The sequence below is a fragment of the Aquabacterium sp. genome, assembly GCF_041909175.1.
GTDB lineage: Bacteria > Pseudomonadota > Gammaproteobacteria > Burkholderiales > Burkholderiaceae_C > Aquabacterium.
On the sequence record NZ_JAYRDZ010000007.1, the window covers coordinates 1 to 55,371 of the forward strand.

General features: G+C 63.0%; 53 protein-coding genes and 1 rRNA gene (1 of these 54 only partly in view). 37 read left to right on the forward strand and 17 right to left on the reverse strand.

Translation table 11 applies throughout. The features are described from left to right. The first annotated feature begins 4 nt into the window (after window positions 1-4). The 4 genes from rrf (at window position 5) to ACE3PH_RS11435 (ending at window position 2,570) form a co-directional block, all read left to right on the forward strand. Window positions 5-117, forward strand: a 5S ribosomal RNA gene (rrf, locus tag ACE3PH_RS11420). 119 nt (window positions 118-236) lie between these two features. Next, window positions 237-689, forward strand: coding sequence for a DUF494 family protein (locus tag ACE3PH_RS11425; RefSeq protein ID WP_374319021.1), 453 nt, complete (start codon window positions 237-239; stop codon window positions 687-689). 144 nt (window positions 690-833) lie between these two features. Further along, entirely contained in the window at window positions 834-1,271 is a 438-nt protein-coding gene (locus ACE3PH_RS11430) for a hypothetical protein (RefSeq protein WP_374319022.1), read from the forward strand. A gap of 105 nt (window positions 1,272-1,376) precedes the next feature. Further along, window positions 1,377-2,570, forward strand: a complete 1,194-nt coding sequence (locus ACE3PH_RS11435; RefSeq protein ID WP_374319024.1) for a phosphoglycerate kinase — start codon at window positions 1,377-1,379, stop codon at window positions 2,568-2,570. Between the two features lie 72 nt (window positions 2,571-2,642). Here the strand turns inward: ACE3PH_RS11435 and ACE3PH_RS11440 are convergent, their stop codons facing one another. The 3 genes from ACE3PH_RS11440 to ACE3PH_RS11450 form a co-directional block, all read right to left on the reverse strand. Continuing rightward, the gene (locus ACE3PH_RS11440; protein ID WP_374319026.1) at window positions 2,643-3,527 is read right to left on the reverse strand and encodes a metal-dependent hydrolase; all 885 of its coding nucleotides are present in this window, start codon (window positions 3,525-3,527) and stop codon (window positions 2,643-2,645) included. Window positions 3,528-3,683: 156 nt separating this feature from the next. Then, a complete protein-coding gene (locus ACE3PH_RS11445) occupies window positions 3,684-4,784 on the reverse strand; it encodes a helix-turn-helix domain-containing protein (RefSeq protein ID WP_374319028.1) in 1,101 nt (366 codons plus the stop codon). Then, complete coding sequence (locus ACE3PH_RS11450) at window positions 4,781-5,605, reverse strand: alpha/beta fold hydrolase (protein WP_374319030.1); 825 nt, start codon at window positions 5,603-5,605, stop codon at window positions 4,781-4,783. Before ACE3PH_RS11450 ends, ACE3PH_RS11445 begins: the two co-directional genes overlap by 4 nt. A gap of 186 nt (window positions 5,606-5,791) precedes the next feature. On the opposite strand from ACE3PH_RS11450, the gene pyk reads away from it, so the two are divergent. Further along, window positions 5,792-7,222 carry a pyruvate kinase gene (gene pyk, locus ACE3PH_RS11455; RefSeq protein ID WP_374319032.1) on the forward strand — a complete coding sequence of 477 codons (1,431 nt, stop codon included), beginning with the start codon at window positions 5,792-5,794 and terminating at the stop codon, window positions 7,220-7,222. Here pyk and ACE3PH_RS11460 read toward each other — a convergent pair whose 3' ends face one another. After that, window positions 7,223-9,088, reverse strand: a complete 1,866-nt coding sequence (locus tag ACE3PH_RS11460; protein WP_374319034.1) for an ATP-binding protein — start codon at window positions 9,086-9,088, stop codon at window positions 7,223-7,225. Between the two features lie 281 nt (window positions 9,089-9,369). Between ACE3PH_RS11460 and fba the strand changes: the two genes are divergently transcribed. The 3 genes from fba to ACE3PH_RS11475 all read left to right on the forward strand — a co-directional run bounded on the left by fba (window position 9,370) and on the right by ACE3PH_RS11475 (window position 12,248). Next, window positions 9,370-10,434, forward strand: coding sequence for a class II fructose-bisphosphate aldolase (fba, locus tag ACE3PH_RS11465; protein ID WP_374319036.1), 1,065 nt, complete (start codon window positions 9,370-9,372; stop codon window positions 10,432-10,434). A gap of 110 nt (window positions 10,435-10,544) precedes the next feature. Next, the gene (locus tag ACE3PH_RS11470; RefSeq protein WP_374319038.1) at window positions 10,545-11,243 is read left to right on the forward strand and encodes a glutathione S-transferase family protein; all 699 of its coding nucleotides are present in this window, start codon (window positions 10,545-10,547) and stop codon (window positions 11,241-11,243) included. A 93-nt stretch (window positions 11,244-11,336) separates the two neighbouring features. Further along, complete coding sequence (locus ACE3PH_RS11475; protein ID WP_374319040.1) at window positions 11,337-12,248, forward strand: phosphoribosylaminoimidazolesuccinocarboxamide synthase; 912 nt, start codon at window positions 11,337-11,339, stop codon at window positions 12,246-12,248. Between the two features lie 6 nt (window positions 12,249-12,254). Here ACE3PH_RS11475 and yihA read toward each other — a convergent pair whose 3' ends face one another. Continuing rightward, on the reverse strand, window positions 12,255-12,998 hold the full coding sequence (gene yihA, locus ACE3PH_RS11480; RefSeq protein WP_374319042.1) for a ribosome biogenesis GTP-binding protein YihA/YsxC: 744 nt from the start codon (window positions 12,996-12,998) through the stop codon (window positions 12,255-12,257). A gap of 52 nt (window positions 12,999-13,050) precedes the next feature. Here yihA and ACE3PH_RS11485 point away from each other — a divergent pair, with 52 nt between their 5' ends. The 7 genes from ACE3PH_RS11485 (at window position 13,051) to ACE3PH_RS11515 (ending at window position 21,638) form a co-directional block, all read left to right on the forward strand. After that, complete coding sequence (locus tag ACE3PH_RS11485) at window positions 13,051-13,671, forward strand: cytochrome c (protein ID WP_374319044.1); 621 nt, start codon at window positions 13,051-13,053, stop codon at window positions 13,669-13,671. Window positions 13,672-13,840: 169 nt separating this feature from the next. Next, window positions 13,841-15,976 carry a cytochrome c biogenesis protein ResB gene (locus ACE3PH_RS11490; protein ID WP_374319046.1) on the forward strand — a complete coding sequence of 712 codons (2,136 nt, stop codon included), beginning with the start codon at window positions 13,841-13,843 and terminating at the stop codon, window positions 15,974-15,976. A 21-nt stretch (window positions 15,977-15,997) separates the two neighbouring features. Beyond that, window positions 15,998-17,350 (forward strand): c-type cytochrome biogenesis protein CcsB, encoded by a 1,353-nt coding sequence (gene ccsB, locus ACE3PH_RS11495; RefSeq protein ID WP_374319047.1) that lies wholly within the window; start codon window positions 15,998-16,000, stop codon window positions 17,348-17,350. Continuing rightward, window positions 17,347-18,102: a Crp/Fnr family transcriptional regulator gene (locus tag ACE3PH_RS11500; protein WP_374319049.1), complete on the forward strand. Its 756-nt coding sequence runs from the start codon at window positions 17,347-17,349 to the stop codon at window positions 18,100-18,102. Before ccsB ends, ACE3PH_RS11500 begins: the two co-directional genes overlap by 4 nt. A 117-nt stretch (window positions 18,103-18,219) precedes the next feature. Further along, window positions 18,220-20,547 carry a hypothetical protein gene (locus ACE3PH_RS11505; RefSeq protein ID WP_374319051.1) on the forward strand — a complete coding sequence of 776 codons (2,328 nt, stop codon included), beginning with the start codon at window positions 18,220-18,222 and terminating at the stop codon, window positions 20,545-20,547. Window positions 20,548-20,639: 92 nt separating this feature from the next. Further along, entirely contained in the window at window positions 20,640-21,194 is a 555-nt protein-coding gene (locus ACE3PH_RS11510) for a hypothetical protein (RefSeq protein WP_374319053.1), read from the forward strand. A 69-nt stretch (window positions 21,195-21,263) separates the two neighbouring features. After that, on the forward strand, window positions 21,264-21,638 hold the full coding sequence (locus tag ACE3PH_RS11515) for a hypothetical protein (protein WP_374319055.1): 375 nt from the start codon (window positions 21,264-21,266) through the stop codon (window positions 21,636-21,638). A gap of 6 nt (window positions 21,639-21,644) precedes the next feature. Here the strand turns inward: ACE3PH_RS11515 and ACE3PH_RS11520 are convergent, their stop codons facing one another. From ACE3PH_RS11520 to ACE3PH_RS11530, 3 genes are read right to left on the reverse strand one after another with little or no spacing between them, the layout of a single operon-like run. Beyond that, window positions 21,645-22,490 (reverse strand): carbon-nitrogen hydrolase family protein, encoded by an 846-nt coding sequence (locus ACE3PH_RS11520; protein WP_374319057.1) that lies wholly within the window; start codon window positions 22,488-22,490, stop codon window positions 21,645-21,647. 24 nt (window positions 22,491-22,514) lie between these two features. After that, window positions 22,515-23,438, reverse strand: coding sequence for an alpha/beta fold hydrolase (locus ACE3PH_RS11525; protein WP_374319059.1), 924 nt, complete (start codon window positions 23,436-23,438; stop codon window positions 22,515-22,517). A 23-nt stretch (window positions 23,439-23,461) separates the two neighbouring features. Next, window positions 23,462-24,409 carry a tetratricopeptide repeat protein gene (locus tag ACE3PH_RS11530; RefSeq protein ID WP_374319061.1) on the reverse strand — a complete coding sequence of 316 codons (948 nt, stop codon included), beginning with the start codon at window positions 24,407-24,409 and terminating at the stop codon, window positions 23,462-23,464. A 63-nt stretch (window positions 24,410-24,472) separates the two neighbouring features. On the opposite strand from ACE3PH_RS11530, the gene purE reads away from it, so the two are divergent. The 4 genes from purE (at window position 24,473) to ACE3PH_RS11550 (ending at window position 28,664) form a co-directional block, all read left to right on the forward strand. Beyond that, window positions 24,473-24,997 carry a 5-(carboxyamino)imidazole ribonucleotide mutase gene (gene purE / locus ACE3PH_RS11535; protein ID WP_374319063.1) on the forward strand — a complete coding sequence of 175 codons (525 nt, stop codon included), beginning with the start codon at window positions 24,473-24,475 and terminating at the stop codon, window positions 24,995-24,997. Continuing rightward, entirely contained in the window at window positions 24,994-26,163 is a 1,170-nt protein-coding gene (locus ACE3PH_RS11540) for a 5-(carboxyamino)imidazole ribonucleotide synthase (protein WP_374319065.1), read from the forward strand. Before purE ends, ACE3PH_RS11540 begins: the two co-directional genes overlap by 4 nt. 13 nt (window positions 26,164-26,176) lie before the next feature. Continuing rightward, entirely contained in the window at window positions 26,177-27,235 is a 1,059-nt protein-coding gene (locus ACE3PH_RS11545; RefSeq protein ID WP_374319067.1) for an L-threonylcarbamoyladenylate synthase, read from the forward strand. 139 nt (window positions 27,236-27,374) lie between these two features. Further along, window positions 27,375-28,664 (forward strand): hypothetical protein, encoded by a 1,290-nt coding sequence (locus ACE3PH_RS11550; protein ID WP_374319069.1) that lies wholly within the window; start codon window positions 27,375-27,377, stop codon window positions 28,662-28,664. A 2-nt stretch (window positions 28,665-28,666) separates the two neighbouring features. Here the strand turns inward: ACE3PH_RS11550 and ACE3PH_RS11555 are convergent, their stop codons facing one another. Both ACE3PH_RS11555 and dacB read right to left on the reverse strand, forming a co-directional pair. Beyond that, a complete protein-coding gene (locus ACE3PH_RS11555; RefSeq protein ID WP_374319071.1) occupies window positions 28,667-28,975 on the reverse strand; it encodes a SemiSWEET family sugar transporter in 309 nt (102 codons plus the stop codon). A gap of 14 nt (window positions 28,976-28,989) precedes the next feature. Next, complete coding sequence (gene dacB / locus ACE3PH_RS11560; protein ID WP_374319073.1) at window positions 28,990-30,501, reverse strand: D-alanyl-D-alanine carboxypeptidase/D-alanyl-D-alanine-endopeptidase; 1,512 nt, start codon at window positions 30,499-30,501, stop codon at window positions 28,990-28,992. Window positions 30,502-30,543: 42 nt separating this feature from the next. Here dacB and tsaB point away from each other — a divergent pair, with 42 nt between their 5' ends. From tsaB to ACE3PH_RS11575, 3 genes are read left to right on the forward strand one after another with little or no spacing between them, the layout of a single operon-like run. Continuing rightward, the gene (tsaB, locus tag ACE3PH_RS11565) at window positions 30,544-31,308 is read left to right on the forward strand and encodes a tRNA (adenosine(37)-N6)-threonylcarbamoyltransferase complex dimerization subunit type 1 TsaB (RefSeq protein ID WP_374319075.1); all 765 of its coding nucleotides are present in this window, start codon (window positions 30,544-30,546) and stop codon (window positions 31,306-31,308) included. Further along, a complete protein-coding gene (rimI, locus tag ACE3PH_RS11570) occupies window positions 31,308-31,823 on the forward strand; it encodes a ribosomal protein S18-alanine N-acetyltransferase (RefSeq protein WP_374319077.1) in 516 nt (171 codons plus the stop codon). The genes tsaB and rimI overlap by 1 nt, the downstream gene beginning before the upstream one ends. Then, the gene (locus ACE3PH_RS11575; protein WP_374319365.1) at window positions 31,823-32,698 is read left to right on the forward strand and encodes a uracil-DNA glycosylase family protein; all 876 of its coding nucleotides are present in this window, start codon (window positions 31,823-31,825) and stop codon (window positions 32,696-32,698) included. Before rimI ends, ACE3PH_RS11575 begins: the two co-directional genes overlap by 1 nt. On the opposite strand, the gene ACE3PH_RS11580 is transcribed toward ACE3PH_RS11575, so the two are convergent. Both ACE3PH_RS11580 and hemB read right to left on the reverse strand, forming a co-directional pair. Beyond that, window positions 32,683-33,780 (reverse strand): magnesium transporter CorA family protein, encoded by a 1,098-nt coding sequence (locus tag ACE3PH_RS11580; RefSeq protein ID WP_374319079.1) that lies wholly within the window; start codon window positions 33,778-33,780, stop codon window positions 32,683-32,685. The genes ACE3PH_RS11575 and ACE3PH_RS11580 overlap by 16 nt on opposite strands. Window positions 33,781-33,798: 18 nt before the next feature. Further along, window positions 33,799-34,803, reverse strand: coding sequence for a porphobilinogen synthase (gene hemB, locus ACE3PH_RS11585; RefSeq protein WP_374319081.1), 1,005 nt, complete (start codon window positions 34,801-34,803; stop codon window positions 33,799-33,801). Between the two features lie 259 nt (window positions 34,804-35,062). On the opposite strand from hemB, the gene ACE3PH_RS11590 reads away from it, so the two are divergent. From ACE3PH_RS11590 to ACE3PH_RS11635, 10 genes are all read left to right on the forward strand, one after another. Continuing rightward, on the forward strand, window positions 35,063-35,512 hold the full coding sequence (locus ACE3PH_RS11590; RefSeq protein ID WP_374319083.1) for a CopD family protein: 450 nt from the start codon (window positions 35,063-35,065) through the stop codon (window positions 35,510-35,512). Window positions 35,513-35,522: 10 nt separating this feature from the next. Continuing rightward, a complete protein-coding gene (locus ACE3PH_RS11595; protein WP_374319085.1) occupies window positions 35,523-36,674 on the forward strand; it encodes a VanZ family protein in 1,152 nt (383 codons plus the stop codon). 9 nt (window positions 36,675-36,683) lie between these two features. Beyond that, complete coding sequence (locus ACE3PH_RS11600) at window positions 36,684-37,010, forward strand: ferredoxin (RefSeq protein WP_374319088.1); 327 nt, start codon at window positions 36,684-36,686, stop codon at window positions 37,008-37,010. A 12-nt stretch (window positions 37,011-37,022) separates the two neighbouring features. Further along, complete coding sequence (locus ACE3PH_RS11605) at window positions 37,023-37,691, forward strand: alpha/beta hydrolase (protein WP_374319090.1); 669 nt, start codon at window positions 37,023-37,025, stop codon at window positions 37,689-37,691. Between the two features lie 66 nt (window positions 37,692-37,757). Then, the gene (locus tag ACE3PH_RS11610) at window positions 37,758-38,957 is read left to right on the forward strand and encodes a D-alanyl-D-alanine carboxypeptidase family protein (RefSeq protein ID WP_374319092.1); all 1,200 of its coding nucleotides are present in this window, start codon (window positions 37,758-37,760) and stop codon (window positions 38,955-38,957) included. 11 nt (window positions 38,958-38,968) lie between these two features. Continuing rightward, entirely contained in the window at window positions 38,969-39,247 is a 279-nt protein-coding gene (locus ACE3PH_RS11615; RefSeq protein WP_374319094.1) for a YbeD family protein, read from the forward strand. A 97-nt stretch (window positions 39,248-39,344) separates the two neighbouring features. Beyond that, entirely contained in the window at window positions 39,345-39,671 is a 327-nt protein-coding gene (gene yajC / locus ACE3PH_RS11620) for a preprotein translocase subunit YajC (RefSeq protein ID WP_374319368.1), read from the forward strand. 49 nt (window positions 39,672-39,720) lie between these two features. Further along, on the forward strand, window positions 39,721-41,577 hold the full coding sequence (gene secD / locus ACE3PH_RS11625) for a protein translocase subunit SecD (RefSeq protein WP_374319096.1): 1,857 nt from the start codon (window positions 39,721-39,723) through the stop codon (window positions 41,575-41,577). A gap of 3 nt (window positions 41,578-41,580) precedes the next feature. After that, window positions 41,581-42,606: a protein translocase subunit SecF gene (gene secF / locus ACE3PH_RS11630; RefSeq protein ID WP_374319098.1), complete on the forward strand. Its 1,026-nt coding sequence runs from the start codon at window positions 41,581-41,583 to the stop codon at window positions 42,604-42,606. A 71-nt stretch (window positions 42,607-42,677) separates the two neighbouring features. Further along, window positions 42,678-44,993 carry a DUF1631 family protein gene (locus ACE3PH_RS11635; RefSeq protein WP_374319100.1) on the forward strand — a complete coding sequence of 772 codons (2,316 nt, stop codon included), beginning with the start codon at window positions 42,678-42,680 and terminating at the stop codon, window positions 44,991-44,993. Here the strand turns inward: ACE3PH_RS11635 and ACE3PH_RS11640 are convergent. The 4 genes from ACE3PH_RS11640 to def form a co-directional block, all read right to left on the reverse strand. Beyond that, window positions 44,986-47,391, reverse strand: a complete 2,406-nt coding sequence (locus tag ACE3PH_RS11640) for an EAL domain-containing protein (protein ID WP_374319102.1) — start codon at window positions 47,389-47,391, stop codon at window positions 44,986-44,988. The two genes, ACE3PH_RS11635 and ACE3PH_RS11640, sit on opposite strands and share 8 nt — an antisense overlap. Before the next feature lie 128 nt (window positions 47,392-47,519). After that, window positions 47,520-48,371, reverse strand: coding sequence for a zinc metalloprotease HtpX (htpX, locus tag ACE3PH_RS11645; RefSeq protein WP_374319104.1), 852 nt, complete (start codon window positions 48,369-48,371; stop codon window positions 47,520-47,522). Window positions 48,372-48,421: 50 nt separating this feature from the next. After that, window positions 48,422-49,369, reverse strand: coding sequence for a methionyl-tRNA formyltransferase (gene fmt, locus ACE3PH_RS11650; RefSeq protein WP_374319106.1), 948 nt, complete (start codon window positions 49,367-49,369; stop codon window positions 48,422-48,424). A gap of 3 nt (window positions 49,370-49,372) precedes the next feature. Continuing rightward, entirely contained in the window at window positions 49,373-49,891 is a 519-nt protein-coding gene (gene def / locus ACE3PH_RS11655) for a peptide deformylase (RefSeq protein WP_374319108.1), read from the reverse strand. Between the two features lie 235 nt (window positions 49,892-50,126). Here def and ACE3PH_RS11660 point away from each other — a divergent pair, with 235 nt between their 5' ends. The 4 genes from ACE3PH_RS11660 to lipA all read left to right on the forward strand — a co-directional run bounded on the left by ACE3PH_RS11660 (window position 50,127) and on the right by lipA (window position 54,290). Then, window positions 50,127-51,302 carry a LysM peptidoglycan-binding domain-containing protein gene (locus tag ACE3PH_RS11660; protein ID WP_374319110.1) on the forward strand — a complete coding sequence of 392 codons (1,176 nt, stop codon included), beginning with the start codon at window positions 50,127-50,129 and terminating at the stop codon, window positions 51,300-51,302. A 60-nt stretch (window positions 51,303-51,362) separates the two neighbouring features. Then, window positions 51,363-52,499: a DNA-processing protein DprA gene (gene dprA / locus ACE3PH_RS11665; protein WP_374319112.1), complete on the forward strand. Its 1,137-nt coding sequence runs from the start codon at window positions 51,363-51,365 to the stop codon at window positions 52,497-52,499. Then, on the forward strand, window positions 52,496-53,176 hold the full coding sequence (gene lipB, locus ACE3PH_RS11670; RefSeq protein ID WP_374319114.1) for a lipoyl(octanoyl) transferase LipB: 681 nt from the start codon (window positions 52,496-52,498) through the stop codon (window positions 53,174-53,176). The genes dprA and lipB overlap by 4 nt, the downstream gene beginning before the upstream one ends. 127 nt (window positions 53,177-53,303) lie before the next feature. Continuing rightward, window positions 53,304-54,290: a lipoyl synthase gene (gene lipA, locus ACE3PH_RS11675; RefSeq protein WP_374319116.1), complete on the forward strand. Its 987-nt coding sequence runs from the start codon at window positions 53,304-53,306 to the stop codon at window positions 54,288-54,290. On the opposite strand, the gene ACE3PH_RS11680 is transcribed toward lipA, so the two are convergent. Next, a complete protein-coding gene (locus ACE3PH_RS11680) occupies window positions 54,280-54,945 on the reverse strand; it encodes a TetR/AcrR family transcriptional regulator (RefSeq protein WP_374319119.1) in 666 nt (221 codons plus the stop codon). The genes lipA and ACE3PH_RS11680 overlap by 11 nt on opposite strands. Before the next feature lie 242 nt (window positions 54,946-55,187). Here ACE3PH_RS11680 and ACE3PH_RS11685 point away from each other — a divergent pair, with 242 nt between their 5' ends. Beyond that, window positions 55,188-55,371 carry the 5' portion of an SDR family NAD(P)-dependent oxidoreductase gene (locus ACE3PH_RS11685; protein ID WP_374319121.1) on the forward strand. It continues 659 nt past the right edge of the window, so 184 of the gene's 843 nt are visible here — the first part of the coding sequence; the start codon lies at window positions 55,188-55,190; its stop codon lies beyond the right edge, outside the window.

The following is a 55,371-nucleotide window of genomic DNA, read 5'->3' on the forward strand; positions in this document are numbered from 1 at the left end:
TAAGCCTGATGACCATAGCGAGTTGGTCCCACTCCTTCCCATCCCGAACAGGACAGTGAAACGACTCAGCGCCGATGATAGTGCGGGTTCCCGTGTGAAAGTAGGACATCGTCAGGCTATTAATGCAAGAAGCCCGACCAATTGGTCGGGCTTTTTTATTTTTGCGGTCTATCTCAAGGCAGGTGATCGCACCTATATTTGAAGCGGGCTTCGGGCTGATCCGGTATAGTGATCCCATGTTTGACGTGCTGGTTTATCTCTACGAACACTATTGGCGCTCGGATGCATGCCCCGACTCCGACATGCTCGCGCGTAAGCTGTCAGCTGTCGGCTTTGAGGCCGATGAGATCAGAGAAGCGCTGGCCTGGTTGGATGGGCTATCTGAGGCGACTCAGGATCAGGGCATCGATCCGGCAGACTCCAGCATTCGAGTCTACTCTGGCGTGGAGTTGGAGCATGTTGGGCCTGAGGCGCTTGGGTTTCTTCGGTTCCTGGAGTCGGCTGGCGTTTTGTCGCCAAGGATGCGAGAGGTCGTACTGGATCGCGCTCTGGTTGTGCCAGGTGGCCCGATTGCCCTGGATGATCTGAAGGTCATCGTCTTGATGGTGTTCTGGAGTCTGGGGGAGGAGCCAGACGCGTTGATACTTGACGAGTTGTTTGCTGACGATGAGTGTCGGCAGATCCATTAAAGGCGCCCCTTCAGGGCGCTTTTTTCATGCCGGCCATGTCTGCTGTGCAGCGTTGGTTGCTCGTTGATCGTCTCAAGGCGGCGGGTGTTCTGCCGTAATACAAAACGGGCACCGCTCGATTTGCAAGGCATTAGGTTTATGAAGATGACGAAGCGCCACGGACACTATTCGCCTCCATTCAAGATTGCCGCGCACATGGCTGTTCTTTTTGCTGTGGTGTTGCTGTCTGGCTGTGACCAGCTGGGCATCGATACGCCTCAGAAGGAGCGCGAGCGGGCGGAGGCTGATGCCAAAGCGATTGGTAGCGCGTGTCGGCATGCTATGCGTGCAATTGAGGACTGCTATGTGCTGAATCCTAAGGCTGAGAAGTCGGCGGTCTTCGCAGGGTGGCGTGAAATGGACGAGTACATGCGGGAAAACAAGTTGGACGGCGTCGCACCGGTTGTTCCCCGGCCCGCGCCTGCCGCATCGGCGCCGGCGAAAGCATCGGATGCAGAAGATGATGACACGGAGGACTCAACGCCTGAGGACAAGAGTGCTTCGTCAAAATCCAAGGCTGATAGCAAGAAGTCGGCGCACTGAATGGGTCATGACGCCTGAACATGGGAGTGGCTGGCCTCGTTGTGTAGCTCGATAACTTTCTACAATAGAGAGTTATCTGAACAATCACCCATACGCTGGCACACCATGAACATCATCCGTCTCGAAGATCTCGTTTCACAGGGCAAAGTCAAGGATCAGCGCGTTTTCATTCGCGCAGACATGAATGTTCCTCAGGACGATGCCGGCAACATCACGGAAGACACGCGCATCCGCGCGTCTGTGCCAGCGATCGAGATGGCGGTGAACGCCGGGGGCGCGGTGATGGTGACATCCCATCTAGGCCGCCCTACAGAAGGTGAATTCAAGCCAGAAGACTCTCTGGCACCTGTCGCGAAGCGATTGGGGGAGTTGCTCGGCCGTGAAGTGAAGCTCGTGAGTAACTGGGTTGACGGTGTTGACGTCAAGCCCGGAGAGGTCGTTTTGCTTGAGAACTGCCGTCTCAACAAAGGTGAGAAGAAGAACAACGAGGAGCTGTCACGCAAGATGGCCGCACTGTGCGACATCTATGTGAACGACGCATTTGGTACCGCCCACCGTGCAGAAGGTACTACCTACGGTATCGCCCAGTTTGCCAAGGTGGCCTGTGCAGGACCTTTGCTGGCGGCAGAGATCGATGCCATCACCAAGGCACTGGCAGCGCCCAAGCGCCCGTTGGTCGCGATTGTGGCTGGGTCGAAGGTGTCGACCAAGCTGACGATCCTGCAATCGCTGGCGAAGAATGTGGATGGCTTGATCGTCGGCGGCGGCATTGCCAATACGTTCATGCTGGCAGCCGGCATGAAGATCGGAAAATCCTTGGCAGAGCCGGATTTGCTGGGCGAAGCGACCGCCGTGATCGCTGCGATGAAGGAGCGTGGTGCGGAAGTGCCTATTCCTGAAGATGTGGTGGTGGCCAAGACCTTTGCCGCTGACGCACCTGCAACGGTGAAGGCCGCTTCGGATGTGGATGATGACGACCTGATTCTGGACATCGGGCCCAAGACGGCTGCCAAACTGGCGGAGAAGCTGATGGCTGCAGGCACCATCGTGTGGAATGGCCCCGTCGGCGTGTTTGAATTTGACGCGTTTTCGCATGGAACCGAGGCCATTGCTCGCGCGATCGCCAAGTCAAGCGCATTCAGCATTGCTGGCGGAGGCGACACGCTGGCTGCCATTGCCAAATACGGTATTGAAAAGGACGTGGGCTACATCTCTACAGGTGGCGGGGCCTTCCTGGAGGTGCTGGAAGGCAAGACGCTGCCAGCGTTCGAGATCCTGAGCAAGCGCGCCTCTGCTTGATTGCTTGCTCGCGTGATGAAAAAGGCCCCTCATGGGGCCTTTTTCTTTGGCGGAGGAATATGTACGGCTGGCTCAGCGGCGTGCAGTGGCGCCAACGTAAAGCGCATTGCTGGCAGCGATGGGGTCACCGTCTTCTCTCAGTCGTGCGACCCACGGCTGGTAGCTGGCCACGGTCGGCTCGTCCCAGGGGTGGAATGCCGGGTGCAGGTATCGGAAGTACTTTCCCATCATGGGCATGAACACGCCGCCAGGCTTGTATAGCCACCACAAGCCTTTGACCCAGATGTTCAGCCGCTGGCGAGGGGTGAATCCGTCCACACGCAGCATGTGCCGCATGATCCTGAAGACGTGGAAAGGGAACAGGATGGTCACCAGGAGCATCGCGCGTACGCGGTTGCTGTAGCTGCCTTGTGCCGCGTCACGCAGGACGTCAAACGCAACAGCCTTGTGTTCCATCTCCTCCATGGCGTGCCAGACATACAGGGCGCGTATACGCTCGTCAGCGCCTTCAAATACCTCGGGCCTTTCGACGAATGCGTCGGCCATGATCGCAGTGATGTGTTCGGAGGCGGCCGTCAACGCAAGCGTGAATTGTCGAGAAGTGTGCCCCCGCATGACCTGGAACAGCCGCTTTTCCTGGCCTGCCAGAATCGCGTCGACATGGACCCCCTGTGCCTTGAGACGGTCGTTGTATTGGGTGTGAAGGATGCTGTGCTGACCCTCTTGGCGGGTGAAGTCACGGATGTCTTGAAGCAGCTTGGGATCGGTGACCCGGTCTTTGAAGTCACGGACACACGTGATGAAGAAGCGCTCCCCCACAGGGAAGAGGGTCGACAGGGCATCAAAGAAACGGGTCTTGAAGGGATCGCCATTGAGCCAGAACCGCGGGATGTCCCGATCCAGTCCGAACTGAAGCTTGTCTCTTGGCACGATGGCTGGTGGGGTGGCGGGGCGCATGGGCTATCTCTTCTCGGGGGCGCTTGTGGTCAGCGGTATACGCGACACTGTAGGCAGCGTGCGGCGACTTGACCAGACAAAGGGGCGACAAAAGGGAAATTTTCGCGACAGGCTTTCCAGGTGGAAACGCGAGGAAACCCGATTTTTGCCGACGTTTCAGGCTCGTTGACGGCGAAATTGGCTGGGTGTGAGTCCAGACCACCGGGCAAAAGCCTGAGTGAAACTGCGGCGATCTGTGAAGCCGAGCCGCTCGCTGATCAGTTCGATCGACAACCGGGAATCCTGAAGCCAGTTTCGAGCAAGCTGATATCGGACGCGAGCCAGGATGGTGCTGTGGGATTCACCCACTTCACGCAAGCGTCGTTGCAGGGTGCGCGCGTGGATGTTGATCTCACAGGCCAGGGCCTGGATGCCTTGGCCAAGGAGATGGCTGCGGGTGAGCAGCAACTGCTCGATCTGTCTGACCAAGGCTGCTGCCGCATCGCTGCGGACTTGCAACACGGCGTCGGCCTGAGCCGCCACCCGCTCTTCGACTCGGCGAGCCGCTTCCTGATGCAGCGCGGGAAAGGCGCCACGCAGTGGCTGATCCAGCAGGCTGCGCTCAAACCACAGCGCATTGATCGGTTCGCTGAAATGCACCGGAATCTGGAAGGCCGCTTCGCAGGTGGTGGCGTCTGCGTGCCGGGCGTGCTGGAATGTGACATGGCCAAACAGGGCCTGACCGCCCAGGAGGATGCGACTGAATTTCAGCAAGGTGGCAAATACCGCTTCGGCGATGTAGGCGGATGCGGTGGCAGGTGGGACCGCACTGCTGAAGTCGAGTACGAGGCGCGCCTGGTCCCGGTGCTCTGAAAGGGTCAGCCGCAGGTAGGGGCTGACGAGTGCAGAGATCCAGTCCAGCGCGCGCGTGGCTTCGCGCAGGGTGGCGCTGGTGGTGATGAAAGTTTCGATGTCGGACAGGTACTCGAAGGCGAAACCCTCTCCGAGCACCACGGGGAAGTAACTGCTGGAGGCGCCGGCGCGGGCGGCCTCGACACAGCGGGTCATGATGCGTCGCAATGTCTGCAGTCGGATCTGCGCCGTCTCAGGGTGAAGTTCGCGTGTGTCGATGCCTTCGTCTTCAAATATCTGCAGGATCGGGACGCCGCACTGGTTGGCGGATCTGATCCAGTTGGTCGCAGTGAGGAAGGGGACGAGGGGATCGAGGGGCTCGGTACCGGTCAGGGGCGATGCATGTGGTGTGGGCGCCTTCATCATGCATCTCCCTCGAAGCGATTCAGCCAGGACAGCACGGCTTGGGCACAGCTGGCAGGGTCTTCCATGGGATAGAGGTGCGAGCCCTCGAGCCAGCTGAGGTGTTGGCCAAAGATCTGGCGTGTGGCGCTCAGCCCGACACGGCGGAGCTCGCCGGAGCGCGTGCCCCCGATGAATGCCGTGGGGCAATGCAAGGGATGGCGGCGCAGGTGTTGCCACAGGTCTCCCGGGAAATGGCGGTAGATGGCCGCCTCGACCTGCCTGTCAAAGCGCAGGTGGCGCACGGATGTGACCGAGTGATCGGCGGTGCCGTGGCTGACATAGGCGTTGAACACCTCAGGGTGGAACGCGGCAAATTTGGGCTTGGCCTGAAAATGCTGGCGGGTCGCGCTGAGGGAGGGCCATTCATGGCAGCGCTGCGCGGCAATGCCGGAGGGCATGACGCGATCGATCAGCCCGGTTGCGCGTGCCAGGTGCAGTGACATGGCGCGCCAGCCGTTCACCAAAGGCGAGTCCAGCACGACGACACCTTGGGCAAGCTGCGGGAAGCGCGCAGCCAGCATCAGACTGAGGTACCCACCCAGCGAGTGCCCCACCAGATAAACCGGGCTTGCCCCTTGTTGCACGATGAAGTCGCGCAACTGCTCGACAAGATGGGGCCAATCTTGCGTGACGGGGTAGCGTGGATCGTGGCCGTACTGTTCCACGGCCTGAACGTTGAACCCTGCTTCGCGCCAATACGCGAACAGCGGCCGATACGTGCTGGCCGGAAAGCTGTTGGCATGCGAAAAAACAATGGTGCGGCAGGGCGCGTCAGAACTCATGGCTAAGGCAAACACAAGGGACGATGGAGGCCATGTGATGGCACCCATGATGGGCCGCAGTGTAATGGGATCGCCACAAAGGCGCGACAAGGCTGGGGCTCCCCCCGTCAATTCCCGTGTTGGGCTCGGCGGAATGGTGGGACACTGTGTGTGTCACCACTACCAAGGCATCTGCCTCGCTGAGACATGTCACGAGCTACCAAGATCGTTGCCACCCTGGGTCCGGCCTCTTCGACGCCCGAAGTGCTGGAGCGCATGTTGCGGGCCGGGGTCGACGTGGTGCGGCTGAATTTTTCTCATGGCAAGGCGCAGGACCACATCGACCGTGCGCAGATGGTGCGCGATGCCGCTCAGCGTGTCGGCAAGGTGGTGGCCATCATGGCCGACCTGCAGGGCCCCAAGATCCGCGTGGGTAAGTTTGCCGAAGGCAAGGTGATGCTGTCGGACGGGCAGGGCTTCGTTCTGGATGCCAGCCGGACCGAACCTGGTGACGAGCACGGTGTGGGCCTGGACTACAAGGAGTTGCCTCGCGATGTCCGTCCCGGCGATGTGCTGCTGCTCAACGATGGTTTGATCGTGATGCGGGTGGATGCCGTCAAGGGTGAAGCGGTGCATACCACCGTGACCATCGGTGGCGAGTTGTCCAACAACAAGGGCATCAACAAGCAGGGCGGTGGTTTGACTGCCCCGGCCTTGACCGCCAAGGACATGGAAGACATCAAGACGGCAGCGAGTTTCCAGTGTGATTACATCGCCGTGTCCTTTCCCAAGAGTGCGACCGACATGGAGATGGCACGGCAGTTGTGCAATGTCGCTGGAGAGCCGTGGCGTCACCGGCCCGCGCTGATTGCCAAGATCGAGCGCACCGAGGCCATTCCGAACCTGGAAAGCATTCTGAAAGTGTCGGACGGCATCATGGTGGCCCGCGGTGATCTGGCGGTGGAAGTTGGCAACGCAGCCGTGCCGGCCCTGCAAAAACGCATGATCAAGATGGCGCGGGAGATGGACCGCGTCGTCATCACGGCAACCCAGATGATGGAGTCGATGATCGTCAACCCGGTACCCACGCGTGCAGAGGTGTCCGATGTGGCCAATGCCGTGCTGGATGGTACCGACGCGGTCATGCTCAGTGCAGAAACCGCTGCCGGCAAGTATCCGGTGGAGACTGTGCAGGCCATGGCGTCGATCACCGAGGCTGCCGAGGTCGCAGACGAAATCTCCCTGGACGGCGACTTCACCAACAAGACCTTTGGCCGGATCGACCAGTCGATTGCGATGGGGGCGCTGTTCACGGCGCACCATCTGGGTTGCAAGGCCATCATTGCGCTGACGGAATCGGGTTCGACCGCCTTGTGGATGAGTCGGCACAAGATCCATGTGCCGATTTTCGGCTTGACGGCCCAGCCGGTGTCGCTGTGCAAGATGGCGCTGTACCGCAATGTGCGACCCCTGCTGATGCCTTCTTACGAAGACCGCGATGATGCGCTGATGCAGGCCGAATCGGTGCTGGTGGAGCAAGGGGTGCTCAAGCCGGGGGACACCTATGCCATCACCTGCGGGGAGCCGATGGGGCACCCTGGCGGGACCAACATGCTCAAGGTCTGTCAGGTGCGCTGATCAGGCCGCCTCGGCTTGGGTTGGTTGCTGCAGGTAGGCCTGCAGCACGGCCAGCAGTTGATCATCGTGGAATGGCTTGGGCAGGTGGGCGTCCATGCCTGCAGCCAGGCAGCGCGCGCTGTCTTCGGCGAGTGCGGATGCCGTCAGGGCCACGACCGGCAGCCTTGGCAAGCCCTTGATCCGCTCATGCCACCGGATGTGCTTGGTGGCTTCAAAGCCATCGAGAGAGGGCATCTGGCAGTCCATGAGGATCAGGTCTGGCCGGTGTCGGTCGGCACACACGCGATCTACCACGGCCTGCCCGTCGCCCAGGACTTCGACAGTGAGACCCAGTCGGGTCAGCAGGGCCTCGACCACCATGGCGTTGACTTCATTGTCTTCAGCCAGCAGAACATGGCCACGCAAGAGGGCCTCGCCGGTTGCTGGCGGTCTGGTGCCAGGTGCTCCCGGCGCCGCCTTGCGCGCAAGAGGGCCTGAGGCAGTGGCATCCAGGGTGGCGGGAGGCAAGGGCAGGATGACTTCAAAAATGGAGCCGCGCCCTGGTTCGCTGTGACAGGAAATGTCGCCATGCATGGCGTGGCACAGCTCTCGGGTGATCGTCAGACCCAGCCCTGTCCCACCAAAGCGCTTGTCGAGCGCATTGTCGATCTGGTGAAACGGTTCGAAGATGTGTGCTGAGCTCTCTGGCGTCATCCCGATGCCTGTGTCTTCAACCTGCAGGACATACAGATGGGCGGCGCTGTCATCCGGGGCCAGTTGCCGGGCGACGCGCACGGTGATGCGACCGGTGTCGGTGAACTTGATGGCGTTGCCGATCAGGTTGACCAGGATCTGCCTGATGCGAGCCGGATCGCCCATGAGCAGACAAGGGTAGGGCAGGTCGATCACCGTTCGAAGGGTCAGCCCTTTGTCGCGCGCGGTGACCGATGTCAGTTCGGCGACTTCGATGACCAACTCGGCGAGATCGAAGGCCTGCGGCTCGATGGGCAATCGGCCTGCTTCGATGCGCGAAAAATCCAGAATATCGTTGATGATAGCCAGCAGATGCTGTCCGGATTTTTCTACCAGCGACAAACGATTTTGATTGACAGCGTCCAGCGGGGCAGCCTGGAGCATGCGTGTCAAACCCAGCACACCGTGCATGGGTGTCCGTAATTCATGGCTCATGGTGGCCACGAATTGGCGTTTGATTTCATGTCGGCGCTCGGATTCGGCCAAGGCAGATTCTCTGTCCTGAGCAATGCGCGCGGTATAGAACCGCAGTGTGAGCATTTCGCAGATGTGTTTCTGGGCACGCCAGGCGACGGCCATCAGGCTGACCGCAAACAGGGTCAGGCCGATCGCGCCAAAATACCCAGTGGTGTCGTGGCGTGCATACAGCGTGAGGGTGGCCGGCACCAGCATGGGCAGGCAAAACGCCGCATTGAACCGCCAGTTGGGGTGCAATGTGAAGGTGGCTACGGAGGTGATCCCGATCAGCGTGACAAGGATGCTCAGCGAAGTGAGTACTTCCTTGTCGAGCAGGATGACGGCTGCAGCGATACCCCATAAGGCCCCATCCAGGATCAACAGACCCATGGCGGAACATTGCCACCATTTGGTGTAGGGATACCCTGCCTGACGGTGCCATGCCATATGGCCCAGGCGCGCGGCGGAAACCACGACCTTGGATATCACCCAGGCTTCGAGCGCAGTTTCCGCGACATGGGTCTGGAAAAAATAGGCACCGACCACCGCAAACAGGGTGGCCAGGAAATTGGTAGGCGTGGCCATGGCCAGCAACATCCGAAAACGTTCGGACTCGACCTGTTGCCTGAGCGCACGATCCTGACGAATGGCTAGTCTGGCGTTGAATTCGGGGTTCATCGTTCTACTGCTGACCGCGAACATGGCGAAACCGGGCCGAGGCATATTTCGCCGAATCCGACCATTGTTACCGCCATTGCCGCACTTGTGTGAATGGCGTGAAAAATTCACGGGAATATCCGGGGGCGTCTCGTGGGCTCCGGCCACGGTTTCACTCTGGCGGCTGGGCCGTGCTGGGAGCATCCACCTGAGGGGCCGTTGTCGTTTCTGCTCCACAAGCCCAGTAGAATCCGGGCCGATTACCGCATTTCTGTCTACCAACTGGCTTCCTGGGGGTTTCCATGCCACTCGTTTCGATGCGCCAGCTGCTCGACCACGCAGCTGAAAATAACTACGGTATCCCGGCGTTCAACGTCAACAACCTGGAGCAGGTTCAGGCTGTGATGGCGGCTGCCGATGAGGTGGGCGCCCCCGTGATCCTGCAAGCCAGTGCTGGTGCACGCAAATACGCTGGCGAGTCCTTCATCAAGCACCTGATCCAGGCGGCTTGCGAGGCTTATCCGCACATTCCCCTGGTGATGCACCAGGACCATGGCACGTCGCCCAAGATCTGTCAGGGCGCCATCGACCTGGGCTTTGGCTCCGTGATGATGGATGGCTCGTTGATGGAAGACGGCAAGACCCCGTCTTCGTTCGACTACAACGTCGACGTGACCCGCAAGGTTGTCGAGATGGCCCACAAGGTCGGCGTGACCGTGGAAGGCGAACTGGGCTGCCTGGGTAACCTGGAAACCGGTGACGCCGGCGAGGAAGACGGCATTGGCGCAGTCGGCAAGCTGGACCACAGCCAGATGCTGACCGACCCCGAAGAGGCCGCGACCTTTGTGAAGGCCACGCAACTGGATGCCCTGGCGATCGCCATCGGTACCAGCCATGGCGCCTACAAGTTTTCGCGCAAGCCCACGGGCGACATCCTGGCTATCTCGCGCGTGAAGGAAATCCACGCCCGCATCCCCAACACCCATCTGGTGATGCACGGCTCGTCGTCGGTGCCGGCAGAGCTGCTGGCCATCATCAATGAGTTCGGCGGCAAGATGAAGGAAACCTATGGCGTGCCGGTCGAGGAAATCCAGGAAGCCATCAAGCACGGCGTGCGCAAGATCAACATCGATACCGACATCCGTCTGGCCATGACGGGTGCGGTGCGCAAGTTCCAGGCTGAGAACCCGGACAAGTTCGACATGCGTGAATGGATGAAGCCGGCGCGCGAAGCCGCCAAGGCCATCTGCAAGCAGCGCTATCTGGAATTCGGGTGCGAAGGCCAGGCAGGCAAGATCAAGGGCGTGTCCCTGAGCGAGATGGCTGCGCTGTACGCCGCAGGCAAGCTGGCCCAGGTCGTGGCCTGATCGATCCAGGCACGGCGTCTAGGGTTAGACGCCTGTTGCTTCAAGCCGGTAGGGGGTAACCTCTGCCGGCTTTTTTGTTGTTCGGATCACTGCCAGGGAGACACATCGAGATGCTCAAGCTTTACGGCTTCCCGCTGTCCAACTACTACAGCAAGGTCAAGTTTGCCCTGTTGGAGAAAGGCGTGCCTTTCGAGGAGGTTCGCGTCTGGGTGCGTCAGGGGGGTGAGCAGGCGCGCATGTCGCCGCTGGGCAAGGTGCCTTACATCGAGACCGAGCAGGGCGCCTTGTGCGAGAGCCAGGTGATCATGGAGTACATCGAGGCACAGTGGCCCACACCGGCCCTGCTGCCTGCCGACCCTTGGGCCGCAGCCAAGGTGCGCGAGATCCTGACCTACCTGGAGTTGCACGTCGAGTTGTGTATTCGACAGACCTATCCCCAGGCGTTTTTCGGCGCGACGTTGCCGGAGAAGTTGCTGGCGCGGGTCAAGGGGGATTTCGTCAAGGTGCTGGCCGCCTTCAAGCAGCTGGCGGTGTTGGGCCCCTACGTCGCGGGCGATACCTTCACGATGGCCGATTGTGCGGCTTTCGAGCATCTGCCCTTGATGGCGCGCGCGTCGAAGATCATCTATGGCGAAGACCTGGTGGCCGCAGCCGGCATTGATTGGCGAGGCTATGTGCAGTTCATCGAGGCCGAGCGACCGGCGGCCCGCAAGGTGTCAGCCGATCGCCGAGCCGATGCCGAGGCCAGCCTGGCCAATGGCCGCAACAGTGCGACTGCAGCGGCGTCCACGCCGCCCACCATGCCCTGATCGGGCCTGGGTGTGTTTTCGCTGGAGCGGATGCGGGCACAATGTCGGTTTGAGCGAACCTGCTGAACCTTTTTGCGCTGGAAATTGTCATCCATGACTTCTGCCCTGCATACCTCTGCCCTGAATTCCCTGCCTCTGCTTGCCCGTGGCAAGGTGCGTGACAACTACGCGGTGGGCGAAGACCGCATCCTGATGGTGGCCTCGGACCGCATCAGTGCCTTCGACGTGATCATGGGGGAGCCGATTCCGGGCAAGGGCGCGCTGCTGACGAAGATGGCGCTGTTCTGGTTTGCCTTGCTCAAGGATGTCGTGCCCAACCACCTGACTGGCGAAGACCCGGTGAGCGTGGTCAAGCCGGAAGAGCGCGCGCAGGTTGAAGGTCGCGCCATGCTGGTCAAGCGCCTCAAGCCCCTGCCGGTGGAAGCCGTGGTGCGTGGCTACCTGGCGGGCAGCGGCTGGAAGGAATACCAGGACAACGGCATGGTGTGTGGTGTCCAGTTGCCGGCTGGTCTGAAGAATGCCAGCAAGCTGCCCGAGCCCATCTTCACGCCGGCCACCAAGGCCGAGATGGGTGACCATGACGAGAACATCAGTTTCGACAAGATGGTGGAGATCATCGGCTCCGATCTGGCCGAGCAGGTCCGTGCCGTGTCGATCAAGCTGTACAAGACTGCCGCCGACTTTGCCCTCACCAAGGGCATCATCATTGCCGACACCAAGTTTGAATTTGGTCTGGACGAGCACGGTACCCTGACGCTGATGGACGAAGTGTTGACGCCTGACTCATCGCGTTTCTGGCCGGTTGAGGGCTATGAAGCCGCTTTCCAGGCAGGCGCCAATCCGCCCAGTTACGACAAGCAGTTCCTGCGTGATTGGCTGGAACAGGCTACCGTGGGCGGCCAGCCCTGGAACAAGAAGGCCCCGTCGCCGGCCTTGCCTGCCGAGGTGATCGCGCACACGGCGGCCAAATACCGTGAGGCCCTGGAGCGCCTGACCGGGGCCTGATCCGCCTTATTCGTCGAGGTTGGCTTGCCGTTCCGCCTCTTTGGCGGCGGCAAAGGCTTCGGCTTCGCGTGCTGCGGCTGCCGCTTGCTCTTCGGTGGCAGCCCAGCTGCGCAAAATGGCGGCCACATCACCCACGCCGGTTTTCTTGGTGGATGAAAACAGCGTGACGCCAATGTCGGCTTCTTCGGTCGACATTTCGCCCAGCACCGCTTGCGCCTGACGCAGGGCGGCATCTGCTTCCTTGCGGTTGAGCTTGTCGGCCTTGGTCAGCAACACCAGCAGCCGGACTTCGCCGGAGCGCACGCGCGGCGTGACGAATTCCAGCAGGTTCCTGTCCAGTTCGGTGAACCCATGGCGGGAGTCGACCATGTGGACCACCCCTGTGAGGTTGCGGCGAACCTCCAGGTAGCGCGCCATCACCTCCTGCCAGCGCAGCTTGGACGTGCGGTCAACCGAGGCGTAGCCATAGCCTGGCAAGTCGGCCCAGTGCTGATTGGGTGTGAGTTTGGGGCCCAACTGGAACAAGTTGATGTGCTGGGTGCGTCCGGGCGTTTTCGAGGCGAAGGCCAGCTGGCGCTGCTGGGCCAGGGTGTTGATGGCCGTGGACTTGCCAGCGTTGGATCGGCCAACGAAGGCCACCTCGGGCAATTCCGAGGGCGGCAGTTGGTTGAGCTGGGCCGCTGTCGTAAAAAAGCGTGCCGTATGAGCCCAAGCAAGAGCGTCTTTGGCGGAAATCAGTTCTTCAGTCATGGGACATTGTAAAATCATCAAGATTCACAGTTCAAACCCCCACACACACGTCATGAAGCGTCTCTCCAGCCTGATCGCCCTTGCCTCGATGGCCCTGACCCTGTCGGGCGTGGCCTTTGCCCAAGCTCCCGCCAAGCCCGACATCGCTGCCGGCCAGGCCAAGGCCTCGACGGTCTGTGTGGCCTGTCACGCCATCGACGGCTCGCGTGGTGCGCCGACCTTCCCCATTTTGCAAGGTCAGCACAAGGAATACCTGGCCAAGCAACTGACCGAATTCAAGAGCGGTGCGCGCAAGAACGCCGTGATGACCGGCATGGCCGCGCCGCTGACTCCTGAAGACGTCGTGAACGTGGCAGCGTTCTATGCTTCGAAGAAGGCCCCGCTGGGCGCTTCGCAGAACAAGGATCTGGTGGCTGCCGGTGAAAAGATCTACCGCGGAGGCATCGCCAAGAAGCAAGTTGCAGCCTGTGCCGGGTGCCACAGCCCCAACGGTGCAGGCCTGCCTGTGCAGTACCCCCGCCTGGCTGGTCAGCACGCCGAGTACATCAAGGCTCAGCTGACGGCTTTCCGTCAGGGTGACCGCACCAACAGCGCCCAGATGACGGCCATCGCTGCCAACCTGAGCGACAAGGAAATTGAAGCCCTGTCGGACTACATCGCCGGCTTGCGTTGAGATGATGTGAGGCCGCTGCGGCGGCCTCCTGTGAAGAAGAAGGCGGGGTCCCAGTGGGTTGCCCGCCTTTTTTGCGTCCGGATGTCGGCCATGGTCGTTTGGCTGACGTTTGACGAGGTGTTGGCGCGCTATAGTCGGCCACCCGCGTGCCTAGCTGAATTGACTGTTCATGAGTGCTGTTGAGACCATCTCCCCCCGCCCCTCCCAGCCCTGGCGGGCCGAGGTGATGGAATTGCTGTCGTCGATGCGTTTCGCGATCGCCCTGCTGACGGTGATCTGTATCGTGTCGGCCATTGGAACGGTGCTCAAGCAAGGTGAGCCACTGGTCAATTACGTGGACCAGTTCGGGCCCTTCTGGGCCGATGTGTTCGGGGCGCTGGGCCTGTTTCGTGTTTACAGCACGCCCTGGTTCCTGATCATCCTGGCTTTTCTGGTGCTCTCGACCAGCCTGTGCATTGCGCGCAACCTGCCCAAGATCCTGGTGGATGTGCGCACGTTCAAGGAGCACATCCGCGAGCAGTCCTTGCAGGCTTTCCACCACCGCGCAGAGGGTGTGGTGGCCAAACCGCTGGATCAGGCGCAGGCCTCGATCGAGCAGCAGTTGTCATCGCGTGGCTGGAAATTCAAGACCGATGTGCGTGCGCATGGGGTCATGATCGGCGCCCGGCAGGGGGCTGCCAACAAGATCGGATATCTGGCCGCTCACGGCGCGATCGTGCTGATCTGCCTGGGCGGGCTGTTCGATGGTGATCTGATCGTCAAGGTTCAGGCCTGGATGCATGATCTGCAACCGTTCCGCGGTGGCACCGTGACGGATAACAGCCGCTTGAGCGTGAGCAACCCGGCCTACCGAGCGCAGTTGTTCGTGCCGGAAGGGCAGCGTTCAGCCTCTGCCGTGCTCAATCTGGACAAGGGCATGCTGCTGCAGCCCCTGCCGTTCGAGGTCGAACTCAAGAAATTCTCTGTTGATTACTATGAGACGGGCATGCCCAAGCGCTTTGCCAGTGACATCGTGATCCACGACGATGCCAAGGGCATCAGCAAGCCGTTCACCGTGGAGGTCAACCACCCGGTGACCTATGACGGGGTCACGATCTTCCAGTCGAGTTTCGAAGACGGCGGGTCACTGGTGCAGCTCAAGCCTGTCTTCCTGAATGGTCGATCGGATCAGCTGCCGTCCTTGCCTGGACAGGTGGGTGGCGCGCCCATGTCCTTGCCAGCGGCCTTGGCCCCGCAAGGGGGCGGTACGCTGACGATGGAAGTGACGGGGCTGCGCCTGATCAACGTCGAAAACATGGCGGAAGCGCAGGACGGTGCCGCAGCTGGAGCGACCGACGTGCGTGGGGTCAACTTGTCCGAGCTCAGCAAGCACCTGGGATCGGCGGCGAAGGCGCCAGGGGACAAGAAGCTGACGAACATTGGTCCTTCGGTGACCTACAAGTTGCGCGATCAGGCGGGCCAGGCGCGCGAGTTCCAGAATTTCATGGCGCCGGTCATGCTCAATGGCCAGATGGTGTTCCTGCTGGGGGTGCGTGACACCCCTGCCGAGGGCTTCCGCTATTTGCGTATTCCGGCGGATGCGAGTGGCTCCATGGCGGGCTGGTTGCATTTGCGTCAGGCCTTGCTGGATGAGTCTGCTCGGCGCGAGGCAGTAGCGCGGTTTGTGAAGCTGTCGGCACCTGCCGGTCGTGCCGATGTGGCGGCGCAGGTGACCCTGACGGCGCAGCGCGCGCTGGATCTGTTTGCCGGTGCCGTGAAGGCACCTCACGCTGCCGGTGCACCCGATGCGGCCGTCGCCGGTGGCCTGCAGGCCTTGTCTGACTTCATTGAAAACGTCATCCCGCCAGCGGAGCGCGAGCACACCTCGGCGACGCTGGTGCGCATCCTCAACGGCGTGCTGTTCGAGTTGTACAACGTGAGCCGCGAACGTGCTGGACTTCAGGCGGTCAGCCTGGACGATGAGGCGACACGCAATTTCATGACGGCGGCTGTGCTGACGCTGTCAGATGCGGTTTTTTACCCGGTGCCGGTGGTGTTCACGCTGGAAAGCTTCCAGCAGCGCCAGGCCAGTGTTTTCCAGGTGACGCGTACCCCTGGTCGCAACGTAGTCTATCTGGGGTGCCTGTTGTTGGTGATCGGTGTCTTTGCCATGCTCTACATACGCGAACGGCGCGTATGGGTGTGGCTGCAATCGGATGACAACCAGGGTGGGACGTCGTGGCGCATGGCGCTGTCGTCTACCCGCCAGAGCCTGGATACCGATGATCAATTCGAGCAACTGCGCGCTGCGTTGCTTGCTGCGTGATGTGAAAGTGTGGTGCTTGCCATGAATACCTCTGTTTCTTCCCTGCCCATGCCCAAGGGTGGGCAGCGTTCCTGGTTCGATTGGGTGTTTGCCCTGTTGGTGGTGGGGGCCGCGGGCTGGTTTTACCAGGCACACGGCAAGGCCATGGACGGCTATGAGATCGGCATCCTGGCGCTGGCTGTACCCAGCCTGATCTGGCTGGGCTGGTTCTGGGCACCGTTGCGGGTGCTGATGCTGTCCTCAGGTCTGGTGTCCGTTGGTGCCATGTCGCTCTACATGCGCGCCACCGATGCCTATGGGGCGGACCTGGCGCAGGGTGACAAGGTGTTCTGGCTGAAGTATTTCCTCTCCAGTCAGAGTGCCATTCTGTGGATGAGCGTGCTGTTCTTCATGAGCACGCTTGCCTACTGGGTGGGGGTGTTTGCACGCAGTGGCAATGCCACGCGGTTTGGCTCCCGTCTGGCGTGGGCCGGCGTGTTCATGGCCCTGGTGGGCACCTTGGTGCGCTGGTTCGAGAGCTATCAGATTGCTCCGGACATCGGCCACGTGCCGGTCAGCAACCTCTATGAGGTGTTCGTGCTGTTCTCGTGGGTGACGGCCTTGTTCTGGCTGTACTACGAGGACCGCTTTGCCCGAGCCGGGCGTGAACTGGGCTCCCTGGGCGCCTTCGTGATGCTGGTGGTCAGTGCGGCGGTGGGCTTCCTGCTCTGGTACGCGGTCGTTCGTGGGGCCAGCGAAATTCAACCGCTGGTGCCGGCGCTGCAAAGCTGGTGGATGAAGTTGCACGTGCCCGCCAATTTCATTGGTTATGGCACCTTTGCGCTGGCCGCCATGGTGGCCTTTGCCTACCTGGTCAAGCACTATGCCGGCGAGACCAAATGGTGGAAGCTGGCACCGCTGTGGCTGATCGGTGTGGTGCTGTGCTTCCAGCCCGTGGTGTTCCGCGCCAAGCCGGGAACCGAGCAGTTCATGAGCAGCTTCTGGGCGGTCTATTTCGGTATTGCCGCTTTGGTGGTGGCGGGTATCGTGGCCCTGCGTCGCCAGATCGCGGCTCAGTTGCCCAGCGCTGAAGTGCTGGACGACGTGATGTACAAGTCGATCGCGGTGGGTTTTGCCTTTTTCACGATTGCCACAATCCTGGGCGCCTTCTGGGCGGCTGAAGCCTGGGGTGGCTACTGGAGCTGGGACCCCAAGGAAACCTGGGCGCTGATCGTGTGGCTCAACTATGCTGCCTGGTTGCACATGCGGCTCATGAAGGGGCTGCGTGGCACGTTTGCGGCCTGGTGGGCCCTGTCCGGTCTGCTGGTGACGTCGTTTGCCTTCCTCGGGGTGAACATGTTCCTCTCCGGTCTGCACTCATACGGTCAGCTGTGAGCATCCCCGCCTGGATTGCCCCGGACACGCTGGCGCTGTTGCGCAGCGATGCCTGGTTTGGCAGTGTGTCAGGCGAGCTCGAGCAAGACCTGCTGGCGCTGGCGGTGCCTCGCCGTCTGCAGTCCGGCGAGCATCTGTTTTTCCGGGGTGATCTGGCGGATGGCATTTATGCCGTGCTGGAAGGCAGCCTGCGGATATCGGGTGTGACCGAGGCCGGCAAGGAGGCCATCTTGTCGATGGCCGAGGCTCCGATGTGGCTGGGCGAGATCGCCTTGTTCGATCGCCTGCCGCGCACCCACAACGCCGTTGCAGAAGGGGCGACGCGCTTGCTGCATGTGCCGGCGGCCCCTTTGAACGAATTGCTGGCGCACAAGCCGCGCTACTGGCGCGACCTGGGCGTGCTGATGGCGCTGAAAGTCCGGTTTGCCTTCATCGGCATGGAGGACCTGGCGCTGCTGCCCGCCGACCTGCGCCTGATGCGGCGGCTGGTCATGCTCGCTCACACCGTCAATGGTGACGGCCCCTGTGTGCTGCCCATCAGCCAGGCGCAGTTGGGGATGATGTTGTCGCTGTCACGGCAGACGACCAACCAGATCCTGCAGAACCTGCAGGACCAGTCGATCGTTCAGGTGTCCTATGGTCGAATCGAGGTGCTCGATATTGGGCGCCTGGTGGCCGAGGCCGGGCTGTCGAGCGCCGACAAGGCCTTGCTGGGGCAACTGCAGCCGCAGGGGCGGCAGGTGGGGCGATAAGGGTTAGGTCGGGCAGGTGTTTCCCTGGTTTGTCGGGCATCCGACAACGGCGTGTGTGACGGATTTTCATCATGCGCACAAGGCGTGAAATGCGCCGCGTTCAACCAGGAGACACGCATGATCTACCCTTCGTCCAGGTACTGGTCCCCTACATGGGGGCTCTTGGTGCTGGTGGCCCCGCTCGGGGCCAGTCAGGCCGCCACACCAACCTACCCCGATCAGGAAACCGTGTGCAGCTTCAATGCGGCGCGTGAGCAGCAGCGCGCAGCGTCATCTCAGCAGTTTGCACAGCCCATGGTGCAGCAGATGCTGGTCAACGGCACTATGGTGTGGACGTCTGGGGGCAACCAGGCTGCCCCGGTGATCAAGCCGGGCGATGTGGTCACCTTGACGGGCAGTGGTTTTGGTGCGGGCACGGACATCGACTTCAGCAAGGTCATGATCGGTAACAGCCGGGTGCTGGAGACCAACTTGTCGATGTACGAGCAGAAGCTCGATATTGCTTCCAGCCTGAACTATGAAACTGGCGTGTCGCGCAGCAACTGGCCCAGGGATGTCATCAGCTGGAGCGACAGCCAGGTGCGGTTCACCGTGCCGGCCCATGTCAGCAAGGGGCCGCTGAAACTGCAGGTGCAAAAGCGCCAAGGCTATAACCTGTCGCTGACCCGACCTGGGCAGCCGCACAACATCATCGATGCGCAGGTTTACCGCATACCGGCACCGGCCGATGTGAATTGCGATGTGGTCTCGGTGGTGTCTGCCGAATCGAAGGCCATCACGCCTATCGAAGTGCAGGTGAACAACCCCAGCTTTGCCGACATGCTCAAGCTCGGCCGCGCCATTTTCTGGTCGTATGACTACAACCTGGGTCTGAGCCACAAGTACAAGAATCTCGAATGGGATGCGATCGTCAAGGGCAATGCGACCGACCCCTATACGCGCAAGAAGGCCGACCCGGCCACCTTGTTTGGCGCGGTCAAGAACGTGGCCGGTCAAGTGCCGGCCGAGTCGATCGACGACGTCTATTTCAAACCTTATCCGCAGCTGAACCCGACCCCGGGCTTTTTGACCCTGGTGCCGCAGCTGACCGAGGGCAACACCAAAACGACAGGCTGGGTGGGATACCGCTATGCCGAGTCGCAGCATCCCTTCCTGGGTAAGGGCAGCTGGATTGGCTTCAACTGTGCGTCGTGTCACGGCTATCAGATCAGCTACAGCAAGGGCAGCGGCACGGTCACCAAGGTGTTCCCTGGTTTGCCCAACCCGGGCTGGTCGATGAAGTGGGCGACTTTGGGGACAGGGCTGGGCAAGACCACGTCGAACTTTGCCTATGTGGCGGAAACCGAAGATGGCCCCAAGTGGGCAAGCGGTTCGGCCAAGGTGGACAAGACCCCATTGCTGTACCTGATGCCGGCCGGCACCGGTGAGTCGACGATCACCCGCACGCATGGAGAAGGCGGTCTGTACGACAACGACTACATGTTCTCGCCCGTGGCCATCCCGAACGTGACCAACCATTTGCCGATCCGGCGCGCGCTGTCACACACGGAGTCCTATGTGGGCTTCGAGGGCTCGTACATCCATGCAGAAGAGCCCGATGGGGCCATGGGCTCGATGGATGCCACCTCGCTCAAGGCTTTGACGGCCTATATGTCGACGCTGGACGACAGCGACGATGACCTGCGCAATGTGGGCCTGTACCGCTGGCTGAAAGCCAATGGCAAGCTGGCGCAGACGGGCAGTGAAAGTCTGGGAGAGGGGGCGTTTGTGGCTTCCGGCTGGCAGTCATTTGCCGGGGTGAGTGCGGCGGTGGCCCAGGGCAAGGCCTTGTTTGATCAGGCCTGTGCGAGTTGCCATGCCGACAAGCTGGGCGCCAACACCACCGAGGTGATGGTGCCGCTCAACCAGGTGGGGCGCTTCTTCGCGCCGAGTGACTTCCAGCGCAAGCAGCAGGCCATTCGGGCGACCTACCTGCGCAACCTCTACTGGGTGAGTTCGCGAGGCTTGCTGTCGGACGGTCACGTTCGCAACCTGGAGGACCTCGTCAACCCTGATCGGTGTGCGGAAGGCTCTGCGCTGTACAAGCAGTACTACACCATCCATGCGCCTGTGCGGCCGCAGCCGGGTACGGTCGATCAGCCGACGCCGGCTCCAGATCTGAACCGCAAGGGTGATGTGTTCCGTGTCTACAAGGACAAGCAAAAGGACATCTTCGATTCGACCTACAAGGCGCGCAACCTGTTTGTCGAGCGACACAAATACTTCAGCAGTGTGGCCGGCGACAACGACTACTACTACTGGGACTACCAGAAGATGCGTGCGCAATACGGGCCCGATGAAATGGGTACCGCCGCGCCAATTGGCATGCCGGCCGCACCTCACCCCTGGTGCGCGCGTGCAGCGGGCGACGTGGCCAATCTGGTCCAGTACCTGTTGACCTTGTGATTCGGGTTCTCTCCTGGACGTGTGATTGCGTCCTTGGGCCCCGCGCTCGCCGCGGCGGCCCTCCTTTTTTGGCAAGTCAGAGGAGGCAGATGATGGCCATGAGACGTGCAGGCTGGTGGGCCATGCTGGGCATGGTGGCGGCCCTGGGCGGCGCCGTGCAGGGCTGGTGGCAGTGGCACGAAGCAGCGGGGCCGGCCGAGGGTGAAGCCTTGTCGGCAGGCCAGTTGCAGGAAGGGGCGGCTCAAGGGGGCGGTGCCGTCTCCGCCGGTCATGATCCGACGGGTGCGTCGCAGGTGCTGGTGGCGCTGGCCACCCATGCTGCGAGCAAGCCGAAGGTGGCCGTGCGCACGGCCACGCAGTTGCGTGCGCAGACGCGCGAAGCACCCTTGGTGGTGGACGCCCAGTTGCGCGGGAAACGGATACAGGTGCAAGGGGTGTTGTTCAGCGTTGAATCAGGCGCAGAAGGGGTGTGGGTGCTGATGTTGCAGGCCGGCGATGATGGGCGTACGCTGCGCATGGTGATGGCCCCAGATCAAGGGGGTACGCTGGTCAGCAAGGCCCCTGGGGCGGTCGTATCGGTCGACTGCTTTGATCAGGGCCTGATCATGGGCGAACTCATGCTGGCCGATTGTCGGCTGGAGGGGTGATCGCCAGCTCAAGTTGCCTCGTGTGCGGGCCGATAACCGTTACAGCATTGCTTTTTTCTGGAACCGGCCATGGCCATGCACTATGTTTTGCGCGATGAAGAAGGGCGTATCGCCAGCCTTCACCGTGACCCTGTGGAAGGTGGAGAGCCTTTGCCCGCGAGCCACCCGGAGGTGCAGGCTTTCCTGTCAGCCGACGAAGCGCAGCGCTCGTTCGCCAGCATGGATGCGGATCTGGTCCGCGTGCTGGAAGACCTGATCGATGTGCTCATCCAGCGCAATGTGCTGCGGGTGACCGATCTGCCGGCCGAGGCCCAGCAAAAGCTTTACAACCGCAAGCACGCGCGCAGCCACTTGCGCCACCACGCCTTGCAGTTGTTTGACGATGCGGGTCACGACGCCTTGGGTGGCGGCGATGTGGTGCCGACAGACTGGACGGGCCTGTAAGGGGTTTCAGCCCATTACCCGGTGTGTCAGGGCCGGGAGTTGGCTCCGGACCATGTTCTGCCTGGCTCGATCGAGATCGGCCAGTACCACGCCCGGGCCTTCGGCCTGAACCGCCAGCACCTCGCCCCAGGGGCCGATGGCCAGCGAGTGTCCGAATGTGCGGCGACCGCTTTCGTGCAGACCACCTTGTGCAGGTGCCAGCACATGGCAGAGGTTTTCAACCGCGCGGGCGCGCAGCAGCAACTCCCAATGGGCCAGCCCGGTGGTGTGGGTGAAGGCCGCCGGCAGGACCAGCAGGTCGCATGGCGCCGCTTTGGTCAGTGCCCTGAACAGTTCCGGGAAGCGCAGGTCATAACAGACCCCGAGGCCGATACGCCATGACTGACCTTGACGATCTGGCATCTCGAACGCGACAGCTTCATGGCCGGGTGTCAGGGTGGCGGCTTCGTCATAGCGGCGCTCGCCATCATCGAAGCAGAACAGGTGGATCTTGTCGTAGCGGGCGACACGGGCGCCGTCTGGATTGAAGACCAGTACGCTGTTGTAGACGCGGTCAGCCGTGTCGCTGACCAGGGGCAGGGTGCCTCCAATGAGCCACACGCCGTGCTGTTTGGCCGCCGCAGCCAGGCGGGCCTGCATCGGGCTGACTTGTGGGTCAGGGGCGTGCGCATCGGCCAATGGCTCGGCAATGCGGAGCTTGTCGGCGTCCCGCAGACCCATGAGGCAGAAGTATTCTGGCAAGGCCAGCAATTCGGCACCCGCCTGCGCGGCTTGTGCGATCAGGGCTTCGGCCTGGGCCAGGTTCTCGTCCACCCGAGGGGTGGACACCATCTGAAGGGCTGCGACTTTCATGTGCCCATGGTAGCTGCCGGCGACTCAGTTGACGAGCTCCCGCCACGATGAGCGCCGCAAGGCCGCATCGATCTCGCGAGCGACACGCTCGGGCATTTCATGCACAAGCCAATGGGTGGCACCCGGCAGTCTCACCACCTTCAGTGTGGACACATACTGGTCCAGGCCGTCCAGCAGGGATGGTGGCAGCGCGGTGTCGGCCTCGCCCCAGACCACGGTGGTGGGCACGCGCACGTGCGTGAGATTGTCCGGTAGTGTCAGGGTGCATACCGGGTCCTGCGGTGATTCCGGCGGATGCAGTGGCGAGGCACGGTAGTAGTTCAGTGCGCCGCTCAGGCCCGCGGACCAGACCTCCCGATATTGCTGGCGCAGTGCCGGGGTCAGCCAGGGGGCGCCGCCAAACTGTTCGAAGAAGGGCCACATCATCGCGAAGTCATCGGCTTGCAGCCGGTCTTCGACGCCAGCTTGCCGCAGCAGGTTCATGTAGGCCGAAGCCTGTTGCTGCTGCGGGTCGTCGCGCAGGGCTTGCAGGAACAGGGCGGGGTGCGGTGAGTTGAGGATGACCAGCCGCTGCATCAACTGCGGCAGCATCGCGGCCAGGCCCCAGGCAATGGCGCCACCCCAGTCGTGGGCCACCACGGCGGCGGCCGGGGCACGGATCTGCTGGACCAGCTGCACGAGGTCCATGGCAACCGACTGGGCGCGGTAGGCAGCAGGGTCTTGTGGCGAAAAGGAACTGGCGTAGCCGCGCAGATTGGGCGCGACACAGTGGTAGCGGTCGCCGAAGTGGCGCAGCAACTCGTCCCACACAAACGCGGCTTCAGGAAAACCGTGCAGAAAAAGCAGCAGCGGGGCACCCTCGGGGCCGCAAACGCGGCAGTCCAGCCAAGGGGCGGTTTGCCCCGGCGGGGCCAGCAGGGTGTAGCGCTTGATCGTGATCTCGCTCATGGCAGGCCCCTTCTTTGCTGAGATCAGAACAGCGCCATGCTCAGCTTGCGGCGGTACTGGTCGATGACCGGGTCCGCGCTGGCGACGGCCTGCTTGCCGGCGATTTCCAGCGCGGGCTTGGCTTCGGCGGCAGCCTTGGGCTGCGGCTTGGTCATCACTTCGAGGATGGCGATGTAGGTTTTGCGGGCGATTTCATCGTTCCACGACTTGTCTCGCATGATGATTTCGAGCAATTCGTCCATGGCTGCCGTGAAGTTGCCGGAGGCAAAGAACAGTTGGGCGAGTTCGAATCGCGCCTGGAAGTCACGCTTGTTGGCCTCGATGGCCGCGGTGATGGCTTGGGGGTGACGGCCTTGCTGGGCCGCCTGCACGGCGGCGATGTAGCGGCTGAAGGCCACCACGCGTGGCTCCGGGGCGGGACCGGTGGCGCGGCCAGCGATCGGCAGGAAGATGTGCTTGGCCCCTTCCAGCGCGCCTTGGGCCAGCAGCAGCTTGATCAGGTCGTAGCGGGCTTCGTCGTTGCCGGGGTCCTTTTCCAGGGCGTCTTCCAGCTTGGCCACGGCCGTGTCGGTGTCACCCACCGCGGCAGCCTCTTCGGCTTCCAGCGTTTCTACTTCCGACTCGATCAGGTCTTCGCTGGGCACATGCTTGTCCAGGAAGGTGCGGATCTGCTCGGCCGGCAGGGCGCCCACAAAGCCATCCACGGGCTGGCCGCCGGCAAACATCACGCAAAACGGGATGGAGCGCACCCCGAAAGCCTGTGATAGTTGTCCGGCAATCTCGGGTTGCTCATCGGCATTGAGCTTGGCCAGCAGAAAACGGCCGCCATACTCCGCTTCGAGCTTTTCCAGAACCGGGCCGAGCGACTTGCAGGGGCCGCACCATTCTGCCCAGATGTCGAGCAGGACGGGCTGCTGCACCGACGCTTCGATCAGGTCAGTCTGGAAGTTTTCGATGGTGATATCGATCATGGTCTGTCGCCGCTGGCGGGCCAGCGCCTAAAATTCAGGGTTTGACAAGAACAGGAGTGAGCCGTGAGCGACACGACTCCCGCGAACAATGTGAAGGTTGGCGTCGTCATGGGTTCCAGCAGTGACTGGGACGTGATGCGCCACGCTGCCGACATTCTCACCGAGTTCGGCATTCCTTTCGAAGCCCAGGTGGTTTCTGCGCACCGCATGCCGGACGACATGTTCCGCTATGCCGAGGCCGCGGCTGACCGTGGCCTGGTGGCGATCATCGCCGGGGCGGGCGGTGCCGCCCATCTGCCGGGCATGCTGGCCGCCAAGACCACGGTGCCGGTGCTGGGCGTGCCCGTGCCGTCTCGTCACCTGCAAGGGGTCGATTCGCTGCACTCCATCGTGCAGATGCCCAAGGGCATTCCGGTGGCCACATTCGCCATCGGCACAGCGGGTGCCGGCAACGCCGCCCTGTTTGCGGTGGCCATGCTGGCCAACGGCGACGCAGCCCTGCGCGCCCGGCTCGACGCTTTCCGTGCGCGCCAGACCGACGTGGCCCGCGCCATGACCAATGACCTGACGATGGAACCCAAGGCATGAGCCAACGTGATGTGATCCTGCCCGGCGCCACCCTGGGCGTCATGGGGGGCGGCCAGTTGGGCCGCATGTTCGTCCATGCGGCGCAAGCCATGGGCTACCGCACCGCCGTGCTGGACCCGGACCCCACCAGTCCCGCCGGGCTGGTGTCACATCACCATGTTTGCACCGGTTATCTGGATGAAGCCGGTCTGACCGAGCTGGCCCGTGTATCGGCGGCCATCACCACCGAATTCGAAAACGTGCCGGCTGCCGCACTCGACAAACTGGCTGAAACCCTGCCGGTCGCGCCGGCCGGTGCAGCGGTAGCCATCTGCCAGGACCGTGCGCGCGAAAAAGCCCACTTTGTAGGGTGTGGCGTTGATTGCGCCCCGCATGCCATCATCGAAACCTCCGAGCAACTCGCCGCAGTGTCTGATGACCTGCTGCCCGGCATCCTGAAGACCGCCCGCTTGGGCTACGACGGCAAAGGCCAGATCCGGGTGCGTACGCGCGACGAACTGGTCGCCGCCTGGAGCGAGCTCAAGCAGGTCGGCTGTGTGCTGGAAAAGATGCTGCCGCTGGCCTATGAGGTCAGTGTGCTGGTCGCGCGGGGCCGTGATGGCCGTGTGGTGCACTTCCCGTTGCAGCAGAACCTGCACCGTGATGGCATCCTGGCGGTGACCACCGTGCCTGCGCCCAGCGTGAGCGAGGCAGTGTCGCAGCAGGCCTATGCGGCGGCACACCAGATTGCGGCCTCGATGAACTATGTGGGCGTGCTGTGCATCGAGTTTTTCGTGCTGCAGGATGGTCGCATCGTGGCCAATGAAATGGCGCCCCGGCCGCACAACTCCGGACACCACACCATTGATGCCTGCGACGTGTCGCAGTTCGAGATGCAGGTGCGCGCCATGACGGGGCTGCCACTGGTCGACCCCGTGCTGCACAGCCCTTGCCTGATGCTGAATCTGCTGGGTGACCTGTGGTTCCCCGCTGGCAGTGCCGAGCAGGTGGAGCCAGACTGGGCGGCTGTGCTGGCCCTCAGCGGTACCCATCTGCACCTGTATGGCAAGACGGAAGCCCGCAAGGCCCGCAAGATGGGGCACCTGACGGTGACTGGCGCCACGCCGGAATCTGCCCGCGCCACGGCCTTGAAGGCTGCGGAGATCCTGGGCATCGCCCCTTTCTGAGCGAGGAGTCGTCATGCGCCTGTTGGATCCCACTACCCAGCCCGACGCCATCGATCTGGCAGCACAACGGCTGGCCGATGGGGGCTTGCTGGCGCTGCCCACCGAGACTGTTTACGGACTGGGGGCCCGCGCCGACGACGACGCGGCCGTGGCCCGCATCTTTGCGGCCAAGGGACGCCCCAGCAACCACCCCCTGATCGTGCATGTGCCCAATGTGGAGGCGTCTTACCAGTTCGCCTCGGCCATCCCCCCGGTCGCACGGCAGCTGATGGAGCGGTTCTGGCCAGGCCCCCTGACCGTGATCGTCCCGCGTGCCGAAGGCATGGCGGCTGCGTCGGCGGGCGGGCAGGACACCATTGGCCTGCGCTGCCCGGATCACCCGGTGGCGCTGCAGCTGTTGCAGGCGGCTGCTCGCCTGGGGGTGGCGGGCGTGGCCGCACCCAGTGCCAACCGGTTTGGGCGCATCAGCCCGACCCGTGCCGAGCACGTGGTCGAAGAGTTCAATGAGCAGGGCGAAGGTCTCGATGAAGTCTGGGTGCTGCAGGGCGGCCCCTGCGAAGTTGGCATCGAGTCGACCATCGTCGATTGTTCCCGCGGCCATCCGGTGATCTTGCGCCCGGGGCGCCTGACCCGCGTTGAGCTGGAAGCTGCGGCCGGCATGCCGATGGGCCGCTCGACCCCCGAAGCGCCCGACCCGAACGCCCCGCGCGCTTCGGGCACGCTGGATGCCCACTACGCCCCGCGCGCCAAGGTGCGGCTCATGAGCGATGAGCACCTGGATATGGCCCTGAACATGGTCGAGCCCGAGTTGGCGGCCCGGCCATTTGACGGACCCAAGCCGGCACCCCGTATCGCGGTCTATTCCCGCAGCCTGTGGGCGCGGCGCTCGGCTCGCCCCGGGCTGGTGTTCCGTCCGATGCCGGCCGAGCCGGTTCAGGCTGCGCACGATCTCTTTGCGGATCTGCGTGAACTGGATGCCCTGGGGGTGGATCTGATCTGGGTGGAAGCCCCCCCGGAGGGCAGCGCCTGGGACGGGGTGAGAGACCGCCTGACGCGGGCGGCTGCGGCCTGAGTCGGCGAAAGTGTGCCCAGGCATGTTGAGTTAACGCTGGTAAATCACGTCACTCCTGAATCGCCTCTGTCCCGACTTTCCCGTGCAAGGTCGGGTATTCTTCGGGGCTGCGTATCTGTGTGACCGTTTTGGAGACTTCATGTTCCGCTTTTCTGCCTCTCTTTTGCCGTCGAACCTGGGTTCCCTGCGCCGGGCGTCGCTGGCCTGTCTGGCTGCTGCTGTGGCCGTGGCTGGGTGTGGTGGCGGAAGCAAGAGCTCCTATTTCACGCCCACGCAGATCATTGCCTATGGTGATGAGAACAGCGCTTTTGATACCGGTGGCATCACGATTGGTACGACGGGCACCCTGGTCGGTCTGCATTACACCCTGAACGTGTTGAGCACCAGCACAAAGTACTGCACGGACACATCGACCACCGACCCCTACGCCACATGTGCTTCCACGTTCTCGCCAAGTTCCAGCAGCTCGACCTTTACTGGTAGCGGCTCACCCACCTTCGCCATGCGCAGCAACCAGATCGTGTCTGACACGGAGTCGGGCACGATCGAGTCGACCTCGGTGACCCGCGTGATCTCCCGTGGCTACATCTGCTCGCCGAGCTACAGCAACTACTCGGGCACCTGGCTGCAGCGTCTGGCTTACGACCTGGATTCGTCGCTCAACTTCGGCTCGTCCTACTGCCCACTGGACAGCGGCAATGCCGTGACTTATGCCTCCTGGGGCAAGAAAGTCGACGCCGTCGTCACGGAAGTGAACGACTCGATTACCAGCGGCGAGATCAAATCGGGCGTGCTCGTCACCATCTTTGTGGGGCAGTACGACATCCTGGAAAAATACGATGCGGTGATTGCTGGCACGAAGACTCAAGATGCTGCCACGACCGAGCTTGCCACCTTGGGCTCCAGCCTGGCTACCGCCATCCGCGCCGCATCGAATGCGGGCGCGAAGGTCCTGTTTGTGTCCGTTCCCAATCTGAAGTTTTCGCCCAAGATCCAGAGCGCGAATGCGGCCAGCACCGAAAACGGCACGCTGCTGCAGACCTTGACTCTGGCATTCAACAACGCGATGAAGTCTGACTTGTATGACGTGTCGGGCCACAAGATCGGTCTGGTGGACGCCTTCAACATGTACACGAAGGTGGACGATTCGGACGCCAAGACCAAGGTGCGCACGATGGAGCCTGCCTGCAAGACCGCAGTCAGTGGGAACACCATCACGACCCCTGATGGTCAAACCAAGGCTTCTGGGACCATCGCTCAAGGTGGACAGTTGACTGAACAAGAGGTGCTGCTGTTCTGCACCTCGGAAACGATGGTAACCAACGCATCGATCTCGGCTTCGCGCTGGGCAGACTACACCCACTTTGCGCCGCTCAGCCACTACACGCTGGGTACCTTGGCTTACAACCGCGTGCGCGACAACTTCTGATCTCAGTCCGCGGTGCGTGAACGCTGGCTGTAGACCAGCTTCATGCCCAGGATGATCACCGCCAGCGTCAGGGTGATGCTGTTGGCGATCATCATCGGGCGTGACCCGATGGCCAGGGCGTACAGCAGCCACAAGGCCACACCGAGTGTGAAGGCGCTGTACATGCCGAGCGAAATGCCGCTGACATCGCGGGTGCGAAAGGTCAGCAGCGCCTGCGGCATGAAGGACCCAGTGGTCAGAACGGCGGCGGCCGTCCCGATGTATTCCATGTGTTCAGGTGCCAGTGTCAGCACGGGGTGGAACGCATTCATGGGTGTTGCGGGTGTCAGGGGTTGTCTGCCGCCCATTTGAGCAGAGTTCTCAGGGCGGGGCGAGCCAGATCGGCTTTGGGGTCGTTCACCACCGCCACCACCACATCCCGTCGACCTGATGCCGTCTGGATGATCCCGGCCACCGCGACCACACCGTCGAGCGAGCCGGTCTTGATATGGCCCAGCCCGGTGGTTTCCGTGAAACGTCTGGCGGTGCCATCCACCCCGGTGATGGGCAGTGACGCCACCAGTTCCGGCATCACGGGGCTGTTCCACAGGCGCTGCAGCCATGTGCCGACACATTCCGCGGAAGCGAAAGAGGTTCTCGACAGGCCGGAGCCATTGTCCAGCCCCAGCGTTGCCGCACCGCACGGGTGCGCCGACTGGCTGGTCGTGGCGGTGGCTTGATCAACCCAGCTGGCCACCACTTGTCTGGCGGAGGCCAGGCTGGTGGGGCCAGGTACCGGCTTGTCTGGCTGCGGTGCTGTGCGGCCGAGAGTCAGAAACAACTGCTGTGCCATGACGTTGTTGCTGAACTTGTTGATGTCTTGTACCGCCTGAAACAGCGGGGGGGAGACCCAACTCAACCAGGGTTTCAACCCATCTGGCCAGGTGCCGGGTTGAACCTCTCCTTGCAGCCGCCCGCCGGCTTGAGCCCAACTCGCCTGGATCGCACGCTCCGTGTGGCGGTTCGGGCTCGCTTCCGGCCACAGCAGGGGCCATTCCTTCTCTTCGCACGCACTGGGGTAGCTGCCATTCAGGCTGATGCGCCAGCGCGCTGGGGTGCCTGAGCCGGCTTGCGGCTGGGCGTCCAGTTGCAGGCGGGCTCGCCAGTCACCGCACGCGGCGGTGGGGTCGAGTCGAACACGGGCCGCCAGGGTGACATCTGCCAGCACGGGCTCCATGCTGACCTGCGCCAGACCCGGGTGGGCTGCGTCGGGGCGCAGTCGCAGCAGCACTGCGCCATGGCTGATCAACAGGGCGTCCGGGCCCGCGTTGTGGGGTTTGAGCGGCTCACCGTCAAAGGCCGCCGGGTCGTGAGGGTCGAGTTGGAAGGCCGTGCGGTCCAGCAGCCAGTCACCCCGTATGGTTCGCAATCCGGCCTGACGCAGTCGGCTCATCAGCAACATCAGCCGCTCCGTCACCAGGGTTGGGTCGCCATCGCCGCGCATGAGCAGGTTGCCCTGGAGCGTGCCGTCAGGGCGCAGGGCACCATCCAGAGCGATGTCGGTGCGCCAAGTGTAGGCGGGCCCCAGCTTTTGCAGCGCCACGCCCGTGGTGAACAGTTTCATCACCGAGGCCATCTGTCTCGGAGTCTGCGCACCTTGGGTCAGTCGGGGCGGGGTGGCCCCATCGGCCGGGGCGACCCACACCGATACGGCCGATTCGGGCACGCCGGCCATGCTCAGAGCCGCGCTCACCTCGGCCGGTAGTGCGGCCAGCGCCGCGTTCATCGCGAGCGTCGTCGCCATCAGGCAGGACAGCGGAAGGGCCCGGCAGGGGTGACGCTGCAGCATCTTGTTCATGGGTGCATCATAGAAGGCTTGGCACTGGCTACACTCCCGCCCATGTCTGCAGATTCTCCTGTCACCCCGTTTCCCTCCGATCGCACCGCTGCGCCGCTGCGGGCGCTGGTGCTCGACACCGCGACCGACGTCGTGCATCTGGGCCTGATCGACGAGGCACGGTCCTGGACGGCGGTCGTGGCGGGGGGCTCGCAATCGTCGGCCTCCTTGCTGCCGGCGGCGCAGGCGCTCCTGTCCGATGCCGGCCTCACGTGGGCTGATCTGACGGTGGTGGGGTTTGGGCGAGGCCCAGGTGCCTTCACCGGCCTGAGGACGGCCTGCTCGGTGACCCAGGGGTTGGCGCTGGCGGCAGATTGCCCCGTCATCCCTATCGATACGCTGCTGGCTGTGGCAGAAGATGCGCGATTGCAGGCGCCTTCGCGCTGGTTGCCTGGGCAGTTGATCTGGGTGGTGCAGGATGCCCGCATGGATGAGATCTATGCGGCAGCCTATCGCTGGACCGGCCTCGGGTGGGAGACGGTGGAGTCGCCTGCCTTGTGGCCGCTGGATCTGCCCCGCGTGCGGTGTGCCGGGGCCTGGATGGCGGGCAACGCCTTGCGCGCCTACCCTGATGCTTTTGACGTTCAGCCGGATGCCCACTGGCCTGATGCCACCCCCAGTGGTGCGGCCTTGGTCGCGTTGGCGCGTCAGGCCTGGGCCCGCGGTGCCGTGGTGGACGCGGCGCTGGCTTTGCCGCTGTATGTGCGCGACAAGGTCGCCCAGACCACCGCCGAGCGCCAGGCCAGCAAGCGGACGCAGGGCGCCTGATGGCCATGGTTCACCTGTCTCCCCCTATCCCGGTGCTGGTGGCCGCACTGGTCGATCGGCCCATGACCGAGTCGGACATCCCGGCGGTGCTGGCCATGGAGGGCCCGGCTTGCGCGCACCCCATGCATGCCTGGACAGCCGACAACTACCGTTCGTCTTTGCGCAGTGGCTATTGGGCTCGCCTGAGGTGTGTGCCGGAAACCGGTGCCATCGTCGGTGTGTGCGTCGCCATGAGCGGCATTGAGGAAATGCACTTGCTCAACATCGTGGTGGACCGTGCCTGGCACGGCAAGGGCCTCGGGCGTGCCATGCTGGCGGCCCTGTACCATGAGTGTCGACAGCGTCGTGCGGCATGCGTGTGGCTGGAGGTGCGGCCGACCAATGCCCCGGCGCGTGCACTGTATGTCCGGGAAGGGTTCGAGCAGGTGGGCCTGCGCAAGGGCTATTACCCGGCAGAGGCGGGGCGTGAAGACGCTTTGGTCATGCGCCGCTGGCTGGATGAGGGGGCTGCATGATGCGGTGGAGTGAACGTCAGCGCGCCATGCTCAAGGAAATGGGCATTCCGCCATTCTGGCCTGAGGCCGCCGAGCCTGCAGCAGAGACCTCCGCCGTGACGGGTCAGCCCGCCGCTGTCGCGCCGGCTGAGTCGGTTCCTGCCGTCTCGTCTCCGGTGGTGCAGGCGCAGCGCCCGGCGCCGCAGCCCGAACCTGGCAACGGTCCCGCCGAGCCGGTGGTGCGTCCGGCGCCCGGACATAGAACGGCTTCGAAAGTGGTCGAACCCGCGCCCCCTCTGCGGCACCGCCCTGAAGGGGTTGAGCAGATGGATTGGCCCGCCTTGCGGCAGGCCGTGGCCGGCTGCCAGGCCTGCGCGCTGTGCGATGGCCGCACGCAATCGGTATTTGGCGTGGGACATGAGGGCGCACGCTGGATGATCGTGGGGGAAGCGCCAGGCGAGCAGGAAGACAAGCAGGGCGAGCCTTTCGTCGGGCGGGCGGGGCAGTTGCTGGACCGCATGCTGTCGGCTCTGGGCTTGACGCGCAGCGAAGCTTCGGCCGAACAGCAGGTGTTCATCGCCAATGTGCTGAAGTGCCGACCACCGGGTAACCGCAACCCTTTACCCGACGAGGTGGCGCAGTGCGAACCGTATCTGCTGCGGCAGATCGAGTTGGTGCAGCCCAGGCTGATTCTGGCCATGGGCCGGTTTGCCGCGCAGTCGCTGCTCAAGTCCAGCGAGCCCATCGGGCGTTTGCGTGGGCGGGTCCATCAGGTGCATGGGGTACCCGTGGTGGTCACCTACCACCCGGCTTACTTGCTGCGCAACCCGGTCGACAAGGCCCTGGTCTGGGATGACCTCTGCCTTGCCCGCGAGCTGTATCACTCGCCCAGGTAGCGTTTGCGCCGGAACAGCCAGAGCATGGCCATGACGATGGCGACCATGATGGCCACGGCCACCCAGAAACCATCCCAGGCGTGAATCAGCGGCAGCGAGTCGAAGTTCATGCCGAAGATGCCGGTGATCAGGTTCAAGGGCAAGAAGATGGCCGTCAGCACCGTCAGCGTGCGCATGATGTCGTTGGTGCGGTTGCCTTGCAGCGAGAAGTGAATCTGCACGGCGCCTTCAGCTGTGGCTTCCAGGCGGCGGACATGGCTGAGCACGCGTTCGATGTGTTCATGCACATCCCGTGAGCGCACCCGCAGCACTTCCCGCTCATGGGCTGCCTGCGGTTCGGCTGGGGTAGGCCATTCGTCCAGTGCATCAATCCACTCTTGCATGGCACTGCGCTGGTCTTCGCAGGTGTCTTCCAGCTGGTGCAAGGCGGAGCGTGACTCCAGCAGCGCCTGCCAATGCGTGAACGGGTTGCGGTCGCTGAGCAGCTCGGTCTGCAGGTAGCCGAATTGCCGTGTCAGCAGTCGACGCAGATCGAGGTAGCTGTCAACCATGTGGTTGACGATGCGCACCATGAGGTCGGCTGGCGAGGGCGGCAGCCGGGTTTGCAGCCTTCCTTCATTTCTGGAGTCGGCCCCGCCGATCTGATCCAGCCGGGCGGCGAAGAAGTCGCGTACCGTGCAGTCAGCCGGATGAACGGTCAACAGCACCCGGTCAAAGACAGCCAGCCCTACCGGACTGGTATCGATGGCTGCCAGGGCTCGGCGCGCTGACGACGCCGTGCCTTGCTCGTCATCCAGGAACATGCGCTCGGTGCCGGGCGCCACGGCGAGCCGGCGAAACACCAGCAGGTCGTACCACGAGGTGTAGTCGAACTGCGAGGGCAGTTGCGGGTTGAGCAGGTCGGCCACATGCAGGTCAACCAGCCCACGCCCCGCCAGCCTTTGCAGGTGCTCTTGCACTGAGCTGAGGTTGACTTCCAACTCGCGTCGGCCCGATGTGGCCCACAGAAAACCCTTGACCGGCAGGGTGTCCGGCCAGTCGGGCAGTTCTTCGAAGGTGTCTCCGATGAGAAAAAAGCGCACGTGGACTCCGAGGGGTGATCAGGCCTGCTTCAGCAGTTCGGCCGCCTGGATGGCGAAATAGGTCAGCACGCCATCGGCACCGGCACGCTTGAAGGCCAGCAGGGACTCCATCATGCACGCATCGTGGTCCAGCCAGCCGTTCTGGGCGGCGGCCTTGATCATCGCGTACTCGCCGCTCACCTGGTAGGCAAAGGTGGGCACCTTGAATTCGTCCTTCACACGGCGGACGATGTCCAGGTAGGGCATGCCGGGTTTGACCATGACCATGTCGGCGCCTTCGCCGATGTCCATGGCGACTTCGCGCAGCGCTTCGTCGCTGTTGCCCGGGTCCATCTGATAGACCTTCTTGTTGCTCTTGCCCAGGTTGCCGGCCGAGCCGACCGCATCGCGGAAGGGGCCGTAGAAGGCACTGGCGTATTTGGCGCTGTAGGCCATGATCCGGGTGTAGATCAGGTTCTGCGACTCGAATGCCTGGCGGATCGAGGCGATGCGGCCATCCATCATGTCGGACGGGGCGACGATGTCCACGCCGGCTTCAGCATGCACCAGTGCCTGGCGGGTCAGGATCGATACTGTCTCGTCATTGAGGATGTAGCCGGTCTCGTCCAGCACGCCGTCCTGACCGTGCGAGGTGTAGGGGTCGAGCGCGACGTCGGTCATGATGCCCAACTCAGGGAAGCGGGCTTTGAGTTCTCGCACGGTGCGCGGCACCAGGCCATTGGGGTTCAGTGCTTCCGAGCCTTCAGGGTCTTTCAGGGCTGGATCGATCACCGGGAAGAGGGCCAGCACCGGGATGCCCAGCGACACACAACGCTCGGCAGTGGCCATCAGGGCCTGGCGCCCCATACGCTGTACACCGGGCATCGAGGCCACTTCTTCGGTGCGGTGCTCATCGTCGAGGATGAAAACGGGGTAGATCAAATCCGCAGAAGTGAGCACATGCTCACGCACCAGGCGGCGAGTGAATTCATCCTTGCGAAGACGGCGGGGGCGGTGGTGAGGAAAAAGCTGAAGGTAGGACATGGGTCAAACGCTCGATGATGAATGTGAAGGATTGCAAAGATCCCGGAAATTTCGGCTGCACACTGGCATTTTCGGACATGCCTGGAAGACATATCTCGTGGAGACATCTATAATGGTCAGCGAATGATACGCCGCAAGGCTTCATTCCCTGCTTTTCCTCCCTGAGCAGGTGCCTTACCGTGATGACAGCGTTAAGGCTTCAAAGCCCCGGCCATTGCCGGGGCTCTTTTTTTTGTTCCGTCTGTTCATAATCTGGCCCATGAGCAACGCGTATCTGTGGGTCAAGGCCCTTCACATCATCTTCGTGGCCAGCTGGTTTGCCGGGCTGTTCTACCTGCCCCGCCTGTTCGTCAATCTGGCCATGGTGCCTGCCAACAGCCACGCGGAGCGGGAGCGGCTCTTGCTGATGGCGCGCAAGCTGTACCGTTTCAGCACGATGCTGATGCTGCCAGCGCTGCTCCTGGGTCTCACCTTGTGGCTGTATTTCGGTATTGGCAAGGGTGCCGGCCAGATCTGGATGCACATCAAGCTCACCCTGGTGCTGGGGGTGATCGGCTACCACCACGTTTGCCGCAAGCTGCTGCGTGACTTCGAGCAGTTGCGCAACCACCGCTCGCACCGGTGGTTCCGGGTGTTCAACGAGGTCTCGGTGCTGTTGTTTGCAGCCATTGTCTGCCTGGTTGTGCTCAAGCAGCCGGTCGTCGGCTGAGGCTGCGCAGATGTCCGGGCATCGCAGTACCGCCTGGCCGTTGTCGGGGGTTGCGGCCGCGCTGGTCGTGTACGCCACGCTGCACCCGCTGACGGGCTGGCATTGGCCTGACAGCCAGGTGTTCAGCTGGGTCCTGCCCAAGCTGCCACGGGAAATACCCTCCGACATGGTTGGCAACCTGCTCGGCTACATGCCGATGGGGCTGGTGTTGTGCGTGGCCTGGTTGCGAAGCGGCTGGCGGCCGGCACGGGCGGCGCTGCTGACCTTGTTGTTGTGTTCGGCCATGTCCTACACACTGGAATTGGTGCAGTTCACGGTACCGGGGCGAGTGCCCTCGATCACCGATTGGCTGCTCAACACCCTGGGGGCCGCGTGGGGGGCTCTGGCTGCGGTCACGCTGGACGCGCTGGGGCTGATTGCCGTCTGGAGTCGCTGGCGGGAGCGCTGGTTCATCCCTCAGGCTGGTTTTGGCCTGGCTTTGCTGTGCATGTGGCCGCTGGGGTTGCTGTTTCCGCCGCCATTTCCCTTGGGTGAGGGGCAGATACTGCCTCACCTGAGGGTGGCCCTGGTCATGTTGCTGCGTGACACCCCTTGGCAGCAGTGGGTGCTGCCCCACGACCCTCTGGCCCTGTGGACGACCGGCATCCCTCTTGAGGCAGGCACCTGGGAGGCCCAGTTGCGGGAGGGGGCCATTGTCTGCCTCGGTTTGCTGGCCCCGATGACGGTGGCATGCGCGTTTGCGCGACCTCGGACCTTGCGCCTGTTGCTGCTGGCGGGCGCTGTGCTGGTGGCTGTGGCCACCACCACCTTGTCGACCGCGATGAACTTCGGTCCGGAGCACGCACTGACGTGGATGAGTGTGCCGACCTTGATGGGTTTGCTGACGGGTTCGCTGGCAGGGGCCTTGCTGTTGCACCGCAGCCGGCGAGCCTGTGCCGTACTGGGCTTGTGCGTGTTGCTCGGTCTGGTGGTCCTGATCCACCAGGTGCCACCTGACCCCTACTACGCGCAGACGCTGGCGTCCTGGGAAAATGGCCGCTTCATCCGGTTTCACGGTCTCGCACGCTGGTTCGGTGTCCTGTGGCCCTATGTGACACTGGGTTGGCTGATTGCGCGTATTCTTGGCCGCGACGTGTTTTCTTCTGAACAGGCCAAAGCCTAGAATCCGACCATGAGCTATTACGAGCGCCACATTTTTTTCTGCCTTAACCAGCGCATCAACGGCGAAGCCTGCTGCGCCGATCATGCCGCCAAGGAAGGCTTTGACCACTGCAAGCGTGCCGTTGCGGATGCCGGGATGGCAGGCAAAGGCAAGGTGCGTGTGAACAAGGCGGGATGCCTTGATCGCTGCGCGGGTGGCCCTGTGGCGGTGGTCTATCCGGAAGGCGTCTGGTACACCTTTGTCGACAAGGCCGACATCGACGAGATCGTTCAGAAGCACCTGATCAAGGGTGAAGTGGTCGACCGTCTGGTGCTGGCGCCTGATGTGGGTCGCTGAGGAACGCGGTCGATGATCGGGCGTCCCGACTCTCATCTGATCGATGGGCCCTGTGGGCATATCGAAGTGGTGCAGGAAGACCCTGCAGATGGCTCGGCGCCCGTCGGACTGGTCGTGATTGCCCACCCGCTGCCCATCATGGGTGGCACGATGGACAACAAGGTGGTGCATACCTTGTCGCGTGCCTTCGTTCTGGCGGGCTGGCGAGCCGTGCGCTTCAATTTCCGTGGAGTTGGCCGCTCCGATGGGGCCTGGGACCAAGGCCGAGGTGAGGTCGATGACATGCTCGCCGTCCTTGCAGACGCCCAAACCGACCCCATCTTGCGTGGCAAGCCTTTGGCGCTGGCGGGGTTCTCCTTCGGCGGTTTTGTGGCGGCCACGGTGCATAAACGTCTGGAAGATGCTGTCCCGACTGGCGGGCAGCGGCCGGATCAGCTGGTGCTGGTCAGTCCGGCCACGTCGCGCTACAGCGTGCCTGCCGTGCCGACGCATGCGCTGGTTGTCGAGGGTGAAGAGGATGATGTGGTGCCGCTGGCCAGCATTCTGGAATGGGCTCGTCCGCAAGGTTTGCCCGTGACCGTGGTGCCGGGGACCGGCCATTTCTTCCACGGGCAACTGGCCATGTTGCGGGAGTTGGTGTCGCGTCATCTGCGCGCCGCCAGCGTCCAACGTCAACGCTGAACCTGGTGGGTGGGCCGGCGTAGGCTGGCGCCTCAACCGGTGCGAAAGAATCCCATGCTGAGCGTCATGCGTCGCCGACATTTCATCTTCAGTTTCCTGCTGGCTGTGTTGCTCTGTCCCGCGTCCTGGGCGCAAGCACAACCCATGTCGGCTGCATTTCTGCGTGATCCGCCGGCAGCCGGCCCCCAGCCACCCGAGGTGGCTGCTCGGTCCTTTCTGCTTTGGGACGTTTCCAGCCAGCAGATGCTGGCCGTGCGCCAGGCGGATCAAACTGTCGATCCGGCGGCCCTGACCAAGCTGATGACGGCATACCTGGTGTTCCAGGCCGTCTCACAGGGCAAGCTGGACGTTCAGAAAGAGCTGCCCATGTCGCAGCAGGCCTGGCAAGCCGCAGTCAGCAATGGTGCCCGCCCACTGGTGTCGATCGGGGGCCGTGTCAAGGTCGACGACCTGATCAAGGCGCTGGCGGTAACGGGGGCGCAGGACGCGGCCGTGGTGCTGGCGGAGGCTGTAGGGGGATCCTCGTCCAACTTCGTGGGGATGATGAACCGCCAGGCGCAGGTACTGGGTATGAAGCGCACGCATTTTCAGAATGCGGAAGGGGTCAAGGCCGCGGGGCAGGTGAGCACCGCACGGGAGCTGGGCTGGTTGGCGGTCAGGCTGTTGGGCGATTATCCGAAGGCGCAACCCTATTTCGCAGCCAGAGAGTTGGTGCTCGGAGCAAACAGATGGCCTAGCCTCAATATGTTGCTGATCCGCGATCCCTCGGTGGATGGGCTGCTGACCTCATATGCAGAAGGTGGCGGGTACGGGCAGATTGCTTCTGCGAAGCAGACGACGCCTGCCGGTGTGCGGCGACTGCTGAGCGTGGTGCTGGGGGCAGGGTCTCCGGATGCCAGGGCCAACGAGAGCCAGAAGTTGCTGAACTGGGGTTACAGCGCCTTTGATGCCGTCAAGCTTTTCGAGGCAGCCCAGCCCGTCAGCACCGTGACGGTGTGGAAGGGGGGGGCTTCGGCTGTGTCGATCGGGACGGAGCGCCCCCTGGTGCTGGCTGTGCCGCACGGGCAGGCCTCGCAAATCAAAACCGTGCTGGTGCGCAATGACCCTTTGTTGGCCCCATTGCGAAAAGGGCAGACCGTCGCCACATTGAAGGTGACGCTGGCAGGGCAGCCTTGGCAGGAGGTGCCCTTGCAGGCGCTGGACGATGTGCCGACCGCAGGATGGCTGGGCCGCACCTGGGATGCCTTTCGCCTCGGAATCAAATAAGGAACACCCACATGACAGAACAGAACAAGCCGCGTGAAACGATCATCGAGTTTCCATGCGCCTTCCCCATCAAGGTGATGGGTTTGCACGAAATCACCTTTGTCGAGGCGATCGTGGCGGTGGTACAGCAACACGACCCCGGCTTTGACGCTGCCACGCTGGAGCACCGCCCGAGCAGCTCCGGGAAGTACCTGGGACTGACGGTCACAGTCACCGCCACCAGCCAGGAGCAACTGGACAACCTTTATCGGGCACTGACCAGCCACCCGCAGGTGAAGTACGTCCTGTGACGGGGCGGTGAGCTGCCCGCATACAATCAGCAAGATTGGCCTGTGTCTGCCCCAGCGGTGAGACCCACAGGTGTTTGTTTTCTTGAAGGACCTCAACGTGTTCATTTCCAATGCCTACGCCCAGGCCGCCGCGCCTGCCGCTTCTTCGCCAGCTGGCATCTTCAACAGCATGCTGTTGCCCGTGCTGATGATCGTGGTGCTGTACTTCGTCGTCATGCGCCCCCAGATGAAGCGCGCCAAGGAGCAAAAGGCCATGCTGGAAGCGCTGGCCAAGGGTGACGAGGTGGTCACCCAGGGGGGCGTCATCGGTCGCATTTCCAAGCTGGGCGACACCTTCCTGTCCATCGAAGTGGCCAACGGTGTCGAGCTGCAGGTTCAACGTTCGGCTGTGAGCCAGGTCTTGCCCAAGGGCAGCTTCAAGTAATCAGCCAGCCTGACGGGCTGTTGCAGCCCGCGCTCCGAGGATTTCTCGCATGAACCGCTATTCCTGGTGGAAATACCTGATCATTGCCGTGGCTTTGTTCATCGGCGTGGTCTACACCCTGCCCAACTTCTTCGGCGAAGCCCCGGCTGTCCAGCTCTCGAGCGGCAAGTCGACGCTGAAGCTCAGTGCAGACACTGTCCCGCAAGTCGAGTCCACCTTGAAGCAGGCTGGCCTGGCCCCTGACTTCGTCGAGTTCGACGGGCGCTCGGTGCGGGCGCGGTTCAATGACACCGATGCCCAGCTCAAGGCGCGTGATGCCCTGATCAAGGCCTTCAACCCGGATGCCAACGATCCCGGCTACATCGTGGCCTTGAACCTGGTTTCGCGCTCGCCTCAATGGTTGCGCAGCCTGCATGCCATGCCCATGTACCTGGGCCTGGACCTGCGTGGCGGCGTGCACTTCCTGATGCAGGTCGACATGAAGGGGGCCTTGAGCCAGAAGGTGGAGAGCCTGACCGGTGACATCCGCGCCTTGTTGCGCGACAAGGATGTGCGCCATTCGGGTATCCGTCGTGACGGGTTGGACATCACCGTCCGTTTCCGTGACGATGCCGCACGCAATGCCGCGCGCCCCATCCTGCAGGACAGCCTGACTGACCTGCAGTGGCGCGATGGCACCGACCCGAGCGGGGACGTCACCCTGGTGGCGCAACTCAAGCAGCAGTCGGAGCGCACTATCCAGGAGCAGGCCCTCAAGCAGAACATCACGACCTTGCACAACCGGATCAACGAGCTGGGCGTGGCCGAGCCGGTGATCCAGCAGCAGGGTGTGGACCGCGTGGTCGTGCAGCTGCCGGGCGTGCAGGACACGGCCAAGGCCAAGGACATCATCGGGCGCACGGCCACACTGGAAGTGCGCATGGTGGATGACAGCAGCGAAGCCCAGGCTGCACTGGCGGGTGGTGCCGTGCCTTTCGGCGACGAGCGTTATGTCGAGCGCGGCGGTGCGCCGATCATCGTCAAGCGCCAGGTGATCCTCACCGGCAACAACCTGACCGATGCCCAATCCGGCTTCGACGAAAACCACGAGCCAGCCGTGCACCTGACGCTGGATGCCCGCGGCGCCCGCATCTTCCGCGATGTGACCCGCGAAAGCATCGGCAAGCGCATGGCCATCATCCTGTTCGAAAAGGGCAAGGGTGAGGTGGTCACCGCGCCGGTCATCCGTTCGGAAATCGGTGGTGGCCGCGTGCAGATTTCGGGTCGCATGACACCGGAAGAGTCTGCCGACACGGCGCTGCTGCTGCGTGCCGGTTCGCTGGCGGCGCCGATGGAGATCATCGAAGAGCGCACGGTCGGCCCCAGCCTGGGTGCCGACAACATCGCCCAGGGCTTCCACAGCCTGGTCTATGGCTTCGCCGCCATCGCCGTGTTCATGATGCTGTACTACATGCTGTTCGGCGTGTTCTCGACGCTGGCGCTGGGTGTGAACCTGCTGTTGCTGGTGGCGGTGCTGTCGATGCTGCAGGCCACCTTGACCCTGCCTGGTATCGCGGCCATTGCGCTGACCCTGGGTATGGCCATCGACTCGAACGTGCTGATCAACGAGCGTGTGCGTGAAGAGCTGCGCAATGGCTCGGCCCCGCAGTCGGCCATCCATGCCGGTTACGAGCACGCCTGGGCCACGATTCTGGACTCGAACGTGACCACCCTGATCGTGGGGCTGTCCTTGCTGGCTTTCGGGTCGGGGCCTGTGCGCGGTTTTGCCGTGGTGCACTGTCTGGGCATCCTGACATCGATGTTCTCCGCCGTGTTCTTCTCGCGCGGCTTGGTCAACCTCTGGTATGGCCGGCAGAAGAAACTCAAGAGCGTGGCCATTGGCCAGGTCTGGAAGGCACAGGAGTAAGCCATGGAGTTTTTCCGCATCAAGCGTGACATCCCGTTCATGCGCCATGCGCTGGTGTTCAACATCATTTCGATGTTGACCTTCGCCGCGGCCGTGTTTTTCCTGGTAACCCGCGGGCTGCATCTGTCCATCGAGTTCACCGGTGGTTCGATCATCGAGGTGCAGTACGCCCAAAGTGCCGACCTGGCCAAGGCGCGTACCGCTGTCGACGCCTTGAAGTTCGGTGACGTGCAAGTGCAGAACTTCGGTTCATCGCGAGACGTGCTGTTGCGCTTGCCGGCGCGTCAGGACATCAAGCAGTCCGATGTGGTCGACAAAGTGTTCGGCGCACTGTGCTCAGCCGAGCAAGGTGCCGTGGCTGCGGTGGAAGCCCAGCCCGGTCAAGGCGCGACCGGCAAGGCCTGTGTGGCCGGCAGCAACCGTGTCATCACCTTGCAGCGCAATGAGTTCGTCGGGCCGCAGGTCGGTGACGAACTGGCCCGCGACGGTGCACTGGCGCTGCTGGTGTCGGTGATCGGCATCATGGTCTATCTGGCCTTCCGCTTCGAGTGGAAGTTCTCGGTGGCTGCCATCATCGCCAACCTGCACGACGTGGTGATCATCCTGGGCTTCTTTGCCTTCTTCCAGTGGGAGTTCTCGCTGTCGGTGCTGGCGGCGGTGCTGGCTGTGCTGGGGTATTCGGTCAATGAATCGGTCGTGATCTTCGACCGGATCCGCGAAGCCTTCCGCAAGTTCCGCAAGCTGACGACGCCGCAGGTCATCGACCACGCCATCACCAGCACGATGAGCCGCACGATCATCACCCACGGCTCGACCCAGATGATGGTGCTGGCCATGCTGGTGTTCGGCGGTCCGACGCTGCATTACTTCGCGCTGGCGCTGACCATCGGCATCCTGTTCGGGATCTATTCGTCGGTGTTCGTGGCCGCTGCCATTGCGATGTGGCTGGGCGTGACTAGGGAAGACCTGATGCGTAACGCGAAGAAAGAAACCGATCCGAATGACCCCAATTCGGGTGCGGTGGTGTAGAGTCTTCGTCATCTTTAGATGCTCAGACGGGTGGGGCGAGGCTTGACACCCGAGAGGCGTTTTCCCCCCGCATGTCGTTCCAAGGTTCATCTCGTGCACTGGGCACCCTGGCCCGCAAGACCTACCTGGAAGGCCTCCTGAAAGGGTCGGCCGGGCTGGTTGCCGCCTGCGCGGATGGCGCCAAGCTGCTGGCGTCCCAGGCCGCCGAGCCCGCCATCTACACACGCCGCAGAGACCTGGTGCTGGATCTGCCCACACGGCTAGGGCCCTGGACCAAGGCGCTTGATGACAGGCTGCAAGCGGCATTGGTGGCGGTTCGTCTGGGCCGGCCTGTCGATGTGCGTCCGGGCTCTGTGGGCGCCGTTGATTTCTGTCTGGTGGAAGACAGCGCGGTGGAGCAAGATCTCCTTGCTTCACGAATGACCCAGGCCGTGGCTGATGGCGTGGGTTCTGAATACACCGACCTGTGCGCACGCCTGAATGCCCTGGAAGCGGGGGGTTCTCACTCCATCGATGATGACTCGAGCGAGGTGCTGCGTCCGGCCGTGATCGCCCGGTGGGTGATGGACAGCTGGCTGGAGGCCGGTTTGGGTGATCTGCACTGGCGAACGCTGCAGCCCATCTTGCATGAAGAGGCCACCCATCTGGCGCGTGAGTCCTATCACGAAGCCAACCGCGTGCTGCTCGATCATGGTGTCAAGCCCGATATCGATTTGCGACCTTTGATTCGCCGTGCGCGAGACACCGGCGTGGTCCGGCCGCTGGCTGCCGAGCCGCCTCCGGGCGGCGTGCAGACAGGTGCGGGCGGCGTGTCGCGCATGGGTGGTAATTCGGGTTTGCAGCCAATGGGTGGGGTGTTCGAAGAGACCCATCTGGTGACCCAGGCCTCCGGCTTGCACCGTTCAGGGGTGACCCCCAAAGCGGTGCTGGGCAAGCTCAATCAGTTTGTGGCAGGCCGGGTGCCTGGCTTTGCCTCTACCCAGCCGGTGTCGACGGGCCCGGTCGCCATTGAGCCGAAACTGGAGCACGCCATCGATGTGGCCGACCTGAAGGTGCGCCAGCATGCGGTGGAAGCGGCAGGGCAGCCTGTCACGCCAGACATCGTCCTGCAGGACCTGCAGGACAACAAGCGGGCGCTGAAGCAGGCCGCCAATACGCCCAATGAACGGGCCATCATCGAGATTGTCGCCCTGCTGTTCCAGAGCATCCTCATGGAAGAGCGCTTGCCCGCCACGATCCGGGTGTGGTTTGCCCGGCTGCAGATGCCGGTGCTGCGAGTGGCCGTTACCGAGCCTGATTTTTTTGCCAATGTGGACCACCCGGCTCGCGTGCTGATCGACCGGATGGGTTCCTGTGTGATGGGCTTCGCGTCGACCACGCGACCTGAGGATGACAGCCTGGCATCCGAGATCAAGCGCATTGTGCAGGTCGTTGAAGCCTACCCGGACACGGGCAGGCGGGTGTTCCAGACGGTGATGGTGGAGTTCGAGCGCTTCCTGGAGCGTTACTTCCGCGATCACAACGAGGTCAGCCGCAAGGGCGTGTCCCTGGCCCAGCAGGTCGAGCAACGCGAGACCTGGGCCATCCAGTACACCATCGAGTTGCGCAAAATGCTCGAGAACGTACCGGTTCACGAGGGTGTGCGCGATTTCCTCTTTCGGGTGTGGGCCGATGTGCTGGCGCACAGCGCCGTCATCCATGGTCCGGGCAGCGACGAGGCCCGTGAACTCAAGCGTGCCGCCGGTGATCTGATCTGGTCGGCCAGCGCCAAGCATTCTCGGGAAGACCGCGCCGATGTGTTGCGTCGCCTGCCGCCCTTGCTCAAGATCCTGCGTGACGGCATGGCGCAGGCCGGGCTCACGGCTGATGTTCAGGAGGGCCATATCAAGGCGCTCAACACGGCGCTGGCGGCTGCATTTTCAGCACGCTCGGCTACCCTGACGACCGACCACCTCAAGGAAGTGACCGAGCGGCTGGAGGCGCTGGACGAGATCTTGCCCAATCTGGCCGAGGTTGAACTCGATGCCCAGACCCTGCGGGATCTGTCCGGCCATGAAAGCGATGATCTGGACGTGGTTGCGGAAGGGGGCACCATGCCCACCCCGGCCATGATGGCCTGGGCCCGCGAGTTGCAGATTGGCACCTGGTTCCAGCTGGACTACCGGGGTCGACAGGAGAACGTCCAGTTCGCCTGGACCGGCTTGCAAAAGCAGCTCAATCTGTTTGTCAGCCCATCCGGCCGCGGGGTGCTGTTCCAACTGCACCGCCTGGCGGCGTTCCTGCAGGCTGGCCTGCTGGTGCCGCTGGAAGATGAGTCCCTGACCGTGCGCGCGACCCGTCAGGCGCTGGCCAAGCTCGACGCCGATCCCGAACGCCTGCTCAATTGAGGGCGCTGCGCTCGCTGATGCGGGTCAACAGTTCACGCGCCAGCCTGTCCTGGCTGTGCGCGAGCAAGAGTGCCTCAAAGGCGTCCTGGGCCAGGGGGCGGCTGAGGTGGTAGCCCTGCAGTTCATCGCATCCGTGGTCGCGCAGGAACGTCTGTTGCGCAGCCGTTTCCACGCCTTCCGCCACGATGCCGACCTCCAGCCGGTGCCCCATGGCAATCAGGGCTGCAAGCAGGCGGCTGTCACCGCTGGATTGAGGCACGCCTGAGAGGAAGGATCGATCCAGCTTGAAGCGGTCGACAGGCAGCTCTCGCAGGTAGGCGAAGCTTGAATAGCCCACGCCGAAGTCGTCAATGGCGATGCTCACCCCCAGCGACCGCAGTTGCTGCAGCACGTCTGCCGCACGCAGGGATTCGCGCACGATCACGCTTTCGGTGATCTCCAGCTCGAGTGCGGTGGGTGGCAGGCCACTGTCCTGCAGGGCCCGGGCCACCGTGCCGATCATGTCGGGCTGCTCCAGTTGCACAGCCGAGAGGTTGACGCTGATGCGCAGTGGCCAGCCGCATTGGGTACGCCAGGCTTGCGCACGCATGCAGGCCTCACGCAGCACCCATTCTCCGATCTCGACGATCAGGCCGGTCTCCTCGGCCAGCGGGATGAATTCGGTGGGGGGGATCAACCGGCCACCGCGCTCCCAGCGCAGCAGGGCCTCGGCACCCGTGATCCGTCCGCTCGTGCATTCGAACTGGGGTTGGTAGTGCAGCCGCAACTCCTGCCGTTCGAGGGCGCCATACAGTTCGTTTTCGATCTGCAGGCTGTCCAGCCTCGCCGCGTCCATGGTTGGCGCATACATCTGGATGCGGTTGCGCCCACGGTTCTTGGCCTGGTACATGGCCAGATCGGCGTGGCGCATCAGCGTGACCGCATCGTGGCCGTGGGTGGGGTAGATCACCAGGCCGATGCTGGGTGTCACGCGCAATTCGTGCGGGCCAACATGCAGGGGCTCTGCAAACAGGGACAGCACCTTTTCCGCCACCACCACGCCGTCTTCGGGCAGCGCGATGCGCGGCAGCATCACGACAAACTCGTCGCCACCCAGGCGTGCCACGATGTCTGACGTGCGCATCTCGGCGCGGATGCGGCGGGCCACCTCGATCAACACACTGTCGCCCATGTGGTGCCCCAGCGTGTCATTGATCTTCTTGAAGCGGTCGAGGTCAATGAACATCAGCGCCATGCTGTTGTGGTCGCGCTCGGCCAGCATGACGGCCGATTTCAGTTGCTCCTGCACCATGTTGCGGTTGGGGAGCCCAGTGAGGGCGTCGTGCAGGGCCAGGTGCTGGAGCTGGCGCTCGGCATCGCGTCGGGAGGTGACGTCATAGGCCATGGCCAGGTAGCCGGTCATGGTGCCCGCATCGTCACGCAACACGGTGACGGTGAGCTCCACCGTGAGGTGTCTGCCATCGCTGCGGACCATGATCCATTCGCTGGGCAGCCCGGGTGATTCGACTGCCAGATGCTGCAGCACATGCAGCGGTTCGACCGGCCGGTTCAAGCGCAGCGCGAGCAAGCGGGCGCGATCGGCAATTTCCTCGTCCCAGAGGAATTGCTCGAAGTGCGCCTGGCCCAGCAGATCGGCGGACCGGCTGCCCAGCAGCGCCTCGCCTGCCGGGTTGACGGACTGCAGGCGCCCCAGGCGGCTCAGCACGAAAATGCCATAAGGTGCGTTGTGCACAATCACCCGTCGCATCTCGTCGACCTCATTGAGCTGACGTTGCGCGGCATGGAAGGACGCTTCGGCAGCCTGCTGCGCGCTCAGATCACGCAGGATCCCGACATAGCCCGACTGTCCATCGACCTCCATGACGCTGAAGGCCAGATCGAGGGGAAACAGGTGCTGGTCGCGATGGCGCCCGTTGAAGCGCCTGCGCCGGCCATCCAGGTCAATCTGCTGCGCCTGCAGGGTGTTCGAGATGGTGTCTGCGGGTGACTGGTGGGCGAATACCGGCAGCACCTGGCTGATGGGGGAACCCACCATGTCGTCTTCGGTGTAGCCAAAGGCCTCGCAGGCGGCAGGGTTGGCGGACAGGATCTGGCCGTGCTCGTCGAGGGTCAGGATGCCGTCTACCGTGTGGTCGATGACGGCACGCAGGTGCTTCTCGCTGGTGCGGGCCTGTCGGCTGAGCCGCTGCGCCATGCGCGCTGCCTGCCCATACTGGACGGCAAAGCCCCGCATCGCCAGCCACAGCGCTGCGGTCGCACAGCCGCCAGCCGCGAGCAAGGGCCAGGGAAACCAGGTCCAGGCCAGCCCGGTGAGGGTGAGGCCTGAGCCCAGGATGACCCAGGAGAGCAATTTCCAGTGGTCGGACCAGCGAGTGACCTGTTCCAGCGATTGATCCATGGCGATTTCCGTAGACAACTTTCACGGCCTCCAAAAGGCCGGCAGGTCGACGGGTTATCGGATGGAGTCAAACGGATCTTGATGGGGGAAAACGGCAGGAATGCACGACCCTGCCGATCACGGTGCGATCAGCGTTGGCCCGGGCTCATGGCCATCAGGCGTGCCACCCGTTCTTCGGTGGCCGGGTGGGTTGAAAACAGCCCCCGCAGGCCCCCGCCGGACAGCGGGTTCATGATCATCATCTGGGCTGTCTCGGGGTGTTCTTCGGCCGTGTGCAGCGGGATGCCCTGGGCGTAACGCTGGATTTTCTGCAGGGCGCTGGCCAGGGCTTGCGGGTCGCCGCTGATCTCGGCGCCACCCCGGTCGGCCTCGAATTCGCGTGCACGGCTGATGGCCATTTGAATCAGACTGGCTGCCAGGGGAGCCAGAATCGCCACGGCGATGCCGGCCAGCGGGTTGACCGGGCGGCCGTTTTCATCGCGGCCGCCAAACATCATGGCGAAGTTGGCCAGCATGGAAATGGCACCCGCCATCGTGGCACTGATGGTGCTGATCAGGATGTCTCGGTGCTTGACGTGGGCCAATTCGTGCGCCATCACGCCGCGCAGTTCGCGCTCACTCAGCACATTGAGGATGCCGGTGGTGGCCGCCACGGCCGCGTGTTCGGGGTTGCGGCCGGTGGCAAAAGCGTTGGGCGCGGCTTCCTCGATCAGGTAGACCTTGGGCATCGGCAGCCCGGCGTTGCGCGCCAACTCTTCCACCATGGCGTAGAAGCGTGGCGCCGAGCGGGCGTCCACCTCCTGCGCGTTGTACATCTTCAGCACCATCTTGTCCGAGAACCAGTAGCTGAAGAAGTTCATCCCGAGGGCCACGATGAAGGCCAGCATCATGCCGGCACGACCGCCCACCATGGCGCCAATGGCCATGAACAGCGCGGTGATGGCGGCCATCAGGATGGCGGTCTTCATGATGTTGAACATGGTGTTCGTCTCCTATACGAGCCCCTAAGATGCGGGCTGGCTGGTGAAGTTCAAGTACGGACGTGGGTGTCGCTCACGGGGCGGGCCTGCAGGAACTCGCGGACCGGCTGTCGGCGACCTCCGGGGCGCTGCAGACTCAACAAGGCCAGTGCCTGCTCGCCACAGGCCACCACCAAAGCGTCGCCTGATGCATGGAGGATCTGCCCAGGTGCGCCGGAGGCAGGAACCACGGCGGCTGCCCAGCATTTGATGGTGTCCTCCCCCAACTGGAAGGTGGTGCCCGGGAAAGGGTCGAAGGCCCGGATGCGCCGCGCAATTTGCTCGGCGGGCAGGGACCAGTCGATGGCGGCTTCGGCCTTGTCGATCTTGTGGGCGTAGGTGATGCCCTCGGCCGGCTGTGGCGTGGCGGGCAGGGCGCCCAGGCTCAGGCGCTCCAGGGCCTGCACGATCAACCGGCCGCCCAATGAGGCCAGGCGGTCGTGGAGTGTCGCGGTGACGTCGTCCGGGCGGATGGCTTCCTTCTCGATCAGCAGCATGTCGCCGGTGTCGAGGCCGGCGTCCATCTGCATGATGGTGATGCCGGTGGCTGCATCACCCGCCTCGATGGCGCGGTGGATGGGCGCAGCGCCCCGCCAGCGTGGCAGCAGGGAAGCGTGGATGTTGAGACAGCCGTGCTGGGGCAAGGCCAGGGTCCAGGCCGGCAGGATCAGGCCGTAGGCGGCTACCACCATCACATCCGGGGCGATGGCGGTCAGCTGGGCCTGTGCGGCCAACGCCTCGTCAGGGTATTTGCCGTCGAGCTTCAGGCTGTGCGGCTGGGCCACAGGGATGCTGTGGTCCAGCGCGAATTGCTTGACCGGTGAGGCCTGCAATTTCATGCCTCGGCCGGCGGGGCGGTCCGGCTGGGTCATCACCAGGGCAATCTCATGACCCGCAGCGTGCAGGGCCGCCAGGGCCTCCCGGGCAAATTCCGGGGTTCCCGCAAAGACGATTTTCATGGCTTACAGCGCCTGGTGTTGTTCGGACTTGCTGCGTTTTTGCATCTTGGTCTTGATGCGGTTGCGCTTGAGTGGCGAGAGATATTCCACGAATACCTTGCCCAGCAGGTGATCTAGCTCGTGCTGCACGCACACGGCCAGCAGGTCATCCGCATCAAATTCATAGGTCTGACCGTCGCGGTTCAATGCGCGCACCCGGATTTCGGCATGGCGCTCGACCTTGTCGTAAATCGTGGGAACGGACAGGCAACCCTCTTCCCAGATGATCATCTCTTCGCTGGCCTGGATGATTTCCGGGTTGATCAGCACGCGCGGTTCATTGCGCTCTTCGCTGGTGTCGATCACGACAATGCGCTCATGGATGTCGACCTGCGTGGCCGCCAGGCCCACACCCTTCGCGTCGTACATGGTTTCAAGCATGTCGTCGACGATCTGGCGTACGCGGTCATCTACCACCTCAACGGGACGGGCGATTTTGTGCAGACGGGGATCGGGATAACAGAGGATGGGCAGCAGGGCCATGGTTCAGCGGGTCAAGAAAATCGGGTTTGTCGGGGGTTCTGCTTGGTGGCTCAGTGGATACGGCGCAACGGTATGGTCACCCAAAAGAAAGTTTCCACTGGTAACTCGGGGCAATTTTCATTGCCGCGGCTTGTGAATTACGGGCAGAATCGAATGATCATTGAACGGATTTTGCCGAATCTGGAGAACTCCTGCTCTAGGGAGTGCTTCCAGGGGTGAATTGGAGAGCGTTTTCATGTCTCAGCGAATGCTGCCTGTTGCTCACGCCGTGGCTGTTTCGGTTGCGGTGGCATTGGGGTTGATGGCCTCGGTTGCGCAAGCCGAAAATGGCCCGAACTACCCCATCACGTCCCAACAGAAGTCGACGGCCAAACAGGTCGCCGAGGCGGGTGTGCCGCTGTCCGAACTCGCGCCCAATGCGCCAGATTCCTATGTGGTCAAGCGCCATGACACGCTGTGGGGCATTTCGGGGTTGTTCCTGAAAAAGCCCTGGCGTTGGCCTGAATTGTGGGGCATGAACCTGCAGCAGATCCACAACCCGCACCTGATTTTCCCGGGGCAGGTGCTGTACCTGGATAAGTCGAACGGACGTGCCCGACTGCGTGTCGGTGAGCCGGTGGCTTCGTCTGGCAACCCAGATGGCCGCCTGTCGCCGCGCGTGCGGGAAGGCAATCTGGACGACGCCATTGCCAGCGTGCCGCTGCACCTGATCGAGCCTTTCTTCAACGAGGCCGTGATCTTCGACACCACGGATGAGTTGGTGAAGGCGCCGCGCATCGTCGCGACCCAAGAGGGCCGCGTGCTGTTGTCGCGTGGCGAAACCGCCTATGTGCGTGGTGATCTGGATGGGCGTCGCGAGTGGCGTCTGTTCAGGCAACCCAAGCCTTTGCGTGACCCTACGACCAACGAGGTGCTGGGGTATGAAGCGGCTTATGTCGGCACGGCCGACCTGACCCGTGAGGGGGCTGAAGGCACGGGGGCCGATGGCAAGGGGCTGGTCATTCCGTCGACCTTCACCATCACCTCGCTGCGTCAGGAAGCCATGGCCGGTGACCGTCTGTCGCCCGTGCCGGTACGTCAGTACGACAACCTGGCGCCCCATGCACCCGATCACGACATCGCTGGCCAGATCGTGTCGATCTATGGTGAAGCCCTGACCGCAGGTCAAAACCAGATCGTGGCCTTGAACAAGGGCACACAAGATGGGCTTGAGCGTGGCCATGTGCTGGCACTGTGGCGTGATGGCCGTGTCATCAGAGACAAGACGGACGAGACCAATGCAGCCATCAAGCTGCCTGACGAGCGCCATGGCCTGCTGTTCGTGTTCCGGACGTTTGAGCGCATGTCCTATGCCCTCATCCTGACGGTCAAGGAGCCGGTCCGCCCCGGTGATCGTTTCACCCAGCCTTGAGCGAGGTGAGCCCCATGCGGGCTCCCTGGCTTTTCTCTTCGCTGATCAGCCAAGATCGTCATGGATCATGATGAGTTGGCCGGTTGGCTGAGGCTGTTGTTGACGCCTCGGCTTGGTCCGGCCGCCTGCCGTGCCTTGTTGGCTACCTTTGGTTCGCCGCAGGCAATTTTTCACGCTACACCATCTGCCTTGTCTGCCTGCCTCAAGCCGGCGGACGTGGCGCGGGTGCGGCTTGAGCCTCCAGCCTTGTCAGACGCCGTATTGCGTACGCAGGACTGGCTGGCCGCAGCGGATGAGGTGGCGCCCCGAGCCGTTTTGACGCTGGGTGACGCGGCCTATCCTGCCGACTTGCTGGCGCTGGCTGACCCTCCGCTGTTGCTGTTTGCGCAAGGCGATGTCGCTTTGCTGCGCGGCCGTGCTGTGGCCATGGTGGGCAGTCGCAGCCCTACAGCCCAAGGTCGGGATAACGCCCATGCTTTTGCTCGTGCGCTGAGTGAGGCGGGGGTCACCGTGGTGTCGGGGCTGGCGCAGGGGGTGGATGGTGCTGCCCACGAGGGGGCCCTGGAGGGCGGGACAGGTCGCACCATTGCCGTGGTTGGAACGGGTTTGGATCGCGTCTACCCCAAGGAGCACCTTGAACTGGCGCACCGCATCGCGCAGTCCGGCTTGTTGCTCAGCGAGTTTCCGCTGGGTACGCCCCCGCGCCCGGGGCATTTTCCCAAGCGAAACCGCTTGGTGGCAGCGCTGTCTCGCGCCACGCTGGTGGTCGAAGCCGCGCTGCAGTCGGGCTCGCTCATCACGGCACGCCTGGCGGGCGAACTGGGCCGTGAGGTTCTGGCCATTCCCGGGTCGATCCATTCTCCGCAATCTCGCGGCTGCCATGCGTTGATCAAGCAGGGGGCCAAACTGGTCGAGACTGCGCAAGATGTGCTGGAAGAACTCAACTGGGGGCTCTCCACGGCAGCCCGCAAGGACATGCCTGACGAGGCAGAATCGCCCTTGTGGTCGGATGAAGCGGACTGTTCGTCTGACCCGGTGCTGCGTGCAATGGGGTATGACCCCGTCAGTCAGGAAGCCTTGTCGGCCCGAACGGGCATGGGGCCCGCTGATCTGGGTGCACGCTTGCTGGAGCTGGAATTGCAGGGGCAGGTGGCCCGCCTGCCTGGTGCGCTGTACCAACGGATCGGGCTGACATGATCATTCGACAACTGGGCCGTGTGCCCTATGCGGATACCGCGCAGGCCATGCAGGCCTTCACCGAAGCCCGGACGGCCGATACGCCGGACGAACTCTGGATCTGCGAGCATCCGCCCGTGTTCACTCAGGGGCAGGCAGGCAAGGCCGAGCATCTGTTGTTCAACCCCGAAGGGCCGGACCACATCCCCGTGGTGCAGACGAACCGTGGCGGGCAGGTGACCTACCATGGCCCAGGGCAGGTGGTGGGGTATCCGCTGATCGACCTGAAGCGCCAGGGCATCTTCGTCAAGGAGTATGTCTTTCGCATAGAGCAGGCGGTGCTCAAGACGCTGGAGCACTTCGGTGTGACCGGACACCGGGTGTCTGGTGCTCCGGGCATCTATGTGCGGCTGGACGACCCGCATGCCCATGCCGCCTTGCAGGAGCCCCGTGATCCCCGGGACCCTTTCCGGGGTTTGGGCAAGATTGCGGCGCTGGGCATCAAGGTATCGCGCTCGTGCACCTACCATGGTGTCGCGCTGAACGTCGCCATGGACCTGTCGCCCTATGACCGCATCAACCCCTGTGGCTATGCCGGTTTGCGCACGGTGGATCTGGCCACGGTGGGGGTCGCGGTGTCGTGGGATGAGGCCGCCACCTGCCTGGCGCACCACTTGGCTCAGTATCTCAGTCCCTGACACCTGCGCGAACTGCTTCGGGCTGATGTGGAAGTCCACAGCGTCTGCGGGCTCAATCGCTGCACGCTGATCGACGCGTTCGGCTACAGTTCGGCGTGGCGGACATCAGCGGTCCGCACGCATCACCATGTCCCAAGATCCTTCTTCGACCCCCCCCTCCTCGCCCGCCTACGACCCGACTGCCAAGCAGAAGGCGCAGGCCAAGACCTCACGCATTCCCATCAAGGTGGTGCCGGCAACCGAGGTGTTGAAGAAGCCGGACTGGATTCGCGTCAAGGCAGGGTCGCCCTCTACCCGCTTCTACGAGATCAAGCAGATCCTGCGTGAGCACAAGCTGCATACGGTCTGCGAGGAGGCGTCCTGCCCGAACATTGGCGAATGCTTTGGTCATGGCACAGCCACCTTCATGATCATGGGGGACAAGTGCACCCGTCGCTGCCCCTTCTGTGATGTCGGCCACGGTCGACCTGACCCGCTTGATCAGGCCGAGCCAGGCAACCTCGCGCGCACGGTGGCGGCGCTCAAGTTGAAATATGTCGTGATCACCAGCGTCGACCGAGACGACCTGCGCGATGGCGGTGCCGGTCACTATGCCGACTGCATCAGTCAAGTGCGAGCGCTGTCTCCGCAGACCCGCATCGAGGTCCTGGTGCCTGATTTCCGTGGTCGCCTGGAGAAGGCCCTGGCCATCCTCAAGGAGACGCCGCCTGACGTCATGAACCACAACCTCGAGACGGTGCCACGCCTGTACAAGGAGGCCCGCCCCGGTGCGGACTACGCTTTCAGCCTGAACCTGCTCAAGCGCTTCAAGGAAGAGGTGCCGAATGTGCCGACCAAGAGCGGCCTGATGGTGGGGCTGGGGGAAACCGACGAGGAAATTCTGGAAGTGATGCGCGACATGCGTGCGCACCAGATCGACATGCTGACGATCGGCCAGTATCTGGCCCCGAGCGGACACCACCTGCCGGTGCGCCGTTACGTGCACCCGGACACGTTCAAGATGTTCGAGGCGGAAGCCTACAAGATGGGCTTCACCCACGCGGCCGTGGGTGCCATGGTGCGCTCCAGCTACCACGCCGACCAGCAGGCGGCCGGCGCGGGCGTCACGTCTTGATGGGGATCAGCGGGGCGCCACTCTTGCGCCCTGCGTACTCGATCGTGGCCTCGAACAGGGCCAGCGAGTTGCTCAGGATCACATCCAGCGGGGCCTGACAGCGGCGCCCCACCCACTGGGTGGCAATGCGGTTGGCCGCGCCCACCAGCCCGTCTGACAGCACTTGTGCGTCCAGGCCGGACCCGGCCAGATTGGGCATGAACTGCTGCAGGTAGCCGGCAATCAGTTCCGCGAAGTCCTGGTTGATCTGGTTGGCCAGCGAATACATGCCTTCGCCGACATTGAGGGCATCGATCAGCATGACCCTGGCGCGCCGTGGGTCGTCCCGGATGAATTCGAGGAAATTGCGCAGCGCCGCTTCCGACATGGCATGGATGTCGGATGGGCAGTGCTCAAGCACTTCCAGCGTCGACTCCATCAGTTGCCGGTTCACTTGCGCATACACCACGCGGAACAGCGACTCCATGCCCTCGAACGATTCATAAAAATAGCGCGAGGTCAGTTGGGCTGCCTTGCAGACATCGCGCACGGTGGCCTGGTGGTAGCCCTTGGCCCCGAAAACCGCCAGCGCGGCATCGACCAGCTTGGCTCGGCGCAGCCGTTGGCGCTCCTGGGGGTCGACCCCGGCGTAGCGACGACCTGATGCCCCCTGCATGGAGGGGGGCGGTGGGTTATCCCTGATTCTGGATACAGACATTGTCAAATAGCATTTTTGGCATGTTGGCGCCACGGATAACGGCATGTGTGCGCCGGTTCGTGTTTCCTGACGTCCTTTTCTGGATGGTGCAGTCAGGGCGGGGGCCTGCTTCAGCTTCTACAAGCAGTGCCATCTTGCCTCAGAAGGCAGCGTGCGCCCATGTGGATAACGCGACGTCGACCCTATCAGCAAGCAGGTATATGAAGCAATTCAAGGACAAGGTGGCTGCCATCACGGGTGCGGCATCCGGCATGGGCCGCACGCTCGCGCTGGAACTGGCGCGTCGAGGCTGCCATCTGGCACTCAGTGATGTGAATGAGACGGGGCTGTCGGAGACGGCTGCCCTGGCTGGCCGCCTCGGCGTGAAGGTCACCACGCAGCGTC

What these genes read in the sequence shown, in the direction of transcription:
- ACE3PH_RS11425 (WP_374319021.1), top strand. Translation starts at nt 237, where the DNA reads ATGTTTGACGTGCTGGTTTATCTCTACGAACACTATTGGCGCTCGGAT.
- ACE3PH_RS11430 (WP_374319022.1), top strand. Translation starts at nt 834, where the DNA reads ATGACGAAGCGCCACGGACACTATTCGCCTCCATTCAAGATTGCCGCG.
- ACE3PH_RS11435 (WP_374319024.1), top strand. Translation starts at nt 1,377, where the DNA reads ATGAACATCATCCGTCTCGAAGATCTCGTTTCACAGGGCAAAGTCAAG.
- ACE3PH_RS11440 (WP_374319026.1), bottom strand. Translation starts at nt 3,527, where the DNA reads ATGCGCCCCGCCACCCCACCAGCCATCGTGCCAAGAGACAAGCTTCAG.
- ACE3PH_RS11445 (WP_374319028.1), bottom strand. Translation starts at nt 4,784, where the DNA reads ATGATGAAGGCGCCCACACCACATGCATCGCCCCTGACCGGTACCGAG.
- ACE3PH_RS11450 (WP_374319030.1), bottom strand. Translation starts at nt 5,605, where the DNA reads ATGAGTTCTGACGCGCCCTGCCGCACCATTGTTTTTTCGCATGCCAAC.
- pyk (WP_374319032.1), top strand. Translation starts at nt 5,792, where the DNA reads ATGTCACGAGCTACCAAGATCGTTGCCACCCTGGGTCCGGCCTCTTCG.
- ACE3PH_RS11460 (WP_374319034.1), bottom strand. Translation starts at nt 9,088, where the DNA reads ATGAACCCCGAATTCAACGCCAGACTAGCCATTCGTCAGGATCGTGCG.
- fba (WP_374319036.1), top strand. Translation starts at nt 9,370, where the DNA reads ATGCCACTCGTTTCGATGCGCCAGCTGCTCGACCACGCAGCTGAAAAT.
- ACE3PH_RS11470 (WP_374319038.1), top strand. Translation starts at nt 10,545, where the DNA reads ATGCTCAAGCTTTACGGCTTCCCGCTGTCCAACTACTACAGCAAGGTC.
- ACE3PH_RS11475 (WP_374319040.1), top strand. Translation starts at nt 11,337, where the DNA reads ATGACTTCTGCCCTGCATACCTCTGCCCTGAATTCCCTGCCTCTGCTT.
- yihA (WP_374319042.1), bottom strand. Translation starts at nt 12,998, where the DNA reads ATGACTGAAGAACTGATTTCCGCCAAAGACGCTCTTGCTTGGGCTCAT.
- ACE3PH_RS11485 (WP_374319044.1), top strand. Translation starts at nt 13,051, where the DNA reads ATGAAGCGTCTCTCCAGCCTGATCGCCCTTGCCTCGATGGCCCTGACC.
- ACE3PH_RS11490 (WP_374319046.1), top strand. Translation starts at nt 13,841, where the DNA reads ATGAGTGCTGTTGAGACCATCTCCCCCCGCCCCTCCCAGCCCTGGCGG.
- ccsB (WP_374319047.1), top strand. Translation starts at nt 15,998, where the DNA reads ATGAATACCTCTGTTTCTTCCCTGCCCATGCCCAAGGGTGGGCAGCGT.
- ACE3PH_RS11505 (WP_374319051.1), top strand. Translation starts at nt 18,220, where the DNA reads ATGATCTACCCTTCGTCCAGGTACTGGTCCCCTACATGGGGGCTCTTG.
- ACE3PH_RS11510 (WP_374319053.1), top strand. Translation starts at nt 20,640, where the DNA reads ATGGCCATGAGACGTGCAGGCTGGTGGGCCATGCTGGGCATGGTGGCG.
- ACE3PH_RS11515 (WP_374319055.1), top strand. Translation starts at nt 21,264, where the DNA reads ATGGCCATGCACTATGTTTTGCGCGATGAAGAAGGGCGTATCGCCAGC.
- ACE3PH_RS11520 (WP_374319057.1), bottom strand. Translation starts at nt 22,490, where the DNA reads ATGAAAGTCGCAGCCCTTCAGATGGTGTCCACCCCTCGGGTGGACGAG.
- ACE3PH_RS11525 (WP_374319059.1), bottom strand. Translation starts at nt 23,438, where the DNA reads ATGAGCGAGATCACGATCAAGCGCTACACCCTGCTGGCCCCGCCGGGG.
- ACE3PH_RS11530 (WP_374319061.1), bottom strand. Translation starts at nt 24,409, where the DNA reads ATGATCGATATCACCATCGAAAACTTCCAGACTGACCTGATCGAAGCG.
- ACE3PH_RS11540 (WP_374319065.1), top strand. Translation starts at nt 24,994, where the DNA reads ATGAGCCAACGTGATGTGATCCTGCCCGGCGCCACCCTGGGCGTCATG.
- ACE3PH_RS11545 (WP_374319067.1), top strand. Translation starts at nt 26,177, where the DNA reads ATGCGCCTGTTGGATCCCACTACCCAGCCCGACGCCATCGATCTGGCA.
- ACE3PH_RS11550 (WP_374319069.1), top strand. Translation starts at nt 27,375, where the DNA reads ATGTTCCGCTTTTCTGCCTCTCTTTTGCCGTCGAACCTGGGTTCCCTG.
- ACE3PH_RS11555 (WP_374319071.1), bottom strand. Translation starts at nt 28,975, where the DNA reads ATGAATGCGTTCCACCCCGTGCTGACACTGGCACCTGAACACATGGAA.
- dacB (WP_374319073.1), bottom strand. Translation starts at nt 30,501, where the DNA reads ATGAACAAGATGCTGCAGCGTCACCCCTGCCGGGCCCTTCCGCTGTCC.
- tsaB (WP_374319075.1), top strand. Translation starts at nt 30,544, where the DNA reads ATGTCTGCAGATTCTCCTGTCACCCCGTTTCCCTCCGATCGCACCGCT.
- rimI (WP_374319077.1), top strand. Translation starts at nt 31,308, where the DNA reads ATGGCCATGGTTCACCTGTCTCCCCCTATCCCGGTGCTGGTGGCCGCA.
- ACE3PH_RS11575 (WP_374319365.1), top strand. Translation starts at nt 31,823, where the DNA reads ATGCGGTGGAGTGAACGTCAGCGCGCCATGCTCAAGGAAATGGGCATT.
- hemB (WP_374319081.1), bottom strand. Translation starts at nt 34,803, where the DNA reads ATGTCCTACCTTCAGCTTTTTCCTCACCACCGCCCCCGCCGTCTTCGC.
- ACE3PH_RS11590 (WP_374319083.1), top strand. Translation starts at nt 35,063, where the DNA reads ATGAGCAACGCGTATCTGTGGGTCAAGGCCCTTCACATCATCTTCGTG.
- ACE3PH_RS11595 (WP_374319085.1), top strand. Translation starts at nt 35,523, where the DNA reads ATGTCCGGGCATCGCAGTACCGCCTGGCCGTTGTCGGGGGTTGCGGCC.
- ACE3PH_RS11600 (WP_374319088.1), top strand. Translation starts at nt 36,684, where the DNA reads ATGAGCTATTACGAGCGCCACATTTTTTTCTGCCTTAACCAGCGCATC.
- ACE3PH_RS11605 (WP_374319090.1), top strand. Translation starts at nt 37,023, where the DNA reads ATGATCGGGCGTCCCGACTCTCATCTGATCGATGGGCCCTGTGGGCAT.
- ACE3PH_RS11610 (WP_374319092.1), top strand. Translation starts at nt 37,758, where the DNA reads ATGCGTCGCCGACATTTCATCTTCAGTTTCCTGCTGGCTGTGTTGCTC.
- ACE3PH_RS11615 (WP_374319094.1), top strand. Translation starts at nt 38,969, where the DNA reads ATGACAGAACAGAACAAGCCGCGTGAAACGATCATCGAGTTTCCATGC.
- secD (WP_374319096.1), top strand. Translation starts at nt 39,721, where the DNA reads ATGAACCGCTATTCCTGGTGGAAATACCTGATCATTGCCGTGGCTTTG.
- secF (WP_374319098.1), top strand. Translation starts at nt 41,581, where the DNA reads ATGGAGTTTTTCCGCATCAAGCGTGACATCCCGTTCATGCGCCATGCG.
- ACE3PH_RS11635 (WP_374319100.1), top strand. Translation starts at nt 42,678, where the DNA reads ATGTCGTTCCAAGGTTCATCTCGTGCACTGGGCACCCTGGCCCGCAAG.
- ACE3PH_RS11640 (WP_374319102.1), bottom strand. Translation starts at nt 47,391, where the DNA reads ATGGATCAATCGCTGGAACAGGTCACTCGCTGGTCCGACCACTGGAAA.
- htpX (WP_374319104.1), bottom strand. Translation starts at nt 48,371, where the DNA reads ATGTTCAACATCATGAAGACCGCCATCCTGATGGCCGCCATCACCGCG.
- fmt (WP_374319106.1), bottom strand. Translation starts at nt 49,369, where the DNA reads ATGAAAATCGTCTTTGCGGGAACCCCGGAATTTGCCCGGGAGGCCCTG.
- def (WP_374319108.1), bottom strand. Translation starts at nt 49,891, where the DNA reads ATGGCCCTGCTGCCCATCCTCTGTTATCCCGATCCCCGTCTGCACAAA.
- ACE3PH_RS11660 (WP_374319110.1), top strand. Translation starts at nt 50,127, where the DNA reads ATGTCTCAGCGAATGCTGCCTGTTGCTCACGCCGTGGCTGTTTCGGTT.
- dprA (WP_374319112.1), top strand. Translation starts at nt 51,363, where the DNA reads ATGGATCATGATGAGTTGGCCGGTTGGCTGAGGCTGTTGTTGACGCCT.
- lipB (WP_374319114.1), top strand. Translation starts at nt 52,496, where the DNA reads ATGATCATTCGACAACTGGGCCGTGTGCCCTATGCGGATACCGCGCAG.
- lipA (WP_374319116.1), top strand. Translation starts at nt 53,304, where the DNA reads ATGTCCCAAGATCCTTCTTCGACCCCCCCCTCCTCGCCCGCCTACGAC.
- ACE3PH_RS11680 (WP_374319119.1), bottom strand. Translation starts at nt 54,945, where the DNA reads ATGCAGGGGGCATCAGGTCGTCGCTACGCCGGGGTCGACCCCCAGGAG.